Raw genomic sequence first — 57,671 nt, forward strand, 5'->3', positions numbered from 1 at the left:
TTTATGTTTGAGAAGTGTGTTGTTCTCGATAGGTCTTAAACGAATTCCAATCTTTTTAAAGACTTGAAAGGGTTTGAGAAGTGTGTTGTTCTTGATAGGTCTTAAACGTTTTTACTCAAATAAGAAAGGTTGATATATATGGTATCAGATGCACAAAAAAGAGCGAGTAAAAAGTGGGTAGAAGCGAATAAAGAACGAAAAGCTTATATTGTTAAGCGTTCAACTTGTCGAAGTTTTTTAAAAAAGTTAGCCACTATTGAAGATTTAAATGAAATGGAAGAAATCATCAAAGAAAGAAAAAAGAATAAATAAACTATTGATAACATCCGCGGTGGCGTATGAATTTTAATGTGTCTTAAACCACTTACTACATAAAATTGTTGTTTGTTTGAGAAAGGAAGATATGAAATGACTGTCTATATTAAAAAAGTAAAATATCTCACTCAAACATCCATCAATAAATATATTTCTAAGGTAGGATTTAGCCTAAGAGGTGAAAAAGTCGTTGAATATGATGATTTAAAAGAGATTTTACCTTTGAACAGGGATGATATAGTCGTTGATTATATTGGTGGGATGTATCGTATATTTAATTATATGAGGATAGAACGTCCTGAATATGACTATCCCAACGCTCTGGAAAAATTTTATCATCGAAAAATTAAGGCCGGTGTTTTGGCTGATATTTTTAATGATGATGGCACGATTCAAAAATCTTTTATAAAACCAAGATTAGAAACGAAAGTTTTTACCGGAAAATTAATCGAGACCTATTATGATTTAATTGGATTGAATATTGATCGGAATTATCCTATTTGGATTAGTGAACCAATCAATATTATTGCTGAGTGGCGAACTTTTGTAGTTAATCATGAGATTCTAGCTATTCAAAAATACGCCGGGCAATTCGGTGTTGTTTATGATTATGATGTGGTAAAACAAGCAGTCTTGGCGTGGGAAGATTCGCCTTGTGCATATGCTTTAGACATAGGCCTGACAGATCAAGGCGAGACTGTCGTAGTTGAAGTTAATGATGGATTCTCGGTTGGTTTTTATGGTTTAGATCCATATAACGCTGCGATTTTCCTTGAAACCAGATGGCGAGAATTGACTGCCGATTATTTTAATATCATTTAAAAATTTATGGACTGAGTATCTTAAAGATATTCAGTCCATTTGTGTTTGCAAAGTATCTTAATCTCGATAGGTTTCGCTGTTTATTTGATGCTATAATGAATGTAATAAAATAAACAGTTAGGTGAACAATGTGGAAAAAATAACTATTACATATAATGATAAACCGAAAAATATTAAATATCGTTTGATTAACTGGGATGGTGTAATTATCCGGATTGATAAAAAAGATATATTACAACATCAAAATGATCGTGTGTTAAATCGAGCTGGAATTTATATTTTAATCGGTGAGCGTGATGATGGAATTAATGTATATGTTGGTCAAGCTGATATGCGTTCGAATGGTAAAGGGATCTTTATTAGGGTTTCAGAACATCTCAAAAATGAAGATTATTGGGATTATATGTATGCATTTACAACTAATGCCGATTCTGTTGATGATGAAGGTTTACAATTAGGTGATTTAAGTTATTTGGAGAATAAGTTTTACAATTTAATTGCAGCTCATCCTAAATATATTTGTCGTAATGGTAATGAACCACGAGCACGTGTTAAACATAATAATCATCCTATGTATAACTATCTTTTGAAAGCGCGGTTTGTTTTGAATGCAGTTGGTGTTGATTTATTGAATGGTCAGACTGTTACCAATCCAAATTCTCAAGCTCAACTAGCTCAGCAGTCAAAAAATATTTTTGAAATTAAAAACGAAAAACTAGATATTGATGCTTGGGGATATTTAATCGAAAGCAGTCGTGAATTTGTGCTCTGTCAAGGTTCGAAAATCCGTGCGCATACGGTGAATAGTTTTCCCGATGAAAATATGAGAATAAAAATGATTGAAGATAATTGGATTGATGAAAACTATGTCTTAACGCAAGATGTTATTTTTTCTTCTCCTAGTCGTGCAGCCTCTATGGTTAAAGGATCGAGTGTCAATGGTAATAGCGCATGGAAGTTAAGAGGTCAGCAACGCTTTTTAGGCGAGATATATTAAACAAAAACCTTAGTCACTTATATTTTGTGGCTAGGGTTATTTATTTTTTATGATTTATGATATATTTAACTTAATTAATAAACGTTAAACGGAGATAAGGAGAAAGATTTGTGAAGAAACATAGTACCTTAAAAATTTTGTTGATTAGCTTGCTGGTGATTATTGGTGGTTTATTCGTAGCGGGAGTTGTGCTGAATCAGACGGGAGCTAAATTTACTGATTTAGATCAAAATGATCAACAAGTTTTAATTGAATATGAAAAACTAGCTCAAAGTACGAAAAAACAAGGGCCATTGTGGGAAGGTTATGATTTAACGGATCAGCCGCTTGTTTTTATCAATCAAGGTTTTGGAAAATCAGCGTATGTCGTGAATCCAAAACAACCTGTATCAAAGCTCTGGGCGAAAGAAATCAAAATGCCGGCTAAATATAATACGAAAAAAGTTTACCGCATTAGTTCTTTAACACCGAAAATGATTTGGACGAAACGTACGCTTGGAAATTTCAATACAATTGGTGAAAAGATTAAGATTTTAGGACAAAATGTGTATTGTTTACAATATGGATCAGAAAATCTTCAGCCAAAGTATTCTGCTAATCACTTTGCGCCTTATTTAGCTCATGAGGCTTTCCATTATTATATGCAAAATAATTGGAGTCCTTCTGATCGATTTGATGGTGAATTATCTCAAAATGGAATCAAGCTCTTAAAACAAGAGTATGCCGTTTTAAGTCAGATTAAAGCCCAACTAGCTCATGGATCTCATGATAAATTATTCCAATTAGCTGATAACTATGTAGCGATTGTGAAGCAACGTTTAGTTGAAAATCCCGATTACGTCCAAAAAGAATTAACGATGGCAACGATTGAAGGGACTGCTTCTTATGTAGGAATCCAAGCTGCTCAGCGAGTTGGTTATGATTATGGTGTGATGTATTTTGATAATGTAAAAAATGTAGACTTCAATGAAGTTATTCCGATGTTAGAGAAAAAGGGGATTGATCGATCCTTTTTACGAAATCGCATGCCGTATGAAACGGGTGCTTTAGTTTGTGAATTATTAGCGAAACTCAATGTACCTCATTGGCAACAAAAATTAAATCAACAAACAATCCAAAAACAAGTTACTTTGTATGATGTTTTAAAAGATTATGTAGCCACACCTTAAAACAAATAATAAAACGCCACATAACTTCTTAGAAAAGTTATGTGGCGTTTTTATGTATAAAAAAAGACCCGAAAAATCGAGCCTAGTTTCAAATGTGTTGATTAAACACGTTCAATTTTACCTGATTTTAATGCACGAGCTGAAACCCATACTTTTTTAGGTTTACCATCAACCATAATACGAACTTTTTGTAAGTTTGGTTTCCATGTACGGCTTGATGAGTTCAAAGCGTGGGAACGTTTTTTACCAAAAGTTGTTTTACGACCTGTAATATAATCCTTTGCCATTTGCAGTAGACCTCCTTTTAATTAACAATTAAAACATCAAAACATTAATTCAGAATGTTTATTCACTAGACTAAATTAACACAGATATTAGTTTAATGCAACAGTTTTCTGTAAAGTAAAATTACTTGGCACATAAAAATATTGTGAAAGCCAGTTGTTAACTGATATTAGTTGTGTTTAAATAAAGATAACATCAGATTTAGTAAGTGGTGGAGCAAAATATCTTGCTCTTGCCAAATTTAGAATGCTCAGATTTTCAAGTTTTATTTTCTTGAGAATATTTGCTATAATAGTAATAATGATTGTCTGATTAATTAAGGAGGCTGTATTACATGGCTGTAAAAATTCAAAATAAATATGGTAGTATTGACATCGATAATGATGTAATTGCAACAGTTGTCGGCGGAGCTGCAACTGAAATTTTTGGGATTGTCGGAATGGCAAGTAAAAACCAAATTAGAGACAATTTAAATGAAATTTTGAAACGCGATAATTATTCAAAAGGTGTCGTTGTTCGTCAAGTAGAAGACGGTGTCGCAATTGATGTATATATTATTGTAAGTTATGGTATTAAGATTTCAGAAGTTTGCCGTAATGTTCAAGATACAGTTAAATATAATTTAAATACAATGTTAGGTATTGCAGCTGATTCTGTAAACGTCTATGTTCAAGGCGTGCACGTTACTGAATAGTATAAGTTGTGATCGAACAAGGAGGAAAACGAAAGTTGAAAGTTGCAAATATCACTGAAGTCGAATTTAGAAAGATGGTTAAACTTAGTTCAGATCGTTTAAACAAACATGCTGAATTAATTGACTCATTGAACGTTTTTCCAGTTCCTGATGGGGATACAGGTACTAACATGAGTCTTTCCATGACAAGTGGGAATCAATACGTTGCTGAATCAACTGCAACAAGTGTCGGAGAATTAACAACAGCTTTAGCTAAAGGTTTATTGATGGGTGCACGTGGTAACTCTGGTGTTATCTTGTCCCAAATTTTCCGTGGTTTTAACAAAGCAGTTAAGACAAAAGAAGTTTTAACAGCACAAGACTTATCTGACGCTTTAAGTGGCGGTGCAGAAGTTGCTTATAAAGCTGTTATGAAACCTAAAGAAGGTACAATCTTAACAGTTGCTCGTAAAGCTGCTGAAGGTGCTCGTAAAGCTGTTAAAGAAAGCGACGATGTTTTAGTTGTTATGGAAGCTGCTTATAACGCAGCTGAAGAAGCACTTGCTAATACACCAAATCAATTACCAGTTTTAAAAGAAGTTGGCGTAGTTGATTCCGGTGGTAAAGGTTTAACATATGTTTACCAAAGTTTCTTTGATATTTTAGCTGGTAATGATCACTTATTAGAAGTTGATAACAAGATCAGCGAAAAAGATATGGAAGATATGATTAAATCAGAACACCATAAGAGCGTTCAAGGTCAAATGGATACTGAAGACATCAAATATGGTTACTGTACAGAAATCATGGTTCGTTTAGGTGCTGGTCGTTTAGTCGATCGCGAATTCGATTATGATGAATTCCGTAATCACTTAGCTGAATTAGGTGACTCATTATTAGTTGTTGCTGATGATGAAGTTGTTAAAGTTCACGTCCACACAGAACATCCTGGTGACGTCTTCAACTATGGTCAACATTTTGGTTCATTAATCAAGATGAAAGTTGATAACATGCGTTTACAACATGAAACAATTTTAGAAACACAAGATACACCTGCAGCACCAGCTATGCCAGTTATGAAGAATGACTTATCTGGTGATTATGGTATTATTGCCATTTCATCTGGTAAAGGTATTTCTGAATTATTCCAAGGTTTAGGTGCTAACTATATCGTAAGTGGTGGCCAAACAATGAACCCAAGTACAGAAGACATTGTAGCTGCTATCGATAAAACAGGTGCTGAAAAAGTTATTATTTTACCAAATAACAAAAACATCTTATTAGCTGCCCAACAAGCTGCTGAAGTAGCAGAAGTTGAAGTAGCTGTAATTCCAAGTGCAACAATTGCTCAAGGTATGGCTGCCTTATTCGTCTTCAACAAAGACGCATCATTAGCTGAAAATGCTGAAGCAATGACAGAAAACTTAGAATACGTAACATCTGGTCAAGTTACAACTGCTGTTCGTGATACAACAATTGATGGCCAAGTTATTAAAAAAGATGAATTTATGGGTATTATCGATGGTAAGATCAAACTTACTGAAAAAACAGCTCTTGAAGCAGCAATCGCTATGAGTAAAGAAATGATCGATGATGATAGTGAAGTTATCACAATTATCTTCGGTGAAGATGGTACTCAAGCAGAAGCTGAAGAAATTAAAGAAGCTATTTTAGCAATTGATGAAGACTTAGAAGTTGAAATCCATGCCGGAAATCAACCAGTCTATCCATATTTAATTTCAGTTGAATAAAGACTATTAATAAAAATATTAGCTGGTTGGTTCGTTATTGAGCGAATTAGCCAGCTTTTTTTAGTTGTAAAATCATCTTAAGGAGGAGTGGAAATGCTGAAACTCAGTGATTCAATTGGTGTTTTAAAAGGCGTCGGTCCCAAAAAAATCACCGCTTTTAATAAATTAGGAATTAATACGATCGCTGATTTGTTGACGTATTATCCTTTTCGTTATGATGATATACGTGAGAAGAAAATCTCAGAAATAGCCGATCAAGAAAAAGTTACTTTAAAAGGAAAAATCTCGACTTTACCCGTTTTAACGCGTTTTGGACGTTATAAGAGTCGTTTGAATTTTAAGTTGTTGGTTGATCATGATATTGTTAATGTGACTTTTTTCAATCAACCATATTTAATGAAAAATATGGAGATTGGCCAAGAGTTAGCTGTCTATGGAAAATATGATTTAGCGCGCCAGAGTTTAACGGGGATTAAGATTTTGACGCAGCAAGCAACCGATGATTTTGTTGGGGTTTATCGCGCCAGCAAAGAGTTGAATGCTGCAAAGATCAAAAAAGTAATTGACCAAGCGTATCAAACGTACCAAGGTGTGATTACTGATTTGATACCAGAAACTTTACGGCAGAAGTATCAGCTTTTACCGCGGGCTGTGATGATTCGTGATTTACATTTTCCAAATAGTCCCGCACAAAATGATTTAGCACGGCGGACGGCTATTTTTGAGGAGTTTTTCTTGTTTCAAGCCGGACTTCAAAGTCTCAAACAAAAAGAAAGAACGCAAACGGGGCGCTTGATTGCATATGATAATCAAGTTTTGAAACAATTTATAGCTAGCTTGCCGTTTGAGTTAACGGGTGCCCAAAAACGTGTTGTCAATGAGATTTGTTATGACTTACATCATCCAATTCATATGAATCGTTTGTTGCAAGGGGACGTTGGTTCCGGGAAAACAATTGTGGCAGCCATTGCCATGTATGCCGCCAAAACAGCAGGCTTGCAATCTGCTTTAATGGTGCCAACGGAAATCTTAGCCCAACAACATGCTGAAAAATTAGTAGAGATTTTTGCTGATTTTGATGTGAATGTTGCTCTCTTAACGAGTACAACAGCGAAAAAAGCGAAACAGCGGCGGACTTTACTTGAAAATCTCGCAAATGGTGAGATTGATATTGTAGTTGGGACGCAAGCTTTAATCCAAGATCCAGTTATTTTTCATGATTTAGGTTTAGTAGTGATTGATGAACAGCACCGTTTTGGCGTGCAACAGCGCCAAATTTTGCGTAATAAAGGTGATCGGCCGGACTTATTAGCGATGACGGCGACACCAATTCCGCGGACTTTAGCTATTACAGCTTATGGCGAGATGGATGTTTCGGTGATTAATGAATTACCAAAAGGTCGCAAGCCAATTCAAACATCTTTATATAGTAAGAAACAATTTTCCCAAGCGTTGAATTTTATGCAAGCTGAGTTAAAAAAAGGAACGCAAGCTTATGTGATTTCGCCTTTAATTGCTGAATCGGAAATGCTTGATTTGCAAAATGCACAAGATGTCTATGAGAATCTTAAAAAACATTTTGCCGGGCAATACCAAGTCGGCATCCTCCATGGGCAAATGCCAGCTGAGGAAAAAGATGCCGTTATGCAAGCGTTCAAAGACCACCAACTAGATATTCTTGTTTCTACGACTGTGATTGAAGTTGGGGTTGATGTTCCAAATGCTACTGTGATGTTGATTTTAGATGCTGATCGGTTTGGTTTGGCTCAATTACACCAGTTACGCGGCCGTGTGGGACGTGGGCAACAAAGTTCATATTGTATCTTAGTAGCTGATCCGAAATCTGAATACGGTAAAGCCCGCATGCAGACGATGGTGATGACAAATGATGGATTCGTCATTGCACAAAAAGATTTAGAATTACGTGGTCCCGGCGATGTTTTAGGCCGGAAACAATCGGGGATACCTGATTTTCGGATTGGGGATCCGGTGAAAGATTTAGCCATTTTACAAGTTGCCCAACAAGAAGCACAACAACTTGTGAAAGAAGCTGATTTTTATGAAAATCCCGCTTATCAAGCATTAGTAAAATATTTACAAGAAAATATCATAACAACACAGAATTTTGATTAAGCAGTGAGAAAGGTTGACGAAGATGATTAAAATTGCCGTAGATGCAATGGGTGGCGATTACGCACCTCAAAGTGTGATTGAAGGGGTCGAACAGGCTCGTGATAAGTTTTCTGATTTAGAATTTATGTTGTATGGAGATCCAACAGCTATTCTGAAAGAAGTTAAAAATCAAGAACGTTTGACTATTATAGAAACAACCGAAACAATTGAAATGGATGAAGAACCCGTGAGAGCGATTCGTCGGAAAAAAGATTCTTCTTTAGTCCGGGCTGCTAAAGCAGTTAAAGAAGGTGAAGCGGATGCTTTATTCTCATGTGGTAATACCGGTGCTTTATTAGCGGCTGGTTTATTAATTGTTGGTCGGATTAAAGGTGTGGCACGTCCTGGTTTGATTTCAACTTTACCAGTTGTTTCTGATCAAGGTAGTTGTTTTAACTTACTTGATACAGGTGCCAATGCTGAAAATAAACCGGAACAACTTTATCAATATGGTTTATTAGGTAAATTTTATGCTCAAAAAGTCCGTGGTATTCAAAATCCACGAATTGGTCTTTTAAATAATGGTGCAGAAGCTCATAAAGGTAACAAAATCACTTTAGCTGCTCATCAAATGTTAGCTGAAGATGAAAGTTTGAACTTTATTGGTAATGTAGAAGCCCGTGATTTAATGAAGGGTGTGTGTGATGTTGTTGTTGCGGATGGTTTTACGGGGAATGCCGTTTTGAAAGCTATCGAAGGAACAGCGTCTGGTATTTTATCTTTATTAAAAGAAGCGATTTTAGCTGGTGGTTTAAAAGCGAAAATCGGTGCTTTATTATTGAAACCAGCTTTTAAAATGTTGAAAAAACGTATGGATCAATCAACATACGGTGGGGCTGTCTTGATGGGTGTGAAAGCACCAGTCGTGAAAGCTCATGGTTCTAGTGATGCTAAGACGGTTTATTACACAATGGAACAAATCAAAACTATGGTTGATGGGAATGTTATTCCTGAATTTTGTGATTATTTCGCAAAATTAAAGGCTGAAGAAGAGAACAATCTAGACAATTTAAAAAAATAAAGTTAAACTAAACTTACGAAAGAAAATCTGGAGGTCAGAAAAATGACAGAACAAGAAATTTTTTCAAAAGTTTCTGATATTATTTTAGAAAACTTTGATATTGATCCAGCTAACATTACAATGGATCTTAATTTCCAAAACGATTTAAATGCTGATTCAATTGATATTGTTGAATTTGTTTTAGAATTAGAAGATGCTTTTGGAGCAGAAATTTCCGATGAGGATGCTGAAAAATTAGCTACAATGGGTGATGCTGTTCGTTACATCGCGTCAAAACAAGCTTAAGAGGATCCTGACTAAAAAGTTAATTACCAAACAACAAGTTACTTTGAATCCACTCCTCAGTTTGAGAGTGGGTTCTTTTTGCTTATGTTACTGCCTGGCAGGACGAATAAAAGGAGAAAACTGTGATTACACAATTAAAAAAACATTTATTAGATGAATTTGGAATTGATTTTCAAAATGATGCCTATTTATTAGAAGCTTTTACGCATGCATCATATGTGAATGAACATCCGAAAGAAAAATTGAAATACTATGAACGAATTGAATTCTTAGGTGATGCGGTCATACAGCTATGTGTTTCTGAATACTTATTTGCACGTTATCCTAATTTACCAGAAGGCAAGCTTTCTAAATTGCGTTCTGCGATGGTATGTGAAGATAGTTTCAGTAAGTTTGCCCAAGAATGTCATTTTGATGAGTATATTTTATTAGGTAAAGGTGAAGAAAAAGCGAACGCACGTCAACGTTCATCTTTATTATGTGATATTTTTGAAGCATTTATTGGTGCATTATATCTTGATCAAGGTAAAGCAGCTGTTGAACAATTTATCAATCGTGTTGTCTTTCCAAAGATTGATCTTGGTTGGTTTGCGACTTATATGGATCATAAAACAGAATTACAAGAATTATTACAACAAAGTGGGACACGCCAAATTGTTTACAGTATGGTTTCAGAAGAAGGACCTGATAACGCGAAAACATATGTGATGCAAGTTAGTGTGGATGGCGAATTCATCGGACAAGGTGCGGGTCATTCTAAAAAAGCTGCTGAACAAATGGCAGCCTATGCCGCTTTACAACGTTTAAAATAAAATGATAAAGAGAGGTTAACGATGAAATTAAAAAGTTTAGAATTAACAGGTTTTAAATCTTTTGCCGATCATACGCAAATTGATTTCTTACCTGGAATCACAAGTGTCGTTGGCCCCAATGGTAGTGGTAAGAGTAATATTATTGAAGCTTTACGTTGGGTCTTAGGTGAACAATCAGTCAAGAGTTTACGTGGTGAAAAGATGCCGGACGTGATTTTTGCTGGTTCGGAAACACGGGCACCTTTAAACCGGGCAGAAGTTAATTTGAATTTAGATAATAGCGATCGTTTTTTAGATTTTGCTAGTGATGAAGTTACGATTACCCGCCGAATTTATCGTGATGGTAATAGTGAATTTCTCTTAAATAATCAAAAAGTCCGCTTGCGTGATATTATCGAGCTCTTTATGGATACTGGTTTAGGTAAAGAATCCTTTTCGATTATTTCACAAGGTAAAGTCGAATCGATTTTCAATAGTAAACCACAAGAACGGCGCGTCTTCATTGAAGAAGTGGCTGGAGTTTTAAAATATAAACAAGAAAAAAATCAAGCCCAAAAAGAATTACGCGAAACAACGGATCATTTGGATCGTGTGGCAGATATTATTACGGAGCTTTATCAACAAAGAGAACCGTTGAAAGAACAAGCTAGTTTAGCCAAAGACTATTTAAATCAAAAAGAACAATATGATCGTTATAATTTAAGTCGCTTAGTTTTAGAAATTGGTCAAAATTCACAAAAACTTCAAGCTGTGGAAAAAGATGACCAACGTTTACGGGAGATTTTGCAGAAAAATCAAGCGCAAACTAAAGAACAAGAAGAAAAGTTGCAAGCTGTCCGCTTGAGTCAACAAACTTTAGAAAGTGAAATTGATGAAAAGCAACAACGTTTAGTGCAATTGGTTCGGCAAAATGAACAATTAGCTGGTAAGAATCAAATGACACAACAAGAAGCAGCTTTCCATGAAGAAAGAAAACAAGCTTTAGTTGAAAAATTAGCATTACATCGCCAATCTTTAAGTGAAGCGACTGAGCAACAACAAATTAAAGAACAACAAGCGCAAGAATTACAAGCGCAACAAGCAACTGCTTTACAAGCCATTGCACAATTAGAAGATGTCTCTAATTTAAATGGACCAACTTTGGAAAATAAAATCAAAGAGTTCCAAAAAGCTATTCGGACTTTAGAACAAACGAAGATGCGTTGTCTCAATGAACAAGAACATCTTCAAACGACACAAACAAAATTAGCGGAACAATTAACGCAGCTGCAACCAGTGTGTGTTGAAAACCAAGCTCAAGTGACTCAAATTGAACAACAATTAACCAAAGTTCAAGCTGAATTAGCGCAAATTAATGAACAACAAAGTCAAAATTTGCATAATTTACAAGCTGAAAAATTAAAAACAGACCAATTGCACAAACAAGTGATTTATCAAGAACAACGCTTAAAACAAGGCCAAAATATTTTACAAAAAGCTAAAGCCCAAGCTGAAACTTTAGCGAATATTGCGGATACATATAGTGGTTATTATCAAGGTGTTCGGGCTATTTTAAAAGCGAAAAAACAAATTCCAGGTATTGTTGGTTCAGTGGCTGAAATCATGCAAGTACCGGCTGAATATGCGGTAGCGATTGAAACTGCTTTAGGTGCACAAGTCCAACAAGTCGTTGTGCAATCAACTGCCGTCGCTAAAAAGTCCATTCAGTATTTAACGCAACAAAAATTAGGACGGGCGACTTTCTTGCCACAAGATGTCATTAAAGCACGTTCTTTATCAGCGCAAAAATTAGCGACAATTCAAGCTGCACCTGGTGTGGTCGGAATTGCGCATCAATTAGTGCAAGTGAAGCCGGAACAACAAGTGATTATGGATTATTTGTTAGGGACAACTGTGATTATGGCTGATTTGAATCAAGCTACTGCTTTAGCTGCGCGCTTGAATCAAAGTGTGAAGATGGTTACTTTACAAGGTGAAATTATCAATCCTGGTGGTTCGCTCACGGGTGGGGCTGATCGCCAAAAACGACAAGGCTTGTTAATGCAAAAGCAACAACAAACCAAACTGGAAAATGAAATTCAAATTATGCAAGAAAAAGTCGTGACTATGCAAAGCCGTTACCAACAATTGCAAGCGGATCTGACTGCTCAAAGTGAAAAGTTAAAACAACTCCAAGCGGCTGATTTAACGCAAGTGGAAAATGAACAAAATTTACGCAATCAAGTGCAAATTTTCGAAATTGAATTAAAACATAGTCGGCAAAAACGGGATACAAATTTAACGTTAGTAAAAGAATATGAACAACAACAAACTGAATTAAATCAACAAGCGCAGACTGTAGCAGCTGAATTAAAAACAACTTTAGCGGATTTAGTGCAACAAGAAGCTAATGTTACTGAATATGAAGCTTATTTAGCGAATTTGAACCAAAATACGCAAAAACAAACAGCCGACTTACAAGCAACCCAACAATCGTTAGCGGTTGTGAATGAACGTTTGAAATTAGTTGAAATTCAACGCCAAGAACTTAGTGCGCAAGTCCGGAATTTAACGGATTTAATCGCAAAAGGTGAAAAGAGTTTAGCTGATTTAAAAGTCAATGAAGAACAGCGACAACAATCGTTAGCTCAATTAGCTGAAAAAACAGGTGATGTCCAACAAGAAGTTGCTGATTTAGAAGAATTAGTTAAACAATTACAACAACAACGCCAAGTTCATTACCAAGAAGTCGAACAAGCAGAACAACAATTCAAACGTTTAACGAGTTTACAAGAAAATACTTATCAAGAACAACGTCAAAAAAGTATTGCCAAAAGTAAGCTAGAAACGTTATTGGATCAAGCTTTGAACGAATTGGCGGAAAGTTATGCTTTAACTTACGAAAGTGCGCAACAACAAAATACTGAAACTGATTTAACGATTGTGCGACGGCGTTTACGTTTGTTGAAACAAGGAATCGATGAATTAGGCGAAGTGAATTTGGGCGCGATTAAAGAATATGAACGGATTAATGAACGTTATACTTTCTTATCGGAACAACAAGCTGATTTATTAACAGCTAAGGAACAACTAGAATTCACGATGAATGAAATGGATAAAGAAGTGAAGGAAAGATTTGCGGCAACTTTTGAAAAAGTGAGTGCAGCCTTTACGGAATTATTCCCACGGATTTTCGGCGGTGGACAAGCACGCTTAATTTTAACGGATCCAACTGATATGTTATTAACCGGGATCGAGATCCAAGCTCAACCACCAGGTAAGAAATTACAAAAATTAAGTTTATTGTCTGGTGGGGAACGTGCTTTAACCGCGATTACATTATTGTTTGCGATCTTACACGTGCATCCAGTACCATTTGTTGTCTTAGATGAAGCAGAAGCAGCTTTAGATGATGCCAACGTTGCTCGTTATGCGCAATATTTACGTGATTTCGACCAAAGAACGCAGTTTATCGTTATCACGCACCGGAAAGGAACGATGTTGGCCTCTGACGTGATGTATGGCGTTACCATGCAAGAGTCTGGTGTTTCACATTTAGTTTCCGTATCTTTAGAAGAATTGGATTAAGGTCCAATTCTTTTTTTGTGGAAAAATATGCAATCAGTGACGCATTCGGCTATAATAGAAGTATTATCTAAAGAAACAATTTAAAAGCTAGTAAGCTTTTGTTAAAATAAAATGTAGATGTTAAAACGAGATATGGAGGAGAATTAATGGGATTTTTTGATAAAATCAAACGCGCGTTTACGGGTGAAGAACCAAAAGAACAAGTCCAAACCCAAGAAGAAGAGCGTTATGACAAAGGATTAGAGAAATCACGTGAAGGATTCGGTGCGAAATTAAATGCTTTATTCGCTAATTTCCGCTCGGTTGACGAAGATTTCTTCGAAGAATTAGAAGAAACTTTAATCGAAGCTGATGTTGGTTTCGATGTTGCGATGAAGATTAGTGAAGCTTTACGTGAAGAAGTTAAATTACAAAATGCCAAAAAACAAGACGATGTTTCAAAAGTTATCGTCCAAAAATTAGTTGAAATTTATGAAGCAGAAGGCCAAGATGAAAATAACGCCTTAAACTATGCCGCAGAAGGCCCAACTGTGATGTTATTCGTTGGTGTGAATGGTGTTGGTAAAACAACTACAATCGGTAAATTAGCTCACCGTTATCAAACAGAAGGTAAGAAAGTTTTAATGGTTGCAGCAGATACCTTCCGGGCTGGTGCGATTCAACAGTTAGTTGAATGGGGTAAAAGAGTTGACGTTCCCGTTGTTGCGAAACCAGAAAAAAGTGATCCAGCATCTGTGGTATTTGATGCCGTTCAAAAAGCGAAACAAGAAGATTATGATATTGTTTTAGTTGATACAGCTGGTCGATTACAAAACAAAGTTAACTTGATGAAAGAATTAGAAAAGATTTCTCGTGTTATTACGAGAGAAATTCCAGATGGTCCACATGAAGTTTTATTAGCGTTAGATGCGACAACTGGACAAAATGCTTTAATTCAAGCTAAACAATTCCAAGAAGTTACGCAAGTCACAGGGATTGTCTTAACTAAATTAGATGGAACAGCTCGTGGGGGGATTGTTTTAGCGATCCGCAATGATTTACACATTCCAGTTAAATTAGTCGGTCTTGGTGAAAAGATGGACGATTTACGTGACTTTAACCCAGAAGAGTTTGTTTACGGCTTATTCAAAGGTTTAGTCACAGGTGAAGCGTCAACTGATGCAGATTCAGAAGAAGTTGAAGTAAGCCAAGAAGCTCCAGTTGAGACAGACACAGCTGATGAAGTTCCAGAAACAGAGACTGAAGAAGCTGAAGTAACTGCAGAAAATAAAACAGCTGAATAATTTGAATAAACCAGACTAAGGGAGAAAGACATGATCGAAAAAACAAACCGTATTAATGCTTTGTTTGATTTTTATGAACCTTTATTAACTAAAAAACAAATGGAGTACATTTCCTTATATTATCGTGATGATTTTTCCTTGGGTGAAATTGCTGAAAATTATGCTGTTTCGCGGCAAGCCGTTTATGATAATATTAAACGCACAGAAAAAATCTTAGAAGAATATGAAAACAAACTTCATTTATATCAAGCTTTTATCCAAAGAGGACAACAAATTGAAGCGTTGGAAACATATTTTGCAAAAAATTATCCCGAAGATCAAAAAATTCAGGATATGTTGAACGAATTAGAATACGAAGAATGAAAGTTGGTGGCTTAAATGGCATTTGAAGGATTAACAGAACGTTTACAAAATGCGATTGGCAAATTACGTAAAAAAGGTAAATTAACAGAGGCTGATGTCAAAGAGGTTATGCGCGAGATTCGTCTGGCGTTATTAGAAGCCGATGTTAACTTTAAAGTTGTTAAAGAGTTTATCAAAACCGTACGTGAACGCTCAATCGGGGCTGAAGTTTTAGAAAGTTTAACCCCAGCGCAACAAATTGTGAAAATCGTTGATGAAGAATTAACGAAAGTTATGGGTGAAGAAGCAACACCTTTAAACAAATCACCAAAAATTCCAACAATTATTATGATGGTTGGTTTGCAAGGTGCTGGTAAAACTACAACAGCAGCTAAATTAGCTAATAAATTAAAAACAGAAGAAAATGCACGTCCAATGTTGATTGCCGGGGATATTTATCGTCCAGCTGCGATTGACCAATTGAAAATCTTAGGTCAAGAAATCGATGTTCCTGTTTTTGCTTTGGGGACAGATGTTTCTCCGGTTGAGATTGTTAAACAAGGTTTAGCGCAAGCCAAAGAAAACCACAATGATTATGTAATTATTGATACGGCTGGTCGTTTACAAATTGATGAAACTTTAATGAACGAATTAAGTGATATCAAAGACTTAGCGCAACCAAACGAAATCTTATTAACAGTCGATGCGATGACTGGTCAAAGTGCAGTTGAAGTAGCTGAAGGATTCAACGGTAAACTTGATGTAACTGGTGTTGTTTTAACTAAATTAGATGGTGATACTCGTGGTGGTGCGGCTCTTTCCATCCGTTCCGTAACTGGTAAACCAATTAAATTTATGGGTCAAGGTGAAAAAATCACTGACTTAGATGTGTTCCACCCTGATCGGATGGCTTCACGAATCTTAGGGATGGGTGACATGTTGTCCTTGATTGAAAAGGCACAACGTGATTACGATGAAGAACAAGCCCTAGCAATGCAAGAAAAAATGCGGGAAAACTCATTTGACTTCAATGATTTCTTAGTTCAAATGGAACAAGTACAAAATATGGGTCCAATGGAAGACATTATTAAAATGATTCCAGGGATGGCAAATAATCCTGCTTTGAAGAATATGAACTTTGATCCTAAAGATTTAGAACGCGTCAAAGCTATTATCTTCTCAATGACACGTCAAGAACGGGAAAATCCTGATATCTTGAACCCAAGTCGCCGTCGTCGGATTGCGGCTGGTTCTGGTCGTCCAATTCAAGAAGTTAACCGAATGATTAAACAATTTAATCAAATGAAAGATATGATGAAAAAAGTTTCTAACGGTAACTTTGATGGTATGGATCAAATGTTTGGGAGCGGCATGACTGGCAAAATGGCGAAAATGTCCATGAGTCGGATGGTACGCAAAAACAAAAAAATTAAACAAAAACGTTTAAACAAGCTCCGTAAAAAGCGCGGACGCAAATAAATTTTAAATTTAAAACGTTGATATACCAAGGTTTTTGACGAAAAATGAAAATTTTTTGGAGATGTAAAGAATTTTTACTTTACACCAGGTAAAATTACTGGTATATTATTTATCGTTGAGAAGATAACAGGAGGTGTAATATATGTCAGTAAAAATTCGTTTAAAACGTGTGGGTTCTAAAAAACGTCCTTTCTACCGTATCGTTGTTGCCGATTCTCGCGCACCACGTGATGGTCGTTTCATCGCAAACGTAGGAACATACAACCCATTAACACAACCAGAAACAGTAGTACTTAAAGAAGAAGAAATCATGAACTGGTTAAACGATGGTGCACAACCATCAGATACAGTTCGTAACATTCTTTCTCGTAATGGTGTTATGAAGAAATTCCATGATGCAAAGTTTTCTAAGAAATAAGGGTAAATAAAAATGACAGAAGCAGATGTGAAACAATTGATCGAAACGATTGTGAAACCTTTAGTTGCTGTGCCTGATGAAGTTGTAATTACAACTGAACGGGATGATCATTTTCTGAATTTCAATTTATCAGTCGCTCCTCAAGATGTAGGACGAGTGATCGGAAAACACGGTCGAGTGGCACAGGCTATTCGTACCATCGTTTATAGCGTTCGTTTAGATGAATCTTTACGGGTTCGTTTGAACATCGTGGATAATTAAAATTAGACCTCTTTGATGAAGCAGCAATGTTTTATTTAAGAGGTTTTTCTTTTACATAAAAAATCGAGGAGTGATAAGATGAATTATTATGATATTGGAAAAATCGTGAACACACACGGTATTCGTGGAGAAGTGCGTGTGATGGCAACAACTGATTTCCCTGAAGAAAGATTCCGTCCGGGAAATGTTGTTTATTTATTTGAAAAAGGTGCTAAACAACCTTTAGAATTAGAAATTAAAAGTCACCGCAAACATAAAAACTTTGATTTGTTAGTTTTCAAAGGTTATGAAAATATTAACTTGATTGAAAAATATAAAGGTAGTGACTTAAAAGTTACGGAAGATCAACAAGAAGAGTTAGAAGAAGGTAGTTACTATTACCGTGAAATTATCGGCTTAGATGTAATTGATCAAACTGGGGAAGTTATTGGACAAGTTTCTGAAATTATGGAAACAGGCGCTAATGATGTCTGGGTTGTGAAACGTCGTGGTAAAAAAGAATTACTTTTACCAGTAATTCCTGATGTTATCCAAGAAGTTGATATTCCTAACAATAAATTAATCGTTGAAGTTCCAGAGGGGTTGGATGATTAATGAAAATTGATGTCTTAAGTTTATTTCCGGAAATGTTTACTGGTCCGATGTATCAATCAATGGTCGGTAATGCGATTAAAAACGGAATTTTAGATTTTAAAGTAACTGATTTTCGTCAATTTACAACTAATAAGCAAAAACATGTTGATGATACGCCCTATGGTGGTGGAGCGGGCATGCTTTTGCAAGTGCAACCAATTTTCGCAGCTTTAGATGAAGTTCAAAAAGATCAACCTAATCCAGGGCGGGTTATTTTATTAGATCCTGCCGGAAAACGCTTTGATCAAAAAATGGCTGAAGAATTAGCCCAAGAAGAACATTTAACTTTTATTTGTGGTCATTATGAAGGCTATGACGAACGAATTCGGAGTCGTGTGACAGATGAGATCTCGTTAGGTGATTTTGTCTTAACAGGGGGCGAATTAGGCGCGATGGTCGTGATTGATGCGACAGTACGCTTATTACCTGATGTTTTAGGAAATCGTGAGTCAGCGATTGAAGATTCTTTTTCAACTGGTTTGTTAGAGCATCCACATTATACTCGTCCGGTAGAATATGAAGGTATGGTTGTACCAGAAGTGTTACGTAGTGGTAATCATAAATTAATTGCTGAATGGCGTCATAAGGAGTCATTAAGAAGAACTTATTTAAGAAGACCGGATATGTTAGAAGGTTATGAATTCACTAAACAAGAAAAAATCTGGTTAGAAGAAATAAAGAATGAAGAAAAACAAGAAAAGTAGTTTACAAGTACTTGTTTAATATGCTAATATAATCTTTGGCTATTGCCAAAAGAAACGATATTCCGCTACAAGATATGAATGTCAGTGAAAGGAAAGAAAAAAATGTCAGTAAATCCATTAATTTCAAAAATCACAGAATCACAATTACGTAGTGATATCCCAGACTTCCGTCCTGGTGATACAGTACGTGTGCACGCTTTAATCGTTGAAGGTAAACGTGAACGTGTCCAATTATTCGAAGGTGTTGTTATCAAACGCCGCGGTGAAGGAATCAGCGAAACTTATACAGTTCGTAAGATCAGTAACGGTGTTGGTGTTGAACGTACATTCCCTGTACACTCACCACGTGTTGAAAAGATCGAAGTTATGCGCCAAGGTCGTGTACGTCGTGCTAAGTTATACTACTTACGTGATCGTCATGGTAAATCAGCTCGTATCGCTGAAAGACGTCGTAACTAATCCAGTTACTAAATATCAAAGCCACTTGTCGTGTTTTACGACAGGTGGTTTTTTTATAAATAAAATTTAAAAAGTGGTCTATTTTTTTATCGAGAAATATATGATAAAATGAAAACAAATAGTGCCATTTAAAAATGGTAAATGTAGGAGGACAAACATGTCTGAAATTAAATATCAGCGCGTACTTATTAAATTAAGTGGTGAAGCGCTAGCTGGTGATGCAGGAATCGGTATTAAACCACCAGAAATCAGAAAAGTTGCTGAAGAAATTAAAGAAGTTTATGACTTAGGTGTCCAAATCGCAATCGTTGTTGGTGGCGGTAATATGTGGCGTGGCCAATCTGGCGAACAAATGGGTATGGAAAGAGCACAAGCTGACTATATTGGTATGCTTGGAACAGTTATGAATGCCTTAGCTTTGCAAGATAACTTAGAAACAATTGGCGTCCCAACTCGTGTACAAACAGCGATTGAAATGCGTCAAGTTGCTGAACCATATATTCGTCGTAAAGCAATGCGTCATTTAGAAAAAGGTCGGATTGTTATTTTTGCTGGGGGAACAGGATCACCTTACTTCTCCACAGATACAACAGCTGCCTTACGTGCTTCAGAAATCAATGCTGACGTTATTTTAATGGCTAAAAATGGTGTTGATGGTGTTTACTCTGCTGATCCACGTAAAGACGAAAATGCGGTTAAATATGATCATTTAACACACATGGAAGTTATTAATAAAGGTTTACAAGTTATGGATACAACAGCTTCATCACTTTCAATGGATAACGATATTCCGTTAGTTGTCTTCAATATGAACGAACGTGGAAATATCCAAAAAGTTATCGAAGGCGAAAATATCGGAACAACTGTAGAGGGGAAATAAATAATGAGAATCAATAATGAAATTATCAAAGAAAATCAAGAACGTATGACAAAAACAGAAGAAGCATATCAACGCGAATTAGGTAATATTCGTGCTGGTCGTGCTAACGCTAGCTTATTAAACCGAATCATGGTTGATTACTATGGTGCACCAACACCATTAAACCAATTAGCACAAATTTCTGTTCCAGAAGCACGTGTGTTATTAATTTCACCATATGACAAATCATCATTACAAGATGTTGAACGTTCAATCTTAGCTTCTGATATTGGTATTTCACCAGTTAACGATGGTTCCGTGATTCGTTTAGTTGTACCACAATTAACAGAAGAACGTCGTAAAGAAATCGCTAAAGATGTTCACTCACGTGCTGAAAATGCTAAAATCGCAGTTCGTAACATTCGTCGTGATATGATGGATGCTTTAAAATCTTCTGAAAAAGATGGCGAAATTACAGAAGACGAATTACGTACTTTAGAAGATCAAGCACAAAAAGTTACTGATGCATCAATTAAAAACATTGATAAATTAACAGCTACAAAAGAAGAAGAAATTCTTGAAGGTTAATTAAAAAGAACGTAATGAACGAGACAATATCAGTAAAAAGTAATTTTTTTACTTTTTTTGCTGAAGCTTTGTCTCGTTTCTCTTTTTTTTGATATAATTAAGAGTGATGCAATGGAGGTGGACGTGTGTTTAAGAAAAAAATTGAAACACAAATTAATCCTGAAATGATGGATAACTTAGATCCAAATCGAATTCCGCACCATATTGCGATTATTATGGACGGAAATGGCCGTTGGGCGCAAAAGAGACACTTACCAAGAGTCGCTGGTCATAAACAAGGGATGGAAACAGTTAAGAAAATTACAAAAGTTGCGAGTGACTTAGGTGTCAAAGTCTTAACTTTATATGCTTTTTCAACTGAAAATTGGAAACGACCGGATCAAGAAGTTAACTTTTTGATGGATTTACCGATTAAATTCTTCGATAAATTTGTCCCGGAACTAATTGAAAATAATGTCCGTGTGAATGTGATTGGTTATATTGAACAATTACCTGAAAAAACACAAAAAGCTGTCTTGGATGCTATTGATAAAACGGCTGACAATGATGGTATGGTTTTAAATTTTGCTTTAAATTATGGAAGTCGCGCTGAAATGGTGACTGCCATGCAAAAGATGGCAACAGCTGTTCAAAATAATGAATTAGCAGTTGAAGCGATTAATGAAGAAACTGTAGCTGAATATTTAATGACAAATTCTTTAGCACCTTATCAAGATCCAGAATTATTAATTCGGACCAGTGGTGAAGAGCGAATTTCGAATTTTTTACTCTGGCAAATTGCTTATAGTGAGCTATTATTTACGGATGTTTATTGGCCGGATTATAATGGTGTAGAATTAGTGCGAAATATTATTGCGTTCCAAAACCGAGATCGACGTTTTGGCGGGCTTAAAAAGGAGAATAAATAGTCATGAAACAACGTGTTATAACAGCTGTGATTGCTTTAATCGTCTTTATTCCGATTTTAATTTATGGAGGATGGGCTTTTAATATTTTAGGTGTCGTTTTAGGTTTAATTGGAATTTCAGAAATTATTACGATGAAGAAGAAATTATTGATTTCACCAGAAGCCATCTTTACATTTTTAGCCGGACTTTGTTTATTATTCCCAATCGGATTTATGCACTTTACAGCAAAATCACCAATTGGTTGGACTGGATTTACAATCTTTATGTTGTGTCTTTTAATTTGGACTGTTTTTTCAAAAAACCGTTTTTCATTTGAAGATGCCGGATCATTGATTTTAGGTGCATTATATATTGGGTTAGGATTCCACTATATGTTAGTGGCGCGAAGTGTTGGTTTATCCACAATGTTCTATGCATTTATTGTGGTTTGGATGACTGATACAGGTGCTTATATGATTGGGCGCAAAATCGGCCGGAATAAATTAGCACCGCATGTTAGTCCTAATAAAACATGGGAAGGCTCAATTGGCGGGACATTAGTTGCGGTGATTGTGGCAGGTATTTACTTATACTTCTTCCCACAAAGATATTCTTTAGGAATTATGATTGGTTTAACAGTTATTTTCTCAATTGCTGGTCAATTAGGTGACTTAATTGAATCTGCTTTGAAACGTCATTTTGGCGTGAAAGATTCTGGTCAAATTTTACCAGGACATGGTGGGATTTTAGATCGTTTTGATTCATTATTACTTGTTTTACCAGTAATGCACTTCCTTGGAATTTTTTAAGAAAGGAAGAATAAATGATAAAAACCATTATTACATTTATAATCGTTTTTGGGATTTTAGTCTTTGTGCATGAATTTGGTCATTATTATTTTGCGAAAAAATCAGGTATTTTAGTGCGTGAATTTTCGATTGGGATGGGTCCAAAAATCTTTGCCTATCATAAAAATAGTACGACTTATACAATTCGAATTCTTCCTTTAGGTGGTTATGTGCGCATGGCCGGTATGGAAGATGATAGCGAAAGCTTGCAACAAGGGCAGCCTGTGAGCTTGATTATGAATGAACAAAATTGTGTTAAAAAAATTAATACAAGTCAAAAAGTAACGATGATGCAAGGGTTACCTTTAGAAGTTACTAATTGGGATTTAGAAAAAGAACTCTGGATTGAAGGTTATGTCAATGGTGACGTTGAAAAATTACAACGTTTTGCTGTGGATCATGATGCTTTAATCATTGAAAAAGATGGGACTGAATTACAAATTGCACCGCTTGATGTGCAAGTCCAATCTGCGACTGTTCCGCAACGGATTATGACTAATTTTGCGGGAGCTATGAATAACTTTATTTTAGCGATTGTAGCCTTTATGTTAGTGGCCTTTTTACAAGGTGGGGTGAAAACACCAACTAATACTTTAGGTTCGGTACAAGAAAATTCTGTTGCGCAAAAAGCTGGTCTGCAAAAAAATGATCAAATTATTGCAGTTGATGGCGAGAAGACAGATACTTGGATGAAGTTAGTTGATGCGATTAGCGAGCGTGGTGGTGATCGGATCACTTTGACGGTTAAACGTCACAAGCAAGAATTTAAAGTGAATTTAGTACCAAAAATTGTTAAAGATAAAGATAAAAAACGTGGCCAAATCGGGATTACAACGAAAGTTAAAGTTAATGATTCGATTTTAGACATGATAGCTTATGGTTTCGTGAATACTTGGAATATTGTTGTGATGACATTTGCCGCTTTATGGAAGATGTTATCTGGTGGTTTTAGCTTGAATGATTTAGGCGGACCAGTGGCGATTTATTCATATACATCAGAAGCAGCACGTTATGGTGTCTTAACGGTAATTAATTTAATGGCCGTTTTATCAGTAAATTTAGGAATTTTCAATTTACTACCAATTCCAGCCTTGGATGGTGGTAAAATCTTATTAAACATTATTGAAGGAATTCGTAAAAAACCAATTGATCCAGAAAAAGAAGGATTAATCACTTTAATTGGTTTTGGTTTCTTGTTATTATTGATGGTATTAGTAACTTGGAATGATATTCAACGTTTTTTCTTTAGATAAAATAAAAATCGAGTGATTGATAGAGAAGGGAAGTTAAATTTTTATGAAACAATCAAGAATGTTGATCCCAACATTAAAAGAAGTACCAAGTGATGCAGAGGCAATTAGCCACCAATTAATGTTACGTGCAGGTTATATTAAGCAAGTTACAGCTGGTGTCTATGCATACTTACCACTTTCATTTAAAGTTTTAAAAAATATCGAAGCAATTATCCGTGATGAAATGGAAAAAATTGACGCCGTGGAAATGTTAGTACCAGGAATTATCCCAGCTGAATTATGGGAAGAATCTGGTCGTTATGCCACATATGGTCCAGAATTATACAAATTAAAAGATCGTCATGAACGTGACTTTATCTTAGGACCAACTCACGAAGAAACAATGACAACTATTGTGCGTGATGCAATTAAATCTTATAAAAAATTACCATTGAATTTATATCAAATTCAAATGAAATATCGTGATGAAAACCGTCCTCGTTATGGTTTATTACGTGGTCGTGAATTCTTAATGGAAGATGGTTATTCTTTCCATATTAACGATGAATCTTTAGATGAAACATATCGTCAAGTTGAAAAAGCTTACGAAAACATCTTCAAACGTTGTGGTTTAGATTTCCGTGGAATTATTGCTGATTCTGGTGCGATGGGTGGTAATACATCAAAAGAATTTATGGCAATGGCCGAAATTGGTGAAGATACAATTGTTTACTCAAACGAAAGTGATTACGCTGCTAACCTTGAAATGGCGAAAAACTTCCGTGAAAACAAACAATCTCACGAAACAATGCAAGATTTAGAAAAAGTGGCAACACCAGGTGTGAAAAGTATCGATGAAGTTGCTGAATTCTTCGATGTTGCACCAGAAGGCATCGTAAAAACTTTATTAATGATGGCTGATGAAAAACCAGTCTTAATCTTAATGCAAGGTAATGCTGAAGTTAACGAAGTTAAAGTTAAGAACTTATTAGGTGCTAATGAAGTTCGTCCAGCAACTGATGAAGAAGCTGTGACATTAATGGGCTCTGACTTTGGTTCAGTTGGACCAGTTGCTGTTCCTGAAAAAATGCCAATTATTGCTGACCTTGATGTACAAGGTATGGTGAACTTTATCGTTGGTGCGAACGAAAGTGGCCACCACTTACGTAATGTGAACTTAGACCGTGACTTTACAGTTGATCAATTTGCTGATTTAAGAACAGTTCAAGTTGGTGATTTAGATCCTGAAGGTAAGGGTGAATTACAATTTGCTCGTGGGATTGAAATTGGTCATATCTTCCAATTAGGAACACGTTATTCAGAAAGTATGAAAGCGAACGTTTTAGATGAAAATGGTCGTCAAGTACCAATGAAGATGGGTTGTTACGGAATTGGTGTTTCTCGTCTCTTATCAGCAATTATCGAACAAAACAATGATGAAAATGGTATTATCTGGCCTCGTGCTATGGCACCATTTGATGTTCATGTTGTTCCTGTTAATGTTAAGAATGCAGAACAAAAAGAATTAGCTGAAGAAATTACAGCTGAATTACAAGATGCAGGTTATAAAGTTTTAATTGACGATCGTAAAGAACGTGCCGGCGTAAAATTTGCGGAAGCTGATTTAATCGGACTTCCTGTTCGAATTACAGTTGGTAAAAAAGCTGCTGAAGGTATTGTAGAAATTAAACTACGTGCAACTGGTGAAACAGTAGAAGTTCAAAAAGAAGCTTTAAACGAAACTTTAGCAATTCTTTTCAAGAACGTTAAATAAAACAAAATAAAACAATTAAGAGCTGGAATAAATGAGTTATTTCAGCTTTTAATTTTGTGTGAAAGGAGATTTAAGGTATGGGAGTCGATGCAAAAGGAAAATTTCAGATTCTTTTAGATCAAATTAATTGGCCACAAGATGAAACACGGGACTTATTTAATGCGGCGCAAATTAAAAATGTGCAAGTTAATCCAACTCAAAAGACCTGGAATTTTCAAATAGTATTACCAGAAATCTTACCATTCCAAGTTTATTTGCAATTTACGCAAATGGTGCAGCAAGCTTTTTCATATATTGCGCATACTAATATTCAGATTCAAACGCAACAACCAGTTGTGACAAATCAAAATTTAGCGGAATATTGGCGTTGGGCCGTCTTGAACTGTGGTGTGAAATCACCGTTAGTGCAACAACTTTGTCAAAGTCGTGTACCAACATTACAAGGTGATAAAGTCGAATTATTAGTTGAAAATCAAGCAATTCAAAGCTTTTTAGTGAACCAAGCCGTGCAACCAATTGAACAACAATATCAAAAAGCCGGTTTCCCACAGTTTACGATTAAACCAGCGATTGATACGCAAAAGAGCCAAGCAGTCATGAATGAATACCAAGCTCAAAAAGAAAAAAGTGATGCAGAATTAGCTCAAAAAGCAATTGCCTCTATTAAAAAACAAAATGAACAACGACAAGTCCGTTCTCAAACAAAAACATTGCCGCAAGTTGATGGTCCGGTGCAGTTAGGGAAGAAAATTGATGATAAACATCCCGTTCGCCAAATGGCCACCATCAATGAAGAAGAAAAATCAGTTATTATTGAAGGTTATGTTTTTGATAAAGAAGTCCGCGATTTACGTTCAGGGCGCAAGATTATTACTTTGAAAATTACGGACTATAGCTCATCTTTTGTAGTGAAGAAATTTTCTAATAACGAAACAGATGAAGCGATGTTTGAAAAATTAGCAGTAGGTGATTGGATCAAGGTTCGTGGTAGTGTGCAAGAAGATAACTATTTACGTGATTTAGCAGTGATGGCTTATGATATTAATCAAGTGAGCCATGCTAAAAGAGAAGATACAGCACCTGCCGATCGGAAACGCTCTGAATTACATGTTCATTCAAATATGAGTATGATGGATGCGACAAATAATATCGGTGACTATGTGAAACAAGCTGCCGAGTGGGGACATAAAGCGATTGCGATTACGGATCATGCGACATTGCAAGCTTTCCCTGATGCACATAATGCCGGTAAAAAACATGGTGTGAAAATCTTGTATGGTGTGGAAGCGAATGTTGTTGATGATGCGACACCAATTGCTTATAACGATCAAGATATTGATTTAAAAGATGCAACTTATGTAGTGTTTGATACGGAAACAACAGGTTTATCGGCACGTTATGATAAAGTTATTGAACTTTCTGCAGTAAAAATGCAAAACGGCAATATTATTGAAAAATTTGAACAATTTATTGATCCAGGTCATCCATTATCGGAAACAACCATTAAATTAACAAGTATTACTGATGAAATGGTAAAAGGTTCGAAAAGTGAAAAAGAAGTCTTTACGATGTTCCAAGAATTTTGTAAAGGGTCAATTATTGTTGGGCATAATGCAACGTTCGATGTTGATTTCATGAATGCAGGTTATGCACGTCATCAAATGCCATTGATTAGTGAGCCATGGGTTGATACGTTGCCATTAGCACGTTTCTTATATCCAGAAATGAAGAGTTTCCGGTTGAATCGTTTGGCCAAGAAATTCAATGTTAATTTAGAACATCATCACCGGGCGATTTATGATGCGGAAGCAACTGGTTTTATTTACTTTGCTTTATTAAAAGAAGCAACTAAACAATATGGTATTGTGAAACATTCACAATTTAATGAACATATTGGTGAAAATGATGCTTATAAGAATCAACACCCGTTTCACGCTACAATTATTGCGCAAACACAAGCTGGTTTGAAAAATCTTTTCAAATTAGTTTCTGAATCGATGATTAATTATTTCCACCGTGTTCCAAGGATCCCACGCTCCGTGTTAGATCAATATCGTGAAGGTTTGTTAGTTGGTTCGGCTTGTGCGAATGGTGAAGTTTTCACGGCTATGATGCAAAAAGGTTATGATGAAGCTTTAGAAAAAGCACGTTATTATGATTATTTAGAAATTCAACCCAAAGCATTATATGAACCTTTATTTGAACAAGAGTTAGTTAAAGATGAAAAAGATTTAGAAGAAATTATCACTAATATGATTCAGTTAGGCCATGAATTAGATATTCCGGTGGTTGCGACAGGAGATGTGCATTACTTGAATCCTGAAGATCATCAATATCGTGAAATTTTGATTAGTTCCCAAGGTGGGGCAAATCCTTTGAATCGTTTAGAAAAATTACCAGCTGCACATTTTAGAACAACAGATGAAATGATGGACGATTTAGCCTTTTTAGGTGAAGAGTTAGCACAAGAAGTCATTGTAGATAATCCGAATAAAGTAGTTGAAATGGTGGAAGAAATGACACCATTGAAAGATAAACTTTATACACCAAATATGCCGGGTGCTGATGATGATATTCGAAAATTATCGATGGATAAAGCACGTGAATGGTATGGTGATGAGTTGCCAGAGTTAGTGGAAGCTCGTTTAGAAAAAGAATTAACATCTATTATTGGGAATGGTTTCTCAGTTATTTATTTGATTTCACAAAAATTAGTTTTTAAATCGAATAAAGATGGTTACTTAGTTGGGTCACGTGGTTCGGTTGGTTCGAGTTTTGTAGCGACAATGACCGGGATTACAGAAGTTAATCCTTTGCCACCACATTATCGTTGTCCAAAATGTAAATATTCTAAATTCTTTGAAAATGGTGAATATGGTTCAGGTTACGATTTACCGGATGAAGTTTGTCCTAACTGTGGAATCGAGTTAATTAAAGATGGACAAGATATTCCTTTTGAAACATTCTTAGGTTTCAAAGGTGATAAAGTTCCCGATATTGATTTGAACTTTTCGGGTGATTATCAACCAATTGCGCATAACTATACGAAAGTTTTATTCGGAGAAAATAATGTTTATCGGGCCGGAACCATTGGTACGGTTGCTGATAAAACAGCATATGGTTATGTGAAGGCTTATGAACGTGATCATGAATTGAATTTTAGAAGTGCAGAAATTGATCGCCTCGCTAAAGGATCTACCGGTGTTAAACGGACAACCGGACAACACCCGGCTGGGATCTTAGTTGTTCCCGAGTATATGGATATTTATGATTTCACACCAATTCAATATCCAGCTGATGATCAAAATGCAGCTTGGAAGACAACGCACTTTGATTTCCACTCGATTCATGATAATATTTTGAAACTTGATATTTTAGGTCATGATGATCCGACAATGATTCGGATGTTACAAGATTTATCCGGGATTGATCCAAAATCAATTCCAATGGATGATCCCGGTGTAATGTCACTGTTCTCAGGCACAGAAGCATTAGGTGTTACCGAAGAACAAATTCAATCGAAAACGGGGACTTTAGGTGTTCCAGAATTCGGGACTTATTTTGTTCGGGGCATGTTAGATGAAACGCATCCTGATAATTATTCTTCACTCTTGAAGATTTCCGGACTTTCTCACGGGACTGATGTGTGGATTGGGAATGCCGCTGATTTAATCAAAGATGGTACCGTAACAATCGAAAGTGTAATTGGTTGTCGGGATGATATTATGGTTGATTTAATTCATATGGGTGTCCCAGAAGATTTGTCATTTAAGATTATGGAACATGTTCGTAAAGGACGAGGAATTCCTGAAGAATGGCAAGCTGAAATGCATAAAGCTGAGGTTCCACAATGGTATATTGATGCTTGTTTGAAAATCAAGTACATGTTCCCGAAAGCTCACGCCACAGCCTACGTTATGATGGGGTTACGGATTGCTTATTTCAAGGTATATCTACCATTGATTTATTATGCAGCATATTTCTCAGTGCGGGCTGATGATTTTGATGTTGTTGCTATGGCAAACGGGAAAGCTACTTTGAAAGCGGCGATGAAAGAAATCCAAGATAAAGGGATGGAAGCATCTACGAAAGAAAAGAACTTATTAACTGTTTTAGAATTAGCGAATGAAATGTTAGAACGTGGATTCCAATTTAAGATGGTTGATTTAGAAAAATCTGATGCCACTAACTGGTTAATTGAAGATAACGCCTTAATTGCGCCATTCTCTTCAATTCCTGGTTTAGGAACCAACGTTGCCAAACAAATTGTTGCGGCACGGGCAGAAGGACCATTTTTATCGAAAGAAGATCTCGCTAAACGTGGGAAAGTTTCTCAAACAATTATTGACTTTATGACACAAAATGATGTCTTAACTGGTTTACCAGATCAAAATCAATTAAGTTTGTTTGACGGATTCTTTTAAGATAAAGTAAAAATTCCAGGCTAAACGGCTTTTATAGGACGTTTTGTTGAAAATGGAATGAAAATGTGCTATGATTAAGCATGTAATTTGATAGCTCGGTAAAAGTGAGTAGCAATGCTCACTTTTTTTATATATAAAGAGCAGAAAAAAGTTTTAGAACTTGAAGTTTTTAAAGCTGAGGAGGCTAGTTTGTGAGTAGTGTTGTAGAAACTGTTACAGAATTGGTAAGACCGATTTTGGACGAAAATAATTTTGAATTAGTTGATATGGAATTTGTTAAAGAAGGTAAGAACTGGTATTTAAGACTTTTCATTGATAAAGAACATGGTATCAATATTGAGGAATGTGCTTTAGTTAGCGATCAATTAAGTGAAAAACTTGATAATTGTGATCCTGATCCAATTCCACAAGCTTATTTTTTAGAAGTTTCTTCACCAGGAGCCGAACGACCTCTGAAAAAAGAAGCTGATTATCAAAAAGCGTTTGAAAATAATGCCTACATTAATGTGTCATTATATCAACAAATTGATGGTAAAAAAGTTTATGAAGGTTACTTGATTGACCTTAATGAAGAAGAATTAACACTTGAATATATGGATAAAACACGTAAAAAGACAATTACAATTCCACGGAATAAAATTGCCAAAGCACGTTTAGCCATTAAATTTTAAATAGAATAGTCACAAGGAGTAAATAAAAAATTATGAGTAAGGAATTACTAAGAGCCTTAGATGCGTTAGAAGCAGAAAAAGGTGTAGATAAAGAAATTATGATCGAAGCGTTACAAGCAGCATTGGTATCTGCTTACAAACGTAACTACGATAAAGCGCAAAACGTTGAAGTCGAATTCGATCGCAAAAAAGGTAACATTAATGTTTACGCTGTTAAAGAAGTTGTAACACAAGTATTTGATCCATTGATGGAAGTTAGCTTAGAAGATGCTTTAGCAATCAACAAAGCTTATGAAGTCGGCGATGTGATTAACTTCGAAGTTACTCCAGCTAACTTTGGTCGGATTGCTGCTCAAACAGCTAAACAAGTTATTATGCAACGTGTTCGTGAAGCTGAAAGATCAGTTATTTATAACCAATTCATCGAATACAAAGATGAAATCGTAACTGGTGAAATCGAACGTCAAGATTCACGTAATGGTAATATTTACGTTAGCTTAGGCAATGTAGAAGCTGTTTTAATGCGTAAAGACCAAATTCCTGGTGAAATCTACAAACCACAAACAAACATCAAAGTTTATGTTTCTCAAGTAGAAAACGAAACAAAAGGTCCACAAGTTTTCGTAAGTCGTGCTCATGAAGATTTATTGAAGCGCTTATTCGAAGCTGAAGTACCAGAATTATATGATGGAACAGTAGAAATTATGTCAATCGCTCGTGAAGCGGGTGATCGTGCTAAAGTTTCTGTTCGTTCAAACAATCCAGATTTAGATCCAGTTGGTACATGTGTTGGTCCTCGTGGTCAACGTGTGCAAGTGATTGTTAATGAATTAAAAGGCGAAAACATGGATATCGTGGAATGGTCACAAGATCCAGCAACATTTATTGCAAATGCTTTAAATCCAGCTGATGTAATTGAAGTTGTGTTTGATGCTAACAATGAAAAAGCATGTACAGTTTATGTTCCAAATGATCAATTGTCATTAGCAATTGGTAAAAAAGGACAAAACGTACGTTTAGCTGCTCGTTTAACAGGTTATAAGATTGATATCAAACCTGTTTCAGAAATGAATGCAGCACCAACAGAAGTTATTTCTGAAGAAGAAGTAACAACTGAATTAGAAAATGATATGCCAGTGGATGTTATTGAAGAAGTAACAGAAGCTAGTGATATGATTGATTTCGAGTAATTAGGAGGGTATTAACTATTATGGCACAACGTAAGGTTCCCATGCGCAAAGATATTGTGACGGGAGAAATGCAACCAAAAAAAGAACTAGTTCGTATTGTGAAAAATAAACAAAATGAAGTTAGTTTAGATCCAACTGGTAAAAAACCAGGACGGGGCGCATATATTCATTTAAATGTAGCAACTGCCAAACAAGCTAAAGAAAAAAGAACTTTCGATAAAGCTTTTGGTGTTACTTTAGCAGATGAATTTTATGATGAATTGATTGCATACGTTGATCACCAAGTAGAGCGTGCAAAGTTATTCGGAAATGGAAAATAGACAAAAAGTATTAAATTTATTAGGGCTTGCCAAAAGAGCAGGCAAATTAGTGACTGGTGAAGAACTTGTGTTAAAACAAATTCGTAATGGACAAGCTCGTCTTGTTCTTTTAGCTAGTGACTGTGGAATGAGTACAATGAAGAAAATTTCAAATAAATGTGACAGTTATGCTGTTAACATAATTACAGAATTTACTAAACAAGAACTTAGTATTGCGATTGGCCAATCACGGACTGTGATTGCCGTTAATGATGCTGGCTTTAGTAAAAAAATGCTGCAATTGTTAGAAGCCTAGAATTAGGAACATCAGACACTTGGTCCATAATTTTAGGAAGTGTAATTATGGAGCGAGCCGACTGTTGCTAACATGAGGAGCGTGTATTTATGAGTAAAAAACGCATTTATGAATTGGCTAGAGAATTAAACATTAGCAATAAAGAATTAATTGACGTTGCTAAGAAAAAAGGTTTTGATGTGGGAAATCATATGTCTAGTGTGAGTGACCAAGAACAAAAAGTTTTACAAGCTAGTTTTAAAAAGCCAAAACAAAAAACAAAACCAGCTCAACCAAAAGCTAAAAATTCTCAGCAAAATGATCGCCAAACTAAAAGCTCTACGAACGCTGATAAACAACGATCTAATAATAATTCACAAAAAACTCGTTCAAACCAACCAACAACTCGGGTAAATAATACTCAGAGAAATAATCAGAAACGTTCAGGGAGTAATATGAATACAAATAACAATACAAACAACAATACAAATAATACAAATCGTAGCCGCAATAATAACAATGGTGGTCGTGGCCAAAACAACAATCGTTTTGGTAACAACAATAACCGTTTTGGTGGCAAACGCCGTCGTAACAATAAGAAACGTCCACAAACAAGTAATAAACCAGCAGTTCCACCACGTAAGAATAAGCCATTGCCAGAAACATTAGTTTATACAGTGGGTATGAATGTTGCTGACATTGCTAAGAAAATTCACCGCGAACCAGCTGAAATCATCAAAAAATTATTTATGATGGGTGTTATGGTTAACCAAAACCAATCATTAGATAAAGATACAATTGAAATTTTAGCAGCTGATTATGGAATCGGTGCTGAAGAAAAAATTGAAGTCGATGTTGCTGATATCGATAAATTCTTTGAAGATGAACAAAATAATGCTGAAAATGGTTCACCACGTCCTCCTGTAGTTACAATTATGGGACATGTTGACCATGGTAAAACAACATTACTTGATAACTTGCGTAATTCACGTGTTACAGAAGGTGAAGCTGGTGGGATTACACAACATATCGGTGCTTATCAAATTAAGCATGCCGGTAAACCAATCACTTTCTTAGATACACCAGGACACGCAGCCTTTACAAACATGCGGGCACGTGGCGCTGATATTACAGATATCACAGTTTTAGTTGTAGCAGCTGATGATGGTGTTATGCCACAAACAATCGAAGCTATTAACCACGCTAAAGCAGCTGATGTTCCAATTATCGTTGCTGTTAACAAGATTGATAAACCAGCAGCTAATCCAAACCATGTTATGGAACAATTAACAGAATATGGTTTAATTGCTGAATCATGGGGTGGAGATACAATCTTTGTTGAAATTTCTGCTAAATTCGGTAAGAACTTAGATGAATTATTAGACATGATTTTATTAACAGCTGAAATCTTAGAATTAAAAGCTAACCCAGATCAAAATGGTGCCGGTACAGTTATCGAAGCTCGTTTAGATAAAGGTAAAGGTTCTGTTGCTTCATTATTAGTTCAACATGGTACATTGAAGATTGGTGATCCAATCGTTGTTGGTAATACATTCGGTCGTGTGCGGACAATGTCAGATGCTTTAGGTCGTGCTGTGAAAGCCGCTACACCAGCTATGCCAGTTGAAATTACTGGGTTAAATGATGTTCCTGATTCCGGTGAACGTTTCATCGTCTTTGATGATGAAAAGACAGCTCGTGCAGCAGGTGAAGAACGTGCTAAACGTGCTTTAGATAAAGAACGTTCTGCTAAAAACCGTGTAACATTAGATAACTTGTTCGATACTTTGAAAGAAGGCGAATTAAAGAGTGTTAATGTTATTATCAAAGCCGATGTGCAAGGGTCTGTTGAAGCTTTAGCTGGTAGTTTACAAAAAATCGAAGTTTCTGGCGTGCGTGTGAATATTGTTCACCAAGCTGCTGGGGCAATTAACGAAAGTGATGTAACTTTAGCCGAAGCATCTAATGCAATCATTATTGGTTTTAACGTTCGTCCAACAGCTCAAGCTAAGAAACAAGCTGAAGCAGATAATGTTGATATTCGTTTACACCGTGTTATCTATAAAGCTATTGACGAAATCGAAACAGCTATGAAGGGTATGTTAGAACCTGAATACGCTGAAAAGATTACTGGTCAAATTGAAATTCGTGAAACTTATAAAGTATCTCGTTTAGGTACAATCGGTGGTGGTTACGTAACTGAAGGTTCTGTAGCTCGCGATAGTGGTATCCGGATTATTCGTGACGGTATCGTTATTTACGAAGGTAAATTAGCTAGTTTGAAACGTTATAAAGATGATGCGAAAGTTGTTAAACAAGGTTATGAATGTGGTTTAATGATTGAAAAATACAACGATATTAAAGTCGGCGATCAAGTTGAAGCATATATCATGGAAGAAATTCCTGTAAAATAAAAATTTAAAAACGTCAAAGGAGGAGTCAACGTGGCTCAAAATTTCCGAGTAGGACGATTATCACAAGAGATCCAACGTGAAGTCAATGATATTTTGATGAAACGAGTGCGTGATCCTCGCGTCCAAGATGTAACAATTACTGGTGTTGATGTAACTGGTGATTTACAACAAGCAACGATTTATTATAGTATCTTATCTGATAAAGCATCAGATGCTCAAAAAGTTCAAACAGGACTTGAAAAAGCAACTGGTTTAATCAGAAGAGAATTAGGTCAACGCTTATCAATTTATGTTACACCTGAATTACGTTTTGTTCGTGATAAATCAGTTCAATATGGTGATCATATTGATGAGTTATTGAACAAATTACGCGAAAAAGATCGTTACTAATTTAAAATAATGAGCATCTCATTTAAAGGCTGAAAAGCCTTTGGATGAGATGTTTTTTATTTAAATATTAAAACATGCTATAATTATAAGATCAGTTAAAAAAGTAAGATTTTGGAGGAACATCAATGGAAGGGATTCTACCTTTATATAAAGATCGCGGCATGACAAGTGCGGATTGCGTTTATCATTGTCGGAAAATTTTCAAAACAAGACGAGTTGGACATAGTGGTACTTTAGATCCCAATGTTGACGGAGTATTACCAATTTGTATTGGTAAAGCAACGAAAGTCGTTAATTATTTAATGGATTCGGGTAAAATTTATCAAGGAGAAATCATTTTAGGTTTTGCTACTGAAACAGAAGATTTAGATGGGGCAACTATTGCAAGTCAACGCTTAGAAAAACCATTTACAGAAGATGAAATTAATGAAAAATTAGCTGAATTAACCGGTGAAATCATTCAAATTCCACCGATGTATTCAGCAGTTAAAGTTAAAGGACGTCGATTATATGAATATGCCCGTGCCGGTGAAACAGTTGAACGACCACAACGGAAAATACAAGTCGACTATTTCAAACAACGCTTAACAAGTACTTTCGATGCCGAAAAAGGCCAACAAACAATTTATTTTGAAGTTGGTTGTGGGAAAGGGACTTATGTTCGGACTTTAGCAGTTGATTTAGGACGTAAATTAGGTGTTCCGGCGGTGATGTCTGATTTAACACGGTTGAAAAGTGGTGGATTTACGATTGGACAAGCGGTGAGTTTAAAGCAATTAGCAGAATGTAGTGAAGCAGAACTTGCGGAAAAATTAGCTCCAATTGATTATGCTTTAAGTGAATATCCAGCTTATGAATTAGATGAACGTCAATGGGCTTTAGTGAAAAATGGCGGCTTTTTGGGACCACAATATGTTAATAACGGTGAAATTTCAGAATTTTTACGGTTATATTATGGTGGAAAATTACGGGCCTTATATTGCTATAATCCTGAAAAAACACGTTATCAAGCACAAACGATGATTGATTTAACTTAATAAAAAGAAGGTGACGTAACGTGCAAACAATTTATTTACAAGAACCTTATAATAAAAAACAAATCCCCAATGAAGCGATTGTTTTAGCGATGGGGTTCTTTGATGGTGTGCATTGCGGCCACCGAAAAGTAATCGAAATTGCGAAAAAAGAAGCACAAAAATTGGGGGTTAAATTAGCTGTGCTAACCTTTGATCGCTATCCGGGTTTGGTTTATCGTAAAACAAGTCCCGATTTTAAATATTTAACAACTTTAAAAACGAAATTGCGTTATTTTGCTGATTTGGGTGTCGATATAACGTATGTAGTGGCTTTTAATGAACAACTCGTTCCTATGGATCCGCAAACTTTTATCGATAAATATGTAGTTGATTTACATGCTAAATGTTTAGTGGCTGGAAGTGATTTTACGTATGGAAAACGGGAAATAGCTAATATGCAGACATTACCACAATATGCGAAAGAACGATTTACGATTATTGAAGTACCACATTTAGAAGATCAAGTTGGTAAAATTAGCTCCACACGTATTCGGAATTTATTAGCTAAAGGACAGGTTGCTGCTGCGAATGAATTATTAGGAGCTGATTATTCTAATACTGGTTTAGTTATTCATGGGCAAAAAATGGGCCGTAAACTAGGTTATCCGACGATTAATGTCGATGTTGATGCTGCAGAACGAATTCCTGGTGAAGGTGTCTATGCGGTGCGTGTGCGCTTTGTCGGCGAAACTAAAGAATATTACGGAATGGCTTCAATCGGTAAAAACGAAACAGTCGGTGATAATTTACCTGTGACGGTCGAAGTTCATTTATTGAATTTTCAAGCTGATGTTTATGGACGTGAAGTTGTGATTTTGTGGGATGAATATTTACGATCTATGGAGAAGTTTTCGAGTTTGGAGCAATTGATGCAACAACTAGCAGCTGATCAATTAGCAACGGAAAAATACTATCACATCAACAATAATTAACTGTAAAAGACGGCAAGAAAGTGCTGTCTTTTTTGTTGTTTTTAATGGAAAAATAAGCTAGAAGTGTTGACTTCTTACTAAAGATTAGGTATATTATTAATTGACTTAGCACTCATAGTGACTAAGTGCTAAAAAAGAGGTGATGGTGATGCTAACGCAAAGACAATTACTGATTTTAGATGCAATCATCCGTGATTATACTAATATCGGTGAGCCAATTGGATCCAAAACGTTGCAAAATCAATTACCAGTTCATGTTAGTTCGGCAACCATTCGCAATGAAATGGCTGTTTTAGAACGGAATGGTTTTATTATGAAAGAACATTCCAGTTCGGGTCGTGTTCCTTCTTTAAAAGGTTATCGTTATTATATTGATAATATTGTTGAGCCTGAAATTGTAGAACCACAAGCATTACACAGTATTCAATCATCTTTTAGTAATGAGTTTCAAAAAGTAGATGAGATTGTAGCAGTTTCGGCGAAGATTTTATCAGAATTAACGAATTACACAGCGTTTACGTTGAAACCTGAAGCTAAAGAAGTTCGATTAGAAGGATTTCGTTTAGTGCCATTAGGTAATCAACAAGTGATGGTGATTTTAGTCACGAGTGATGGTGGAGTTGAAAATCAACTCTTTAATTTACCACCTGGAATGCATGGTGAAGAATTAGAAGCTGTTGTTCGTGTGATCAATAATCAAGTTGTGGGCTTACCTTTGAAAGATGTAACGCGAAAACTTCAAGCTAGTTTGCCGTTATTAACAAAGTATTTGCAGCAACCGGAGATTTTTATTGAGGTCTTTAGCCAGATGTTAGACCAAGCATTATGTGATCAAGTTTATATTGATGGTAAGATGAATTTATTAAATTTAGCGAATAGCGAGAATTTAGAAGAAATTAAACATCTTTATACATTATTTGAACATGATACACCAGATGTTGTCACATTATTGGATGATTTAGATCAAGATATTTCTGTTACGTTTGGGAATGAACAACATAATAGTTTAGTCGATTATAGTTTAATTTCTGCAACGTATGATGTTGGTGCTTATGGTAAAGGTAAAATTGCAATTCTCGGTCCAACTAATATGCCATATTCGAAAATGTTAGGTCTTTTAACAGTTTTTCGGAAGGAATTGGCTAACAAAATGATTGATTATTACCGTGAATGCGGTAAATAAAAAAAGAGGTGTAAAAGTGTCCGAAGAAAAAGATATTAAACAAGAAGATTTAAATCAAGAAACAGACACAATGCAAGACGAAGCAACTGAAGAAGTGTCAGAACAAGAAGAAGTTGCGATTGAAGAAGTCTTAGCGAAAATTGCTGCTTTAGAAGCAGAAAATAAAGAATTAGAAGATAAATATTATCGTTCACAAGCTGAAATGGCTAACATGCACACTCGTTTCAAAAAAGAACAAGCGCAAATGTTAAAATACGCTGGTCAAGATTTAGCCAAAGCAATCTTGCCTGCTTTAGATAACTTGAGCCGTGCTGTTGCGATTGAAGCAAGTGATGAAAATACTGAACAACTCAAACGCGGTGTAGAATTAGTTATTAATAATTTAACTGATGCTTTAGCTGGTTTTGAAGTTGTAAAAGTTGCATCATTAGGTGAAAAATTCGATCCTAATGTGCACCAAGCAGTGCAAACTGTACCTTTGGAAGATGGACAAGAAGCTGAAACAATTGTGCAAGTCTTCCAAGAAGGATATATGTTTAAAGATCGTGTCTTACGTCCCGCAATGGTTGTCGTAACACAATAAAAAATTCAAAAAAATAATTTTAAAAAAGAGGTAATTAAATATGTCAAAAATTATTGGTATCGATTTAGGAACAACTAACTCTGCAGTTGCTGTTCTTGAAGGTAAAGAAGCAAAAATTATTACAAACCCAGAAGGTAACCGTACAACACCATCTGTTGTCGCTTTCAAAAATGGCGAAACACAAATTGGTGAAATTGCTAAACGTCAATCAATTACAAACCCTAACACAATTGGTTCTATCAAACGTCACATGGGTGAAGCTGGTTATACAGTAAACGTTGATGGAAAAGACTATACACCACAAGAAATTTCCGCAATGACATTACAATATCTTAAAGAATACGCTGAAGCATATTTAGGCGAACCAGTTGATCAAGCTGTTATTACAGTTCCAGCTTACTTCAACGATTCACAACGTCAAGCTACAAAAGATGCTGGTAAAATTGCTGGTCTTAAAGTAGAACGTATTGTTAACGAACCAACAGCAGCTGCTTTAGCATATGGTCTTGAAAAAACAGACGAAGATGAAAAAATCTTAGTCTTTGACCTTGGTGGTGGTACTTTCGATGTTTCCATCCTTGAATTAGGTGATGGTGTCTTTGAAGTATTATCAACAAATGGTGATACAGAATTAGGTGGGGATGATTTCGATAAGAAAATCATGGACTGGTTAGTTGCTGAATTCAAGAAAGAAAACGGCATTGACTTATCCCAAGATAAAATGGCTATGCAACGTTTGAAAGATGCTGCTGAAAAAGCTAAAAAAGATCTTTCTGGTGTAACATCAGCACAAATTTCATTACCATTCATCACATCTGGTGAAGCTGGTCCTTTACACTTAGAAACAACATTAACACGTGCTAAATTCAACGAATTAACAAGTGATTTAGTTGAAAGAACAAAAATTCCAGTTCGTAACGCTTTACGTGATGCTGGTTTAACAAGTGCAGACATTGATGAAGTTATCTTAGTTGGTGGTTCTACACGTATTCCAGCTGTTCAAGAAGCTGTTGAACAAGAAACAGGACACAAACCTAACCAATCAGTTAACCCTGATGAAGCAGTTGCTTTAGGTGCTGCAATTCAAGGTGGTGTTATCACAGGTGATGTGACAGACGTTGTTTTACTTGATGTAACTCCATTATCATTAGGTATCGAAACAATGGGTGGTGTCTTCACTAAATTAATCGATCGTAATACAACAATCCCTACAAGTAAATCACAAACATTTACAACTGCCGTTGATAACCAACCAGCTGTTGATGTCCATGTTTTACAAGGTGAACGTCCAATGGCAGCTGACAACAAGACATTAGGTCGCTTCCAATTAACAGATATCCCACCAGCACCACGTCAAGTACCACAAATCCAAGTTACATTTGATATCGATAAAAACGGTATTGTTAACGTAACAGCTAAAGATTTAGGTACAAACAAAGAACAAAAGATTACAATCAAGAGTTCATCCGGTCTTTCTGATGAAGAAATCGAACGCATGGTAAAAGAAGCTAAAGAAAATGAAGCATCTGATAAAGAACGTAAAGAAAAAGTTGATTTATACAATGAAGTAGATCAATTAATCTTTTCAACAGATAAAACATTGAAAGAGCTTGAAGGCAAAGTTTCTGAAGAAGAAGTTAAAAAAGCTCAAGATGCACGTGATGCATTGAAGAAAGCTCAAGAAGCTGATGATATTGAAGAAATGAAAGCTAAGAAAGAAACTTTAAATGAAGTTGTTCAAGAACTTTCTGTGAAATTATATCAACAAGCACAAGCTGCTCAAGAAGCACAAGCAGGCGCAGCCGGTGCAGCTGACCAATCTCAACCAGCAGATGATAATACTGTTGATGGTGACTTTAAAGAAGTAAACCCTGACGAAAAATAAAAGCTATTAAGCTCAAGTAAAAAGTCAAAGTCAACGAGTGCTTTGACTTTTTATTTTTAATCGCTTATATTTGGTTAGCAAGGATATGATTAGGAGGGTGAAGATGAATCCGTATGAAGTCTTAGGCGTTGAAAAAAACGCAACAGCGGCAGAAATTAAGAAGGCTTATCGTAAATTATCGAAAAAGTATCATCCCGATTTAAACGATGCGCCGGAAGCTGAAGAAAAATTTAAAGAAATAAATGAAGCTTATGAAATTTTAAGTGATCCTCAAAAGAAAGCTCAATATGATCAATTCGGTACAACGGGTGGCCCAGGTGGTTTTGGCGGCCCAGGTGGCGGTGGTTTTAATAGTCAAGATTTTGGTGGATTTGAAGATCTATTTGGCCAATTCTTTGGCGGTGGATCTCGTCAACGTTCACGTAATGCACCACGTCAAGGTCGCGATTTACAATATGATATGGAATTAACTTTTGAAGAAGCGATTTTTGGTAAGAAAACGGAAATTCGTTATACACGTGAAGAAAACTGTAAAACATGTTCCGGAACTGGTGCTAAAGATGGTACATCACCAGACATTTGTTCACAATGTCATGGTCGTGGTTATGTTGATGTACAAGTTCAAACTCCATTAGGTCGCATGAGATCTCAACAAGAATGTGATGTTTGTCATGGTACTGGTCAAGAAATCAAAGATAAATGTACAGACTGTCAAGGTACAGGTCATGTTAAGAAAGAACATGTGTTAGAAGTTAATGTTCCTGCAGGTGTCGAAAATGGTAACCAAATGCGTCTGCAAGGACAAGGTGAAGCCGGAACAAATGGTGGACCATATGGTGATTTATATCTTGTCTTCCATGTGAAACCAAGTAAAATTTATCAAAGACAAGGTGCTGACATCTATGTTGATTTACCAATTAGTTTTGCGCAAGCAGCTTTAGGTGATGAAGTTGATGTGCAAACTGTTTATGGTGATGTTACTTTGAAAATTCCAGCTGGAACACAAACAGGAACAATTTTCCGTTTGAAAGGTAAAGGTGCGCCAAGACTCCGTGGTGGAGGTGTTGGTGATCAAAAAGTTACCGTTAATATTCAAACACCAAAACATTTAAACAAGAAACAAAAAATGGCGTTAAAAGATTTTGTCGAAGCTTCAGGTGGTAAAGCACCACAAGAAAGCGGCTCATTCTTTGATCGTTTGAAGAATTTATAAAATAAATTAGCAGTTAGATGTTGTTATTCATCTAGCTGCTTTTTAAATAGGGTTATTTTTTAAATCATAAAGATGGTATAATAAAAAGATAATGAAATAAAATATACAGAAACCGGTAGCATTAGTTTACGAAATGGCCGGACCATATTATAATTAATAAAATGAAGATGTTTAGAAGAAAGTAGGAAGTTGTGAATGAATCTTGAAGAAATGAAGGAGCGACAACAGCATATTCGGAATTTTTCGATTGTTGCTCATATTGACCACGGAAAATCAACCTTGGCCGATCGGATTTTAGAAAAGACTGATACAGTTTCAAAAAGAGAAATGCAAAATCAGTTATTAGATTCGATGGATTTAGAACGCGAACGCGGAATTACAATTAAATTAAATGCCGTTGAATTACACTATGAAGCAAAAGATGGCGAAACTTATATTTTCCACTTGATTGATACACCAGGACACGTCGATTTCACTTATGAAGTTTCTCGTTCTTTAGCGGCTTGTGAAGGGGCAATTTTAGTTGTCGATGCTGCACAAGGTGTTGAAGCACAGACATTAGCGAATGTTTATTTGGCAATCGATGATGATTTGGAAATTTTACCAGTTATTAATAAAGTTGATTTACCATCAGCTGATCCAGAACGTGTGCGCCAAGAAATTGAAGATGTAATTGGCTTGGATGCTTCTGAAGCTATTTTAGCAAGTGCTAAATCTGGTATCGGAATCGAAGAAATCTTAGAACAAATTGTACAAGAAATCCCAGCACCAACTGGCGATTTAACAGCACCTTTAAAAGCGTTGATTTTCGACTCTGTTTACGATGAATATCGTGGCGTTGTTTTAAGTTTACGAGTTGTTGAAGGTACAGTTAAACCAGGTGATAAAATCCGCTTAATGAATAGTGGTGCTGAATATGAAGTTATTGAAGTTGGGGTTAACTCACCAAAACCAATCAAACGTGATATGTTAATGGCTGGTGATGTAGGTTATTTAACAGCCAGCATCAAAGATATCCAAGATACACGTGTCGGGGATACAGTAACTAATGCGAACAATCCAACAGAAAAACCATTAGACGGTTATCGGGAAATGATTCCAATGGTATATGCTGGTTTATATCCAACTGATAATGCTAAATACAATGATTTACGTGATGCTTTAGAAAAATTACGTTTAAATGATGCTGCTTTAGAATTTGAACCAGAAACATCCCAAGCTCTCGGGTTTGGTTTCCGTTGTGGGTTCTTAGGATTATTACACATGGATGTTGTGCAAGAACGTTTAGAACGTGAATTCAATATGGACTTGATTACAACAGCACCATCTGTAACATATGATGTTGAATTAACAGATGGTTCACATAAACAAGTTTCTAACCCAGCGGAAATGCCAGAAGTTCCAGTTATTAACCAAATTTTCGAACCGTATGTGAAAGCTACAATCATGGTGCCAAATGAATATGTTGGGGCTGTTATGGAATTATGCCAAAGAAAACGTGGTCAATTTATTACGATGGAATATCTTGATGATTATCGCGTAAATGTTATTTATGATATTCCATTATCAGAAATTATTTTCGATTTCTTTGATCGTTTGAAATCAAGTACAAAAGGATATGCTTCTTTAGATTATGAAATTGGCGGTATGCGTCCAAGTGATCTTGTGAAGATTGATATCTTGATGAATGGTGATAAAGTCGATGCCTTAAGCTTTATTTCTCACCGTGAGTTTGCGGCAGAAAGAGCTCGTGTAATTACAGGTAAATTGAAGACAATTATTCCACGACAAAACTTTGAAATTCCAATTCAAGCTGCAATTGGTGCAAAAATTATTTCCAGAACAAATATTAAAGCTTACCGGAAAGATGTTACAGCTAAGATTCACACAGGGGATCCAGATCGTCGTGCGAAATTATTAGATAAACAAAAACGTGGTAAGAAACGGATGAAATCTGTTGGTACAGTTGAAGTTCCACAAGAAGCATTTATGGCTGTCTTGAAGACGGATGAAGATTTAGACCGTAAATAAAAAAATGAATATGATTTTTAAGGAATAGTCAAGTTGGGCTGTTCCTTTTTTTGTAACGTTAAATTGTAGTTAAAATAATTTATTTAATAATTTTTATGCTATAATGAGAATAACTTAAGAATTTTTTAAGTAAAAAGACTTTATTATTTAATAAAGGGGATTAATCATATGGATAAAAAGAAAATAATTACAGTAACTGCTTTAGCAGGAGCTTTGTGGGGAATGGAAGAACAAATTGTTCAAGCCGACTCAATCCAAAAATTAGGGAGTTTGGATCAACAAAGTACAAAAATTAAAGCAGTACCGACGACTACACAAAAAGCAGAGCAGGCTGTCACAGATGCGACACAAGCAGTTGCTCATCACAGACAAATTGTGCAACAAGCAACTAAAAAACAATCTCAAGCTTTGAAGCAACGAACACAAGCTGACCAAGATGTCCAACATGCACAACAATTAACGCAAAAATCCCAACACGACTTAAATCAGCAGCAAGCACAGCTCACAGCTACTAAGAATGTGACTGCACACCAAATTGCTCAAGTCGTGCAACAATTACAAAATAATTTAAAATCATATCATTTAGAAACACTCGCGCAAGAAATTGCCACTTTACATCAAGAAATTATTACTACACAAAATCAAGTCAAAAAAGCTCAAGCTGATTATCGGCAAGCACAACAATATCATGCTGGTCAAAAAGCTTTAAATCAAAAAGCACAGGCGGAATTAAAGTCTGCTCAAATGGAAGTAGAACAAGCCCAACAGGCTTTAAATCAATTAATGCAAGAATTAAACGATTTACAAGCTACGCAAAATCAATTACAAGATCAGAAAGCTTTAGCAGAAAAAATTAAAAAACAAGCTCAAAATCAACTAACTGATGTTATGAATAAAATTCAGCAAGCAGAAATTGATCAGTTAGCGGCGCAATTAATAGCTAAAGAAGCTGAATTGTTAGACTTGAAGCAACAAACAACAGACCAGCAAAAGAAAGCTCAACAAATTCAATTTGAATTAAAAGCGATGCAACAACATCTTCAAGAATTAAAAGTACAATCCCAAAATAATCAATCCAAATTCCGAGCTAACCAACAAAAATTAGCTGAGTTAAAAGCCCAACTAATGGCTAGTCAAGCAAAAATAGCACAATATCAAGCTCAAAGTGCGGCAGCAGCTAAACAAGGGCAACAAAATCAATTAACTTTAAATGACGAATATATTAGTTTGTTAAAACAGTATCAAGCCGGTGATGAAAGTGTATCTGCTCGATTAACTGAAATCGGACAGGCATTATATCAAGCAGCTGATAAGAGTTATCAAGGTGATGAAAGCGATAAAAAAGTCCGAATTAATGATTGGCGCAATTTAACATTTACAGAACAAAGTGAATTAACGCAATTTACAGTAACCATCTTAAATCAAATTCGCCAACAATTCGGGATGCCACCGTTGAAATTCAATGTCGAATCATTAGATTATGCGCGACAAGTCGTCCAAGTTTATAATGAAAATCAGTATAATTTAAAGGGTCAAGATCACTTTGTAGCTGGTTTGGAACAAGTTAAAACCAAATTAGGTTTGGCAGAAATTGCTGAAAATGCGGGTGAAACAATCTTTACGATGTTTGATGGTCGGATGCCAAGTTATCAAACGACACTGGCTTCATTAAAACGACAAATTTTTGATAATTTAAATGCCATGATGTTCAAAGACGGTGGGATTCAATGGGGTCACGCACTGGTTAATGCGTTAACCGAAAAAAATTATATTGGATTTGCGATTGACCAATTTGGTTGGATGCACTTTAATTTTGCTAAAGTCGATGCACAGCATGCAATGGCGCAAGCTCAAGATTTGCAGCGAACAGAAACAAGTGTTGATAATAGTGCCCAAATTGCCAAAGAAACAAAGAACCAAACAATGCTTAAAGAGCAAATCAAAGCTTTAAATGAAGAACAATTAACTCTGCAGTCAGAACAACAAAATTATCAAATTGCCCAAGCCGAACTGCAACGTGAAATCCCTCAAATGCAAAAAGATTTAGTAAATGTTCAACAAGAAATAGTTAAATTAAACGCGCAACGGAAAGTTTTACAACGAGATATTCATGATTTAAAAGAAGGTCTAGCTAATTTTAATCAGGAAAGTCAAGCTGATAATTACTTCGCAGCAGATGACCCCGGTTATAATCAGGAATTACAAGATGCGCAAAAAGCTGTGATTCAGGCTGAAAATGACGTTCAAGCTGCAAGTGAAGCTTTAGGACAAGGACTTCAAAAAGTATTAGCGTTAAAAGCTAAGCAGCAACAGCATATTAACCAATTGAAAAAAGCACAAATGAATTTATCGCAAAAAACAATAAATATCCAAGCTGTACAACGTAATTTAAAGAATGCACAACAACAAGTACAGATTATGCAAACTAATTTGAAGCAACTGCAAAATAAATTACACGCTAAAAAAGTAGCACAAACGGCTAAACAAGCTGATTACAAAGTATTAAAAGAAAAAGTAGCACAAAAAGAAGTTCAGTTAGCGCAAATGGTGGAAGAATTAACACAAGTTCAAAACAAATTACAGGAACATCATGGACAATTAGCTGATAACGAAAAATTAATTAATGATTTACAAGCAGCTTTAACCAAATTACAGGCTCAAGTCCAAGGAACTAGTGAGCTGGGGACAAAATTACAAAAGCAATTTAATTTATTAAATAAACAATATGAGAGCTTAAAGCAGGCCCAACAAGCAGTTATGCAAGCAACTACACAATTGCAAGAAAAAACTTTCGAGTTACAATTAGCACAAAAAGCCTTAACAGCACGTCAACTTGATTTAAAAAGAGCTCAACAAGCTGTTAAAACTGCGCAAAGTGCCTTAAATCAAGCGCAAAAAACGTTACAAACAGCGCAAAATAATTTAGATCATGTCAAAGAAGTTGAAGCTGCCATTGCGAGAGTTGTATCGGATGTAACAGAAGAAAAAGCAGACACAAAAATCGATGTTCCAGAAGCAAGTACACAACCTGCAGAAATTGTTGTACCAGATGTTGTCGAGCCGGTGATTGAACCAACAGATCACACGAAAGAAGAAACTAAAGATGATCAACCAACTTCTCAAGGTGAAAATCAAGAACTAAAACAAGAACAAGCTGTTGTTCCTAAAAAAGGAACAGATGTCGCAACTCTAATAAATCCAGTACAACCAACACGGAATATTTTACCAAAAACGGGTGAGCATTCTACAAACTGGGTTGTTACTTTAGGGATTATGGGCTTAAGTATTCTAGGATTAAGCTCAACAAATATCATGCAAAAATTAAAACGAAAATATAATAATTAACACCAAAAGCCTTTCAAGTTTTAACTTGGGAGGCTTTTTTTATGAGTTTTTTTATAAATTATAAAAAATTGGTATAATGGAATTATGAGACTGGATAAAAGGGGGATTAAACATGTTTGAACGAGTTATTAATGTTGGGGCGGGCTTTTTTAAAGTTAGTTTAAATGAAGCGTTTCAACGAATCGTAAAAGAAAACGATCCATTAGATCGCGTGCAAATTATTAAATTAGATGCCGGTGTACATATTGCAGGAAATCAACATAATCCTCAAAAAATTATTATTACGCGGCCTACAAAATTAGTTGGTGTCGAAGATGATGTCACAATTCGTGGCCATTTTTACGTGAAAGAAGATGCATCATTAGAAATAGAAAATATTACCTTAACTGATTTGCATGCGGATAATAATATTATTTACGCTGAAAATAATACAATTGTTGAGTTAACTAAATGTCAGATTAACCATCGTCAACCTGAAAATAAATACGCTGTTGTATCCACGGGTGAGAAAGTTATTTTAGATCATGTCATTGATACAAGTGAACATGGTTGTTCTTTCGAAAATAAATATACAGGGATTACTGATTCTGTTTTTAATGAATTACAATTCAAAAAACAAAATCAAACTATAATGAAAAATAATTTGATTAAAGGGTATATGCAAATCGAAAATGAAGCGCGCGTTTGGAGTGAAGGTGTGCTAACTTTTGATGGAGAAATCGGGTATAAATATGATTTTATTGTTTTAAATGAAGGTTATGCCTCTTTTGAAATGTTATCTTATGAAGAAAATACTAACTTAAGTGTTTTATTGGAAAATGAAGGTGCACTGGAGTTAGCTGATATTGATTTGAAAAATCCTGATATTCAAATTCAAGTTAATTATTATGACTCCAATGAATTGGATATTGCTTCCAAAGTTGCTGAAGTAGTAACGTGGAACAATTTAGACCATCCTCAAATTAATTTGAAAAGTGGTTTCAATGATTTAACGCTGGATAAAGTTTTAAAAGATTATCAAGCTGGTACGATTATTAATTTAGAACCAGGTATTTATAGTCAACCGAATGCGATTATTAAGATTGAGAAAGATTTAGAAATTCACGGTTTAGGTCAAGACGCTACTGATACGAAAATATTTCTCGGATTTGAAATTGCCCCCGGCGTTAAATTTACTTTAGACAATTTAACTGTTTTTAATGAGTATGAAAGAACAGTTCTTTATGCCGATGAAAAAACTGATGTAACATTAAAAAATTGTACATTTGAAACTGCTCAAACATTAAATGAATATTATTCTGATGGTAAAGAAGGGGCACAATATTATCGGCTATATTTCACAGGAGCAGAAAGTGCTGTCTTAGATAATGTAATGATTGCCACAGAAGAATCACAGTTTGTTTGTTTCGTGGACTGTCCGCAAGTTAGAATACATCATGGAATTTATGATGGCATCGTAATCAAAGCACATACGAATGTACGGGCTGAAGCGACTTATATTATGAAGCATTTAACATTAGCAGATAATTCTAATTTTCGGGTTGGTAATTTAACTTTAGATCAAGTAACCACACCGATTGAAGTTTGTGAGCATAGTCAATTAATCATTGAAGACCTAGAATTATTAACGATGCAAAATGCTAAAACGATTTTTAATGCAAAAGATGGTTATATTCAAGTTGATAAATTAACAGCTGAACAATTAGGGGCGATTGATTTTGAATACGATAGCCAATCAACTATTGTGTTGTCAGAAGATCTTAAACAGTTACCTACTGTGAAAATGATTAATACTGATTTAGAAAATCTAGTTAAATCATATCAAACTGCAGATAATTCAGTCGTCAATAACCAAGAAGATCCATTACAAAAACTCAATAATTTATATGGGTTAAAAGCTGTTAAAGAAAAAACACGCGGCTTTTTAAATAGTGTTAAATTCAATGAAACTCGTAAAAAACAAGGTTTACCAGCTAATAATATCACGCTACATTCGGTCTTTATTGGTAATCCTGGTACAGGGAAAACAACGGTGGCACGTTTAATGGGTGAAGTTTTAGCTGATGGTGGAGCTTTAGAAAACGCGAATCTAATTGAAGTCGGCCGGGAAGATTTAGTCGGTAAATATTTAGGTGAAACTGAAGAAAAAACGAAAGCTATTTTAGAAAAAGCACAAGGTGGCATTTTATTTATTGATGAAGCTTACACATTAAGTGAAGGCGGCGACAATGACTACGGGCAAATTGCGATTGATACGATTTTGAAATATATGGAAGATCATCGTGATCAAATTATGTTGATTTTTGCGGGCTATCCTGATGAAATGAACCAATTCTTACAAAGTAATCCCGGGTTGAAATCACGTGTGCCGAATGTTTTTAATTTTGAAGATTATTCATTGGAAGAATTAACGAAAATTGGTTTAATGCAGTTACAAAAAGATAAATATCAAGTTGATCATGAACTCTATCAACAATTCTTAAAACAACAATCGCGGAAAGAAATTACTAAGAGTAATGCGCGGTTTGTTCGCAATATGAACGAAGCGTTAATTACAGCGTTAGCATCGCGTGTGATGGCGAATGGTTTATTAGATGCGGCCAGTCTGACGACTATTACACCGGAAGATTTGGAAACGGTGAAACAAAGCCAAGGGGCTGATCAAGGAGAATCAATTGAAGATATTTTAAATCAATTGGATAAATTAATTGGTTTAGCTACTGTAAAAGAATACATTAAAGATTTAGTCGGAGAAGTACAAGCTGAAAAACGTTTAGCAGAAGTGAATCCAGATCTTGCTGGCGATCGGACATATCATATGGTCTTTAGTGGGAATCCCGGAACTGGTAAAACAACAGTTGCACGCTTATTGGCGAAATTATTCTTTAAATTAGGTATTCTAACGCAAACGACAGTTAAAGAAGTTACCCGACCTGATTTAATTGGGCAATATATTGGTGAAACAGAACAAAAAACGCAAACTATTTTAGACAATGCTTTAGGTGGTGTCTTGTTTATCGATGAAGCTTATCAGTTAGCCAGCAATGGAAGTTCCAATGATTTTGGCAAACAAGCTATTGAAACTTTATTGACTGCTTTAGAAAATCATCGGCATGACTTTGTAGTGATTTTAGCCGGATATACACAAGAAATGGAAGAATTCTTGAATACTAATCCAGGGTTACGGTCGCGGATTCCGAATCGGATTGAGTTCCCTGATTATACGCCAAATGAAATTGGTGTAATTACAGCTAAAATGTTGAATAGTAAGAAGTTTGTAATTGCTGATGCTGATTTTGAAGAAAAAATTGCCCAAGCTTATTTGAAATTGCCAAAACAAGACTGGGGCAACGCTCGGACAGCGCGAAATTTTGCAGAAAAAATTATTAAAGAACATAAATTATGGATTATTGATCATTCAACAGTTGATGATATTTTGACTATTCGTAGTGAAACTATTGATGAAGCTTTAAAAGAACTATGAAAGTAGGCAAAAATGAAAATTGATATAAAAGAAATCCGCAAAAAACGGCGGCGTTATCGCTTAAAAGAAATTGGGAGGATGATTTTAACACTTTATCTACCAGGTTTGATTTTGATGCCAGTAGTTTATTCATTAACGAATCAGATTGCATTCGTTTTTGTTAGTATTTTCGTGTTGATTGTGTTGGATATTATGTTGAGTTATTTCTGACGCTTGCTTTGTTAATTGGATGTATCTTTGCTTATAAGTATAGTTATTTGAATTATAAAATGTTTTTAATCCTATTTAATTTAGTGGGCTTTTTCGGCGGTGCAGGTCTCGTTTTTATGCACTATCGTCGATCCAAAGGTGTTAAATTAACACGTATCTCATCCGAAGGTAATCCTAATTTAAAAACAGAACTTTTCAAAAAATATAGTCAAGGTAGAATCGTTGCTGACGTTATGTTTGTGGTCTGTCTGATTTTAACTGTATTTTTGGAAAGAGTATTACGTTATGGCAGAAATTACTATGTATTCTTTTGGGTTATATTAGTTACCAGTTTGATTTTATTAGGTAGTATGTCGTATATGATTTGGATTCAACTTAGACGGCGCTAATAAAAAATGCTCCAACACTTTTGTGTTGGGGCATTTTTGTTATGGGTATAAAAAAAGATCCAGTGCCAAGACACTGAATCTCTTTAAGTTAATTGATGATTCGGGTGAGATTCGAACTCACGACAATCCGCTTAGAAGGCGGATGCTCTATCCAGCTGAGCTACCGAACCATAAACAACATAAATTATTATAGATGATTTGTGAAAGAGTGTCAATTCTTTTTTTACTTTTCTAGTACTTTAGTATCCTTTTTAAATGAGTTTTCTGGATTGGAATAAAAGTAATGAATATTAGTTGCTTTTTAAATTAAGTAGGGTATAGTAGTTAATAAATAAAAAACGGAAGGACTTTTTAAATGGTCGAACTGCAAACGATTTGGAAGAAGCACCAATATTTTGCGAAAGCTTCAACAGCTTTTATTTATGGGATTTTAGTGGCGATTGCGATGAACTTTTTCTGGGATCCGGGTAAAATTTATGCCTCAGGTATTACCGGATTAGCTCAGTTGATTTCTACGTTGACAGCAAGAACGGGTTTTATTCATTTATCGACAGCTTTAATGATTTTTGTCTTGAATGTACCTTTGTTTTTCTTAGCTTGGAAACAAATTGGCCATCGTTTTACAATTTTTACTTTCTTAGCAGTTATTTTTTCGAGTATTATGATTAAAACATTATCACCCGTAACTTTAACCAATGATCCAATTATTTGTGCGATTTTCGGTGGAGCTGTGAATGGTTTTGGGACTGGGACAGCTTTGAAGAACGGAATTTCAACAGGTGGGTTAGATATTTTAGGTTTAACCATTCGTAAGAAAACCGGTAAGAGTATTGGGACAATCAATATTATCTTTAATGCGATGATTGTTATTGCGGCCGGTGCTGTTTACGGTTGGCCATATGCTTTTTATTCAGCTTTAGGTTTGTTGGTGAATGCCAAAGTGATGGATATGGTCTATACGCGTCAACAAAAAATGCAAGTTATGATTATTACTGATAAGCCAAAGAGTGTAATTGATTGTATTCAAAACCATATTCGCCGTGGGATTACGATTGTCCATGATGCAGAAGGTGCTTACTACCATGATAATAAAACCATTTTGTTTACAGTTATTTCCCGTTATGAACAACCCGAATTGAAAAAGGCGATGGAAGAATCTGATCCGAAAGCCTTTGTAAGTATTGCCGAAAATGTAAAAATTCTCGGGCGCTTTTATGAGCCGGAGCCTTAAAATTAAGATAGTACAAAGAGTTTAATCTCTTTGTGCTATTTTTTTTAGAAAACATGCTAAAATAAATGTAATGAAATGATTTTATGGGAGGTTAACACATGTTAATTGGATCACATGTTGGGATGCGCGGTAAGGAAATGTTACTCGGTTCAGCGAAAGAAGCAGCTGGCTATAATGCAAGTACATTTATGATTTATACTGGTGCACCACAAAATACACGTCGGAAAGATATTTCTGAAATGAATATTCCAGCGGGACAAGCATATATGGCCGAACACGGCTTATCAAACATTGTTGTTCATGCACCGTATATTATTAATTTAGGGAATGCTAAGAAATTAGATAAATGGGAATTTGCAGTTCGTTTCTTACGTGAAGAAATTATGCGTGCTGAAGCTTTAGGTGCAACACAAATGACATTACACCCAGGCGCTCATGTCGGGGAAGGTGCTGCTGTTGGGATTGCTAATATTGCCAAAGGTTTAAATGAAGTTTTAACTCCAGAACAAAATATTCAAATTGCTTTAGAAACAATGGCTGGTAAAGGGACAGAAGTGGGCCGTTCTTTTGAAGAATTAGCTGAAATTATGGACAAAGTTAATTATAATGAAAAATTATCCGTAACTTTAGATACATGTCATGTTAATGATGCTGGTTATAATGTTCGGGAAGATTTTGATGGTGTGTTGAATGAATTTGATCACATTATTGGTATGGATAAATTGCAAGTTATTCATGTAAATGATTCGAAAAATGAACAAGGTAGTCATAAAGATCGGCACGCTAATATTGGTTTTGGGACAATTGGTTTTGATGCTTTAAATGGTGTAGTTCATCATCCGCAATTAGAAACACTTTCTAAAATTATGGAAACACCATATGTTGGTCCAGATAAGAAAGATCAATATGCACCATATGCTTATGAAATTGAAATGTTTAAAAAGCAAACCTTCGATCCTGAATTGTTAGAAAAGATTTACCAAAATAAAGGTATTTTAAAATAAACTGAAAAATCCGGAGCTCATAACAAATTTTGTTACGAGCTCCGGATTATTTTTTGTTGGCTTATTCTGAAAAGTCGAGTGATTCTAAAATCAAAGCGGCTGTTTCTTCGATAGATTTTTTCGCTACATCAATTACAAAGCAGTCTAACTCTTTATATAATTCACGAGCGTTTTTGAGTTCTTCTTTAATATTATCCATATTAGAGTAATCTGAATCAGGTTCAAGACCGTAAGAGATTAATCTTTCACGACGAATATTATTTAAAATTTGTGGGTCATTAGTTAAACCGATGATTTTACGTTTATCAATTTGATAAATTTCATCAGGAATTTGTGTTTTAGGCACAAGTGGCAAGTTAGCGACTTTATAACCCATATTAGCTAAGTAAAGTGATAATGGTGTCTTAGATGTTCGTGAAACACCTAAAATAACAATATCAGCTTTTAAGAACCCGCTAGGATCTTTGCAGTCATCATATTGCACAGCGAATTCGATCGCTTTAATCCGGTTGAAGTATTGTTTGTTTAAATCATGATTCAAACCAGGTTTATTTAAAGGTGCACTTTGTGTTTTTTCGGAAATCATTTCGATTAACATTGTCATTGCATCCATTGACATTAAATCATTTTCACGACAAAATGTGTTGATATAGTCGGAAAGTTCAGTATCCACGAATGTATGGATAATAATAGCTTGTTCTCTTAAAGCACGATTCATAATGCCGGTTAATAGTGAAACCGTTTTAGTTAATGGGTAGCGTTGAACGTCAAAATCAATAAGTGGGAATTGGGCCATAGCAGCATGTGCTAAGTTGTTACCTGTTTCACCAACTGAGTCTGAAATGACATAAATTGCAACTGTATTTTCTGTAGACATGGAAAAGCCTCCTAGCTTCTTGATGATTTTATTATAGCAGTTAAATTGCTTATTTGCGAAAATGAGCTGAAATAATAAAAAAATAACGGAAACCGCTTAATATTAGAAAACTTTTATTGACGAGATATTTGTGATTAGCTATAATGAATAAGAACTGTTGATAAATTTAACGGTTACTTTTAAGCTCGGAGGGAGGGAAACACTATGTCAAGAACAGTAGTTCGTAAAAACGAATCACTCGATGACGCTCTTCGTCGCTTCAAACGTTCCGTTTCAAGAACAGGTACTTTGCAAGAATACCGCAAACGTGAATTTTACGAGAAACCAAGCGTAAAACGCAAGAAAAAATCCGAAGCAGCAAGAAAACGCAAAAACAAGCGTCGTTTCTAGTTCCTAGAGGAGGCAGATGTGATGAGTTTAGGTGATTCATTACAAAAAGATATGATTGCCGCAATGAAAGCTAAAGATAAAGCTACATTAGGCACAGTTCGTATGTTGAAAGCTGCTGTTGCTAACGAAAAAATCAACTTAGGTCGTGAATTAACAACTGAAGAAGAAGTTAGTTTATTATCTCGCGAGTTGAAACAACGTAAGGAATCTCTTAAAGAATTTAAGGCGGCTGGACGTGATGAAACTGTTCAAGAACTCGAAAAAGAAATCGAAGTTGTTGAACAATATTTACCAGAGCAATTAAGTGCAGATGAAGTGAAGGCTATTGTTGAAGAAACGATTAAACAAGTTGGAGCAACGTCAAGTGCGGACTTTGGTAAAGTCATGGGTGCAGTTATGCCTAAATTAAAAGGGAAAGCTGACGGTCAGTTAGTTAACGCAACTGTCAAAGAACTTTTAAGTTAATACTTAAATCAGCAAAAAAGCCATAGTTAATCTATGGCTTTTTTTGTATGCAATTTAGTAATTAAAATTAATGATTTCTTTAATTAAAAAGACACTTAAATTGCGTAAAAAATGATATTATTAATAATGAGAAAAAGTGTGCGCATTAAGATTTATTGATAATGCCGGGAATGAGGTTAGAACATGAAAATCGGGATTGATAAAGCTAGTTTTTATACAGCTGATATGTATGTTGATATGGCTAAGCTAGCCTTAGAACGTAATGAAGACCCTAATAAATATTTAATTGGAATTGGCCAACATAAAATGGCAGTTACACCACCAAGTCAAGATATTGTGACTTTAGCAGCGAATGCCGCCGCACAAATTATTACTCCAGAAGATCGCGAACAAATTGATATGGTGATTTTTGGTACTGAATCCGGAATTGACAATTCAAAATCAGCCGCTATTTATGTAGCGAGTTTATTAGGTTTAAAGAATAATTTACGTACTTTTGAAATAAAACAAGCTTGTTATGGTGCGACAGCCGCCTTACAAATGGCAAAAGGGCATATCGCCTTACATCCAGATAAAAAAGTTTTAGTCTTAGGTGCTGATATCGCGCGTTATGGTTTACGCACAAAAGGTGAACCAACTCAAGGCGGTGGGGCAGTGGCTTTATTAATTAGTCAAAATCCGCATATTTTAGCCTTGGAAGATGAAACGGCATATTATACAGAAGATGTGATGGATTTTTGGCGTCCAATTGGGCGAAATGAAGCTGTTGTAGATGGAAAGTTTTCTGCAAATGTTTATCTTGATTTCTTACAAGAAACATACCAACAATATACAGCGAAAACAGGTTATCAATTAAGTGATTATGCAGCGTTTGTTTTCCATTTACCATTTACTAAAATGGGTATCAAAGCAATGCGTCAAGTGATTTTAAAAGATTATGATCCAGAAAGTCAGCTTTATCAAACATATATGGAACGTTATGAAGCAGCACGGAAATATAATATGTTAGTTGGTAATATTTATACAGGCTCGATGTATTTAAGTTTGATATCTCTCTTAGAAAATGCGACTGATTTACGTGCCGGCCAACGGATTGGTTTTTATAGTTATGGTTCCGGAGCAATTGGTGAGTTTTTTGCCGGGATTTTACAACCGGGATATCAAAATTATTTACAAACTGACTTGCATCAAGCGTTATTAGCGCATCGTCAAGAAGTTAGTGTTGCTGAATATGAAGAGTATTTTGATGCAATGGTCTTATCAGATGAAGAACGAACAATTGATATTACCAAGGATGCCGCGCAATTTGTCTTGAGTGGTGTTCATGAACAAAAACGCCAATATTTAAAACGTACAGAAAAATAGTTTTTAATAATCGTATTATTTTTAAGTTTTCGGGAAATTAGGTAAGATAGAATCAAGACTATAATAGAAAGTTTGAGGAGTTTAAGATGGATTCAGAACAAATTAAATTAGCAGATCATCAGCAAGCTACAACAATTCTAGCTAATAGTATTACTGATAAGATTCAATATTTACAAACATTAGACCAAGCAATCCAAAAACAAGACGATCGGATGGTATATCAATTAATCAATACTAAACGTTATCAAACTGAAGTTTTACAAAAAGAAGATGTCACAGAGATTGTAGAACATGAACAATTAGTGCAAGATGTGAATTTAGAAATTAGTGAATTTTTAAGTGAAAAATTAATTAAGTATATTAATGAAATTTATCCATTCTTTTATTTTGAAAAAGTAGCGACTGGACAATATCAATTCTATTTTGGTAATTGGTGGGGTCGTCGTTTATTTGGTGAATTAGATGTGTTGAATGTTGCTTTTAAATTTAATGAAGATGAATTTTATAAATTGTCACGAGCTTTTTCTTTAGAAGCTGAAAAAACACGCTTCAATAGTCAAAGAATTCATGAATTATCATTACAAAATGAAGAATTACAAGCATTAATTGATAACCAAGGACATCGTGATGCGAAAAAAGCTGAACTGCGAGCACGTTTGAAAGAAATGGCCCAAGAAAAAGTAATGCCT

51 protein-coding genes and 1 tRNA gene (1 of these 52 running past the window's edge) are annotated in these 57,671 nt (G+C 35.4%); 49 read left to right on the forward strand and 3 right to left on the reverse strand.

The features are described 5' to 3' along the window. The first annotated feature begins 138 nt into the window (after positions 1-138). The 4 genes from G540_RS07490 (at position 139) to G540_RS0104025 (ending at position 3,303) form a co-directional block, all read left to right on the forward strand. Positions 139-312, forward strand: coding sequence for a hypothetical protein (locus G540_RS07490; RefSeq protein WP_169439099.1), 174 nt, complete (start codon positions 139-141; stop codon positions 310-312). 96 nt (positions 313-408) lie between these two features. Further along, positions 409-1,137: an ATP-grasp domain-containing protein gene (locus G540_RS0104015; RefSeq protein ID WP_027107002.1), complete on the forward strand. Its 729-nt coding sequence runs from the start codon at positions 409-411 to the stop codon at positions 1,135-1,137. A gap of 130 nt (positions 1,138-1,267) precedes the next feature. Beyond that, positions 1,268-2,134 (forward strand): GIY-YIG nuclease family protein, encoded by an 867-nt coding sequence (locus G540_RS0104020; protein ID WP_027107003.1) that lies wholly within the window; start codon positions 1,268-1,270, stop codon positions 2,132-2,134. 110 nt (positions 2,135-2,244) lie between these two features. Further along, the gene (locus G540_RS0104025) at positions 2,245-3,303 is read left to right on the forward strand and encodes a hypothetical protein (protein ID WP_027107004.1); all 1,059 of its coding nucleotides are present in this window, start codon (positions 2,245-2,247) and stop codon (positions 3,301-3,303) included. Between the two features lie 101 nt (positions 3,304-3,404). Here G540_RS0104025 and rpmB read toward each other — a convergent pair whose 3' ends face one another. Beyond that, on the reverse strand, positions 3,405-3,590 hold the full coding sequence (rpmB, locus tag G540_RS0104030; protein ID WP_027107005.1) for a 50S ribosomal protein L28: 186 nt from the start codon (positions 3,588-3,590) through the stop codon (positions 3,405-3,407). Between the two features lie 332 nt (positions 3,591-3,922). On the opposite strand from rpmB, the gene G540_RS0104035 reads away from it, so the two are divergent. The 39 genes from G540_RS0104035 (at position 3,923) to G540_RS07405 (ending at position 51,650) form a co-directional block, all read left to right on the forward strand. Continuing rightward, positions 3,923-4,282: an Asp23/Gls24 family envelope stress response protein gene (locus tag G540_RS0104035; protein ID WP_027107006.1), complete on the forward strand. Its 360-nt coding sequence runs from the start codon at positions 3,923-3,925 to the stop codon at positions 4,280-4,282. 35 nt (positions 4,283-4,317) lie between these two features. Beyond that, positions 4,318-6,012 carry a DAK2 domain-containing protein gene (locus G540_RS0104040; protein WP_027107007.1) on the forward strand — a complete coding sequence of 565 codons (1,695 nt, stop codon included), beginning with the start codon at positions 4,318-4,320 and terminating at the stop codon, positions 6,010-6,012. A 93-nt stretch (positions 6,013-6,105) separates the two neighbouring features. Then, positions 6,106-8,145: an ATP-dependent DNA helicase RecG gene (gene recG / locus G540_RS0104045; protein WP_027107008.1), complete on the forward strand. Its 2,040-nt coding sequence runs from the start codon at positions 6,106-6,108 to the stop codon at positions 8,143-8,145. Between the two features lie 22 nt (positions 8,146-8,167). After that, positions 8,168-9,205: a phosphate acyltransferase PlsX gene (plsX, locus tag G540_RS0104050; protein WP_035463603.1), complete on the forward strand. Its 1,038-nt coding sequence runs from the start codon at positions 8,168-8,170 to the stop codon at positions 9,203-9,205. A 42-nt stretch (positions 9,206-9,247) separates the two neighbouring features. After that, entirely contained in the window at positions 9,248-9,490 is a 243-nt protein-coding gene (acpP, locus tag G540_RS0104055; protein WP_027107010.1) for an acyl carrier protein, read from the forward strand. Positions 9,491-9,612: 122 nt separating this feature from the next. Next, positions 9,613-10,302: a ribonuclease III gene (gene rnc / locus G540_RS0104060; protein WP_027107011.1), complete on the forward strand. Its 690-nt coding sequence runs from the start codon at positions 9,613-9,615 to the stop codon at positions 10,300-10,302. Between the two features lie 21 nt (positions 10,303-10,323). Beyond that, on the forward strand, positions 10,324-13,869 hold the full coding sequence (smc, locus tag G540_RS0104065) for a chromosome segregation protein SMC (RefSeq protein WP_027107012.1): 3,546 nt from the start codon (positions 10,324-10,326) through the stop codon (positions 13,867-13,869). A gap of 146 nt (positions 13,870-14,015) precedes the next feature. After that, positions 14,016-15,152: a signal recognition particle-docking protein FtsY gene (gene ftsY, locus G540_RS07040; protein WP_081653542.1), complete on the forward strand. Its 1,137-nt coding sequence runs from the start codon at positions 14,016-14,018 to the stop codon at positions 15,150-15,152. A gap of 30 nt (positions 15,153-15,182) precedes the next feature. Continuing rightward, positions 15,183-15,515 (forward strand): putative DNA-binding protein, encoded by a 333-nt coding sequence (locus G540_RS0104075; RefSeq protein ID WP_027107013.1) that lies wholly within the window; start codon positions 15,183-15,185, stop codon positions 15,513-15,515. 15 nt (positions 15,516-15,530) lie between these two features. Continuing rightward, positions 15,531-16,973 (forward strand): signal recognition particle protein, encoded by a 1,443-nt coding sequence (ffh, locus tag G540_RS0104080; RefSeq protein ID WP_027107014.1) that lies wholly within the window; start codon positions 15,531-15,533, stop codon positions 16,971-16,973. A gap of 142 nt (positions 16,974-17,115) precedes the next feature. Continuing rightward, positions 17,116-17,391 (forward strand): 30S ribosomal protein S16, encoded by a 276-nt coding sequence (gene rpsP / locus G540_RS0104085; protein ID WP_027107015.1) that lies wholly within the window; start codon positions 17,116-17,118, stop codon positions 17,389-17,391. A 12-nt stretch (positions 17,392-17,403) separates the two neighbouring features. Continuing rightward, positions 17,404-17,652: a KH domain-containing protein gene (locus tag G540_RS0104090; protein ID WP_027107016.1), complete on the forward strand. Its 249-nt coding sequence runs from the start codon at positions 17,404-17,406 to the stop codon at positions 17,650-17,652. 78 nt (positions 17,653-17,730) lie between these two features. Continuing rightward, complete coding sequence (gene rimM, locus G540_RS0104095; RefSeq protein ID WP_027107017.1) at positions 17,731-18,246, forward strand: ribosome maturation factor RimM; 516 nt, start codon at positions 17,731-17,733, stop codon at positions 18,244-18,246. Next, positions 18,246-18,989: a tRNA (guanosine(37)-N1)-methyltransferase TrmD gene (gene trmD, locus G540_RS0104100; protein WP_027107018.1), complete on the forward strand. Its 744-nt coding sequence runs from the start codon at positions 18,246-18,248 to the stop codon at positions 18,987-18,989. The genes rimM and trmD overlap by 1 nt, the downstream gene beginning before the upstream one ends. Positions 18,990-19,091: 102 nt before the next feature. Continuing rightward, the gene (gene rplS / locus G540_RS0104105) at positions 19,092-19,448 is read left to right on the forward strand and encodes a 50S ribosomal protein L19 (RefSeq protein ID WP_027107019.1); all 357 of its coding nucleotides are present in this window, start codon (positions 19,092-19,094) and stop codon (positions 19,446-19,448) included. Positions 19,449-19,605: 157 nt separating this feature from the next. Further along, positions 19,606-20,328 (forward strand): UMP kinase, encoded by a 723-nt coding sequence (gene pyrH, locus G540_RS0104110; RefSeq protein ID WP_027107020.1) that lies wholly within the window; start codon positions 19,606-19,608, stop codon positions 20,326-20,328. 3 nt (positions 20,329-20,331) lie between these two features. Then, positions 20,332-20,895: a ribosome recycling factor gene (gene frr, locus G540_RS0104115; RefSeq protein WP_027107021.1), complete on the forward strand. Its 564-nt coding sequence runs from the start codon at positions 20,332-20,334 to the stop codon at positions 20,893-20,895. Positions 20,896-21,059: 164 nt separating this feature from the next. Further along, the gene (locus tag G540_RS0104120; RefSeq protein WP_051188987.1) at positions 21,060-21,803 is read left to right on the forward strand and encodes an undecaprenyl pyrophosphate synthase; all 744 of its coding nucleotides are present in this window, start codon (positions 21,060-21,062) and stop codon (positions 21,801-21,803) included. 2 nt (positions 21,804-21,805) lie between these two features. Next, positions 21,806-22,591: a phosphatidate cytidylyltransferase gene (locus G540_RS0104125; RefSeq protein WP_027107023.1), complete on the forward strand. Its 786-nt coding sequence runs from the start codon at positions 21,806-21,808 to the stop codon at positions 22,589-22,591. Positions 22,592-22,605: 14 nt separating this feature from the next. Next, positions 22,606-23,883 (forward strand): RIP metalloprotease RseP, encoded by a 1,278-nt coding sequence (rseP, locus tag G540_RS0104130; RefSeq protein ID WP_027107024.1) that lies wholly within the window; start codon positions 22,606-22,608, stop codon positions 23,881-23,883. A 43-nt stretch (positions 23,884-23,926) separates the two neighbouring features. Next, complete coding sequence (locus tag G540_RS0104135; protein WP_027107025.1) at positions 23,927-25,636, forward strand: proline--tRNA ligase; 1,710 nt, start codon at positions 23,927-23,929, stop codon at positions 25,634-25,636. A gap of 77 nt (positions 25,637-25,713) precedes the next feature. Then, positions 25,714-30,060, forward strand: coding sequence for a PolC-type DNA polymerase III (locus tag G540_RS0104140; RefSeq protein ID WP_027107026.1), 4,347 nt, complete (start codon positions 25,714-25,716; stop codon positions 30,058-30,060). Between the two features lie 191 nt (positions 30,061-30,251). Then, positions 30,252-30,731: a ribosome maturation factor RimP gene (rimP, locus tag G540_RS0104150; RefSeq protein ID WP_027107027.1), complete on the forward strand. Its 480-nt coding sequence runs from the start codon at positions 30,252-30,254 to the stop codon at positions 30,729-30,731. 32 nt (positions 30,732-30,763) lie between these two features. Continuing rightward, the gene (nusA, locus tag G540_RS0104155) at positions 30,764-31,921 is read left to right on the forward strand and encodes a transcription termination factor NusA (RefSeq protein ID WP_027107028.1); all 1,158 of its coding nucleotides are present in this window, start codon (positions 30,764-30,766) and stop codon (positions 31,919-31,921) included. Between the two features lie 20 nt (positions 31,922-31,941). Further along, positions 31,942-32,241, forward strand: a complete 300-nt coding sequence (rnpM, locus tag G540_RS0104160) for an RNase P modulator RnpM (RefSeq protein ID WP_027107029.1) — start codon at positions 31,942-31,944, stop codon at positions 32,239-32,241. Continuing rightward, complete coding sequence (locus G540_RS0104165) at positions 32,231-32,536, forward strand: YlxQ-related RNA-binding protein (protein ID WP_027107030.1); 306 nt, start codon at positions 32,231-32,233, stop codon at positions 32,534-32,536. The genes rnpM and G540_RS0104165 overlap by 11 nt, the downstream gene beginning before the upstream one ends. Before the next feature lie 89 nt (positions 32,537-32,625). Beyond that, positions 32,626-34,929 (forward strand): translation initiation factor IF-2, encoded by a 2,304-nt coding sequence (infB, locus tag G540_RS0104170; protein WP_027107031.1) that lies wholly within the window; start codon positions 32,626-32,628, stop codon positions 34,927-34,929. Between the two features lie 30 nt (positions 34,930-34,959). Continuing rightward, positions 34,960-35,319: a 30S ribosome-binding factor RbfA gene (gene rbfA / locus G540_RS0104175; protein ID WP_027107032.1), complete on the forward strand. Its 360-nt coding sequence runs from the start codon at positions 34,960-34,962 to the stop codon at positions 35,317-35,319. A 125-nt stretch (positions 35,320-35,444) separates the two neighbouring features. After that, complete coding sequence (truB, locus tag G540_RS0104180) at positions 35,445-36,356, forward strand: tRNA pseudouridine(55) synthase TruB (RefSeq protein WP_027107033.1); 912 nt, start codon at positions 35,445-35,447, stop codon at positions 36,354-36,356. Positions 36,357-36,376: 20 nt separating this feature from the next. Next, positions 36,377-37,327: a riboflavin biosynthesis protein RibF gene (gene ribF, locus G540_RS0104185; RefSeq protein ID WP_027107034.1), complete on the forward strand. Its 951-nt coding sequence runs from the start codon at positions 36,377-36,379 to the stop codon at positions 37,325-37,327. Positions 37,328-37,475: 148 nt separating this feature from the next. After that, a complete protein-coding gene (gene hrcA, locus G540_RS0104190) occupies positions 37,476-38,510 on the forward strand; it encodes a heat-inducible transcriptional repressor HrcA (RefSeq protein ID WP_027107035.1) in 1,035 nt (344 codons plus the stop codon). Between the two features lie 16 nt (positions 38,511-38,526). Beyond that, entirely contained in the window at positions 38,527-39,093 is a 567-nt protein-coding gene (grpE, locus tag G540_RS0104195; RefSeq protein WP_027107036.1) for a nucleotide exchange factor GrpE, read from the forward strand. 40 nt (positions 39,094-39,133) lie between these two features. Beyond that, complete coding sequence (dnaK, locus tag G540_RS0104200; RefSeq protein ID WP_027107037.1) at positions 39,134-40,978, forward strand: molecular chaperone DnaK; 1,845 nt, start codon at positions 39,134-39,136, stop codon at positions 40,976-40,978. Between the two features lie 103 nt (positions 40,979-41,081). Beyond that, positions 41,082-42,191 (forward strand): molecular chaperone DnaJ, encoded by a 1,110-nt coding sequence (gene dnaJ / locus G540_RS0104205; RefSeq protein ID WP_027107038.1) that lies wholly within the window; start codon positions 41,082-41,084, stop codon positions 42,189-42,191. A 195-nt stretch (positions 42,192-42,386) separates the two neighbouring features. Continuing rightward, on the forward strand, positions 42,387-44,222 hold the full coding sequence (gene lepA, locus G540_RS0104210; protein ID WP_027107039.1) for a translation elongation factor 4: 1,836 nt from the start codon (positions 42,387-42,389) through the stop codon (positions 44,220-44,222). Between the two features lie 168 nt (positions 44,223-44,390). After that, positions 44,391-47,567, forward strand: a complete 3,177-nt coding sequence (locus tag G540_RS0104215; protein ID WP_027107040.1) for an SEC10/PgrA surface exclusion domain-containing protein — start codon at positions 44,391-44,393, stop codon at positions 47,565-47,567. 112 nt (positions 47,568-47,679) lie between these two features. After that, on the forward strand, positions 47,680-51,051 hold the full coding sequence (locus G540_RS07270; RefSeq protein WP_051188961.1) for an AAA family ATPase: 3,372 nt from the start codon (positions 47,680-47,682) through the stop codon (positions 51,049-51,051). A 12-nt stretch (positions 51,052-51,063) separates the two neighbouring features. Further along, positions 51,064-51,261, forward strand: coding sequence for a hypothetical protein (locus G540_RS0104225; protein ID WP_027107041.1), 198 nt, complete (start codon positions 51,064-51,066; stop codon positions 51,259-51,261). Between the two features lie 59 nt (positions 51,262-51,320). Continuing rightward, the gene (locus tag G540_RS07405) at positions 51,321-51,650 is read left to right on the forward strand and encodes a hypothetical protein (protein WP_162139325.1); all 330 of its coding nucleotides are present in this window, start codon (positions 51,321-51,323) and stop codon (positions 51,648-51,650) included. Positions 51,651-51,746: 96 nt separating this feature from the next. Here G540_RS07405 and G540_RS0104235 read toward each other — a convergent pair. Beyond that, a tRNA-Arg gene (locus G540_RS0104235) sits at positions 51,747-51,820 on the reverse strand. 185 nt (positions 51,821-52,005) lie between these two features. Between G540_RS0104235 and G540_RS0104240 the strand changes: the two genes are divergently transcribed. Next, positions 52,006-52,881: a YitT family protein gene (locus G540_RS0104240; RefSeq protein ID WP_027107043.1), complete on the forward strand. Its 876-nt coding sequence runs from the start codon at positions 52,006-52,008 to the stop codon at positions 52,879-52,881. A 98-nt stretch (positions 52,882-52,979) separates the two neighbouring features. After that, entirely contained in the window at positions 52,980-53,885 is a 906-nt protein-coding gene (locus G540_RS0104245) for a deoxyribonuclease IV (protein ID WP_027107044.1), read from the forward strand. A gap of 61 nt (positions 53,886-53,946) precedes the next feature. Here the strand turns inward: G540_RS0104245 and G540_RS0104250 are convergent, their stop codons facing one another. Then, the gene (locus G540_RS0104250) at positions 53,947-54,762 is read right to left on the reverse strand and encodes a pyruvate, water dikinase regulatory protein (protein ID WP_027107045.1); all 816 of its coding nucleotides are present in this window, start codon (positions 54,760-54,762) and stop codon (positions 53,947-53,949) included. A gap of 204 nt (positions 54,763-54,966) precedes the next feature. On the opposite strand from G540_RS0104250, the gene rpsU reads away from it, so the two are divergent. The 4 genes from rpsU to G540_RS0104270 form a co-directional block, all read left to right on the forward strand. After that, positions 54,967-55,152: a 30S ribosomal protein S21 gene (rpsU, locus tag G540_RS0104255; protein ID WP_027107046.1), complete on the forward strand. Its 186-nt coding sequence runs from the start codon at positions 54,967-54,969 to the stop codon at positions 55,150-55,152. Positions 55,153-55,173: 21 nt separating this feature from the next. Further along, on the forward strand, positions 55,174-55,617 hold the full coding sequence (locus tag G540_RS0104260) for a GatB/YqeY domain-containing protein (protein ID WP_027107047.1): 444 nt from the start codon (positions 55,174-55,176) through the stop codon (positions 55,615-55,617). Positions 55,618-55,800: 183 nt separating this feature from the next. After that, complete coding sequence (locus G540_RS0104265) at positions 55,801-56,982, forward strand: hydroxymethylglutaryl-CoA synthase (RefSeq protein WP_027107048.1); 1,182 nt, start codon at positions 55,801-55,803, stop codon at positions 56,980-56,982. 86 nt (positions 56,983-57,068) lie between these two features. Next, a protein-coding gene (locus G540_RS0104270; RefSeq protein ID WP_027107049.1) for an exonuclease SbcC crosses the window boundary here: on the forward strand, positions 57,069-57,671 show its 5' portion. 267 nt of this gene lie beyond the right edge of the window; 603 of the gene's 870 nt are visible here — the first part of the coding sequence; it begins with the start codon at positions 57,069-57,071; its stop codon lies beyond the right edge, outside the window.

This window comes from Ligilactobacillus ceti DSM 22408, assembly GCF_000423245.1.
GTDB classification, from domain to species: Bacteria; Bacillota; Bacilli; order Lactobacillales; family Lactobacillaceae; genus Ligilactobacillus; species Ligilactobacillus ceti.

Excerpts from the sequence above, each read along its gene's own strand:
- trmD (WP_027107018.1), top strand. The coding sequence starts at position 18,246 with ATGAAAATTGATGTCTTAAGTTTATTTCCGGAAATGTTTACTGGTCCG.
- G540_RS07490 (WP_169439099.1), top strand. The coding sequence starts at position 139 with ATGGTATCAGATGCACAAAAAAGAGCGAGTAAAAAGTGGGTAGAAGCG.
- rnpM (WP_027107029.1), top strand. The coding sequence starts at position 31,942 with ATGGCACAACGTAAGGTTCCCATGCGCAAAGATATTGTGACGGGAGAA.
- acpP (WP_027107010.1), top strand. The coding sequence starts at position 9,248 with ATGACAGAACAAGAAATTTTTTCAAAAGTTTCTGATATTATTTTAGAA.
- rpsP (WP_027107015.1), top strand. The coding sequence starts at position 17,116 with ATGTCAGTAAAAATTCGTTTAAAACGTGTGGGTTCTAAAAAACGTCCT.
- G540_RS0104125 (WP_027107023.1), top strand. The coding sequence starts at position 21,806 with ATGAAACAACGTGTTATAACAGCTGTGATTGCTTTAATCGTCTTTATT.
- rpsU (WP_027107046.1), top strand. The coding sequence starts at position 54,967 with ATGTCAAGAACAGTAGTTCGTAAAAACGAATCACTCGATGACGCTCTT.
- ffh (WP_027107014.1), top strand. The coding sequence starts at position 15,531 with ATGGCATTTGAAGGATTAACAGAACGTTTACAAAATGCGATTGGCAAA.
- G540_RS0104260 (WP_027107047.1), top strand. The coding sequence starts at position 55,174 with ATGAGTTTAGGTGATTCATTACAAAAAGATATGATTGCCGCAATGAAA.
- dnaK (WP_027107037.1), top strand. The coding sequence starts at position 39,134 with ATGTCAAAAATTATTGGTATCGATTTAGGAACAACTAACTCTGCAGTT.
- G540_RS0104140 (WP_027107026.1), top strand. The coding sequence starts at position 25,714 with ATGGGAGTCGATGCAAAAGGAAAATTTCAGATTCTTTTAGATCAAATT.
- G540_RS0104250 (WP_027107045.1), bottom strand. The coding sequence starts at position 54,762 with ATGTCTACAGAAAATACAGTTGCAATTTATGTCATTTCAGACTCAGTT.
- rseP (WP_027107024.1), top strand. The coding sequence starts at position 22,606 with ATGATAAAAACCATTATTACATTTATAATCGTTTTTGGGATTTTAGTC.
- frr (WP_027107021.1), top strand. The coding sequence starts at position 20,332 with ATGAGAATCAATAATGAAATTATCAAAGAAAATCAAGAACGTATGACA.
- G540_RS0104215 (WP_027107040.1), top strand. The coding sequence starts at position 44,391 with ATGGATAAAAAGAAAATAATTACAGTAACTGCTTTAGCAGGAGCTTTG.
- infB (WP_027107031.1), top strand. The coding sequence starts at position 32,626 with ATGAGTAAAAAACGCATTTATGAATTGGCTAGAGAATTAAACATTAGC.
- G540_RS0104240 (WP_027107043.1), top strand. The coding sequence starts at position 52,006 with ATGGTCGAACTGCAAACGATTTGGAAGAAGCACCAATATTTTGCGAAA.
- G540_RS0104225 (WP_027107041.1), top strand. The coding sequence starts at position 51,064 with ATGAAAATTGATATAAAAGAAATCCGCAAAAAACGGCGGCGTTATCGC.
- G540_RS0104265 (WP_027107048.1), top strand. The coding sequence starts at position 55,801 with ATGAAAATCGGGATTGATAAAGCTAGTTTTTATACAGCTGATATGTAT.
- dnaJ (WP_027107038.1), top strand. The coding sequence starts at position 41,082 with ATGAATCCGTATGAAGTCTTAGGCGTTGAAAAAAACGCAACAGCGGCA.
- recG (WP_027107008.1), top strand. The coding sequence starts at position 6,106 with ATGCTGAAACTCAGTGATTCAATTGGTGTTTTAAAAGGCGTCGGTCCC.
- G540_RS0104090 (WP_027107016.1), top strand. The coding sequence starts at position 17,404 with ATGACAGAAGCAGATGTGAAACAATTGATCGAAACGATTGTGAAACCT.
- truB (WP_027107033.1), top strand. The coding sequence starts at position 35,445 with ATGGAAGGGATTCTACCTTTATATAAAGATCGCGGCATGACAAGTGCG.
- rimM (WP_027107017.1), top strand. The coding sequence starts at position 17,731 with ATGAATTATTATGATATTGGAAAAATCGTGAACACACACGGTATTCGT.
- G540_RS07270 (WP_051188961.1), top strand. The coding sequence starts at position 47,680 with ATGTTTGAACGAGTTATTAATGTTGGGGCGGGCTTTTTTAAAGTTAGT.
- G540_RS0104075 (WP_027107013.1), top strand. The coding sequence starts at position 15,183 with ATGATCGAAAAAACAAACCGTATTAATGCTTTGTTTGATTTTTATGAA.
- pyrH (WP_027107020.1), top strand. The coding sequence starts at position 19,606 with ATGTCTGAAATTAAATATCAGCGCGTACTTATTAAATTAAGTGGTGAA.
- hrcA (WP_027107035.1), top strand. The coding sequence starts at position 37,476 with ATGCTAACGCAAAGACAATTACTGATTTTAGATGCAATCATCCGTGAT.
- lepA (WP_027107039.1), top strand. The coding sequence starts at position 42,387 with ATGAATCTTGAAGAAATGAAGGAGCGACAACAGCATATTCGGAATTTT.
- smc (WP_027107012.1), top strand. The coding sequence starts at position 10,324 with ATGAAATTAAAAAGTTTAGAATTAACAGGTTTTAAATCTTTTGCCGAT.
- G540_RS0104135 (WP_027107025.1), top strand. The coding sequence starts at position 23,927 with ATGAAACAATCAAGAATGTTGATCCCAACATTAAAAGAAGTACCAAGT.
- nusA (WP_027107028.1), top strand. The coding sequence starts at position 30,764 with ATGAGTAAGGAATTACTAAGAGCCTTAGATGCGTTAGAAGCAGAAAAA.
- ftsY (WP_081653542.1), top strand. The coding sequence starts at position 14,016 with ATGGGATTTTTTGATAAAATCAAACGCGCGTTTACGGGTGAAGAACCA.
- G540_RS0104015 (WP_027107002.1), top strand. The coding sequence starts at position 409 with ATGACTGTCTATATTAAAAAAGTAAAATATCTCACTCAAACATCCATC.
- rpmB (WP_027107005.1), bottom strand. The coding sequence starts at position 3,590 with ATGGCAAAGGATTATATTACAGGTCGTAAAACAACTTTTGGTAAAAAA.
- rplS (WP_027107019.1), top strand. The coding sequence starts at position 19,092 with ATGTCAGTAAATCCATTAATTTCAAAAATCACAGAATCACAATTACGT.
- G540_RS07405 (WP_162139325.1), top strand. The coding sequence starts at position 51,321 with ATGTTTTTAATCCTATTTAATTTAGTGGGCTTTTTCGGCGGTGCAGGT.
- G540_RS0104035 (WP_027107006.1), top strand. The coding sequence starts at position 3,923 with ATGGCTGTAAAAATTCAAAATAAATATGGTAGTATTGACATCGATAAT.
- plsX (WP_035463603.1), top strand. The coding sequence starts at position 8,168 with ATGATTAAAATTGCCGTAGATGCAATGGGTGGCGATTACGCACCTCAA.
- G540_RS0104120 (WP_051188987.1), top strand. The coding sequence starts at position 21,060 with ATGATGGATAACTTAGATCCAAATCGAATTCCGCACCATATTGCGATT.
- G540_RS0104245 (WP_027107044.1), top strand. The coding sequence starts at position 52,980 with ATGTTAATTGGATCACATGTTGGGATGCGCGGTAAGGAAATGTTACTC.
- G540_RS0104165 (WP_027107030.1), top strand. The coding sequence starts at position 32,231 with ATGGAAAATAGACAAAAAGTATTAAATTTATTAGGGCTTGCCAAAAGA.